Here is a 56,108-nt window from a genome sequence, read left to right as displayed (position 1 = left end):
GGCAAGCAGGTCGTCCGTGCGAACGACGCCCCCGGCTTCATCGTCAACCGGGTGCTGATGCCGATGATCAACGAGGCGTGCTTCGCGCTGGGCGAGGGGGTGGCGACCATTCCCGACATCGACCTTGCCTGCCAGCTGGGGCTGAACCATCCGATGGGTCCGCTGACGCTCGCCGACTTCATCGGGCTGGATACCTGCCTGGAGATCACCCGCGTCCTGTTCGAGGGGACAGGCGACCCCAAGTTCCGCCCGGCCCCCCTGCTGGTCAAATATGTCGAGGCCGGCTGGTACGGCCGCAAGACCGGACGCGGCTTCTACGACTACAAGGGCGCGGAGCCGGTGCCGACGCGGTGATCGACGGCGAAACGGCCAGCCCGGCCAGCGCAATTTTCGCAAAGGACTGATATTGGTTTGCAACCAATTGTCGTAATATTGCCACAGGTATGGAACCTTTTGGGTCGTGGCCCGGCGAATGCCTTGACTGGGTTTTGAATTGGTTGAGATTGATCCCCGTCTGGTCCGGAGGCGCACAAACGCGCGGCGGATGTAAAGCGGGGGTTTTTCATGACGTTACACCAATCGGTATCGGTTCTGGCTCTGGCGGGTGCGCTCTGCATCGCCGCGACGCCGGCGGTTGCGCAGCAAACCACGACCACCGCACCGACGACGGTGGACGATGAAGACCAAACCAGCCCCACCGCGTCGGAGGACGCCGCCGCCCCCGCCATTCGCGCCGCCGCCATCACGGGCGAGCGTACCGCCGGCAGCGATGGCGAGATCGTCGTCACCGGAACGCGGATCCAGCGTCCCAACCTCGGCTCGGCCGCGCCGATCACCTCGGTCACCGCCAGCGACATCCGCGCGCAGGCCGCGGTCAACGTCGAGGACGTGCTGAACCGCCTGCCGCAGGTCGCGCCGGACGCGCAGCAGAATTACCAGGATTCGGACGGTCGCCAGCGCGTCAAGCTGCGCAGCCTGGGCTTTGAACGCACGCTGACGTTGATCGACGGCAAGCGCATCGGCACCCAGAACGGTCAGGACGTCGGCATCATTCCGACCGCCCTGCTGGAGCGCGTCGACGTGCTGTCGGGCGGCGCGTCGTCGGTCTACGGATCGGACGCCGTTTCGGGTGTCGTGAACTTCATCCTGCGCAAGGATTTCGAAGGTCTGCGGCTTGATACCAATTACAATTTCTATAACCACATCAACAAGGACTCGATCGTCTCGCCGCTGGCGCGCGCATCGGCCTTCAGTTCGCCGACCGGCCTGACGAACGACGGTGCCCGCGCCGACGTGTCGCTGACCGCCGGCAAGCGCTTTTTCGACGACGCGCTCAGCGTCTCGGCGTTCGTCAATTACCGTACCGCGCAGAAGGTGGAGTTCGGCGACCGCTCGACCTCGCCGTGCCAGCTGGTGCAGACCGGCAAGGATGGCCCGCTGTCCTGCTCGCTGTCGACCTATTCGACCAGCGGCTATATTTCGCCGCGCGCCGGGGTCAATTCGGGGCGTGCGTTCGTCAACAATCCCGACGGCACGCGGACGTTCGTGCCCTACGGTGTCGGTGCGGGAAATGCGGCCAATCCGTTCGACGATTATTCGTACCAGCGTGAATCGAACCGCATCAACGCGGGCGGGTTCGTGAACCTGAAGATCTCGCCGGAAGTCGAGGTCTATGGCAGTGGCATCTGGTTCCGCGACCGCTCGTCGCAGCCGAACCCGGCGCGGGTGTTCAGCTTCACCGCTTACGGCGCGACGCCGTTCCAGGTGAATTGCAACAATCCCTATCTCTCGGCCGGCCAGGCCTCGACCCTGTGCGGCGCGAGTGCCGGCACGTCGACCTTGGTGCCGCTCGAAGTTCGCTATCGCTTCAACCTGCCGAACGTCGGCAACGAATATGAGAACTTCGGTTTCCGTGCGACCGGCGGCGTCCGGGGCACGGTGGCCGAGGTGTGGACCTATGATGTGGGCGGCGTCTATGCCCGCAACCAGCAGAACACGGTCTACAGCCCGTTCGCCGATTTCGACCGCATCAACCGCTCGCTCAACGTCGTCAACGTGAACGGCACGCCGACCTGCGCGTCGGTGGTATCGGGGACCGATGCGGCCTGCGTTCCCTTCGACGCGTTCAGCGCGGGCAACGCCAATACTGCGCTGGCCGGCTATCTGTTTGGCGGCGCACGCGACGGGTCGATCACCGGCATCGGCCAGTTGTTCAACATCCAGGCCAACATCACCGGCGACCTGACCAAATACGGACTGAAAACCCCGTGGGCGGAACAGGGCGTCGCCATCGCGCTGGGGACCGAATACCGCAAGGACCGTTTCATCTCGACCGCGGACGAGGTCTACACCAGCCAGTACGGCAGCAATTCGGCCAACCTGCGGCAGGACGTCTACGAATCGAACATCGAGGTTCAGGTTCCCATCGTCGAGAAGTCGTTCGTCCACCTGTTGCAGGCGAACGGCGGCTATCGCCTGTCGAAGTACAGCGGCAACCCCGACAAGTTCAGCACATGGAAGCTGGAAGGCCTGTTCGCGCCGATTCCGGACATCACCTTCCGCGGGTCGTTCAACAAGGCGCAGCGCGCGCCGACCGTGATCGAGATCCGTCAGGCGACCAACATCAGCTATGGTGTGCAGGGCGGATCGCAGAACGATTTCTGCGCCCCCGTTTCGCGCCAGATCCAGGATCCGAACAACCCCGGCCGGACGATCACCACGACGGCCCCGCTCGCCTCGCGCGAAGTCTGCCGCGCGACCGGCCTGTCGGACGCGCTGTACGGCAGCGCGTCGCTGCTCTGCCCGAACGACCAGTGCACGACGCGATCGGGCGGCTTCACCGCCGATCCCGAAACCGCCTACACCCAGACGTTCGGTCTGGTCGTGAAGCCGCGCTTCATCAAGAACCTGGTGTTCTCGGTCGATCGCTATCAGATCCGCATCGACAACTCGCTCGGCTATAACGACAACAGCTACTATACCGACGGCTGTCTGCGGTCGGGCGGCGACAGCTTCTTCTGCTCGGGCATCGTGCGCAACCCGACGACCGGCATCCTGTACGCCACCGCATCGACCAACCCGACCACCGGCTTCATCCGCGAGGGTACGACCAACTATTTCAAGTCGATCGCGCGCGGGTATGATTTCCAGGGCCAGTACACGATGGGCCTGGGCGGTATCGGCCGCGTCGACTGGAGCTTCAACGGGTCGCTGACGACCTTTGCGGGCAGTCAGGATTCGCCGGTCCAGCCGCAGCGCAACTGCGCGGGGTATTACGGCAATGGTTGCGGCCAGCTGATCCCGAAATGGTCGCACGGCCTGCGCGCGACCTACACGACCGCCGACAATTTCTTCAACGTGTCGGCCAACTGGCGCTATGTCGGGTCGCTGACCCACGCCGACAATTCGGGTGACGAGGCGATCGGCGGCACGCCGGAGCGTGCGCGCAAGACCTTCTTCCGGATCGCTCCGATCAGCTATTTCGATCTGGCGCTCAACTTCAACATCGCCAAGCAGTTCTCGTTCCGCATCATCGCGAACAACCTGCTCGACAAGGTACCGCCGGTTTTGGCGAACTCGTACGACATCAGCCTGTCGCGCAACAACACGATCCCGCAGCGGTATGACGCACTCGGCCGCAACGTTGCGGTCGCGACGACCATCAGCTTCTGATCGGGTCTTTTCACCGACAGGCATGGGGGTTCGCCGGTTCGCCGGCGGACCCCTTTTTTGTGCGCTGTCCTATCGGTGCATAATTTGCCAAGGATCGTCGCGATGTCGTTCCGCCCGTTTCCTGCCAGCCATCGCGTCATCCCGACCCCGTCCGCGAATGGCGGGTACCCCCCCGTTGCGGGCATAACCTTTGTAACCTTCCGGCCCCCCGGCGCATGACCGCGCTGCCGATCGAATCGGTCCTGCCCGACATTCTTGCCGCGCTGCGCACCGGCCCGAACGTGGTCGTGGTGGCCCCGCCGGGCGCGGGCAAGACCACGGCCATCGCACCCGCGCTGATCGGTGAGGACTGGTGCAGCGGCGAGATCCTGTTGCTCTCCCCCCGCCGGCTCGCCGCGCGCGCCGCCGCCGAGCGGATGGCGGCGGCGGCCGGCGAGGGCGTCGGCCGGACCTTCGGCTACGCCACGCGGATGGACAGCAGGCGGTCGGCCGATACCCGCGTCACCGTCGTTACCGAGGGCATCTTCGTCGCGCGGATCCAGGCCGATCCCGAACTGGCCGGCGTGTCGGCGGTGCTGTTCGACGAGGTCCACGAACGCAGCCTCGACGGCGACACCGGCCTTGCCTTCGCGCTCGACGTGCAATCGTCGTGGCGGCCCGACCTGCGCCTCGTCGCCATGTCCGCCACGCTCGACGGCGCGCGGTTCTCCGCCCTGATGGGAGACGCCCCCGTCATCGAAAGTGCGGGCCGCAGCCACGACCTGACCCTGCGCCATATCGGCCGCACCGGCGACGCGCGGATCGAGGACAGCGTCGCCGCCGCGATCCGCCGTGCGCTGGCCGAGGCCGATGGCGGGATCCTCGCCTTCCTGCCCGGCGTCGCAGAGATCGAGCGGACCGCCGACCGCCTCGCCGGGCTGCCGGAAACCATCGTCGTCCACGAACTGCACGGCAGCATCGACCCCGTCGCCCAGCGCGCCGCGATTGCCCCCGAACCCGATGGCCGGCGCAAGATCGTGCTGGCCACCGCGATCGCCGAGACCAGCCTGACGCTGGCCGATGTCCGGATCGTCGTCGATTCCGGCCTCGCCCGTCGCCCGCGCTATGACCGCGCGGCCGGCATGACCCGGCTGGTGACCGAACGCGCCAGCCAGGCCGCCGTCACCCAGCGCGCCGGCCGCGCCGCGCGGCTCGGCCCCGGTGTCGCCTATCGGTTGTGGGAGGAGGCGGCGACCGCCGGCCTGCCACGCTACGACCCGCCGGAGATATTGGAGGCGGACCTGTCCGCGCTCGCGCTCGCGACCGCTTTATGGGGTGTCGCGTCGCCCGCCGACCTGCGCTGGCTCGACCCGCCGCCACCGCCGGCGGTCGCGGAGGCGCACGATCGGTTGACGACGCTGGCGGCGATCGACGCGGATGGCCGTCCGACGCCGCATGGCCGCGCCATCGCCGCGCTGCCGATGCCGCCGCGCCTCGCCCACATGCTGCTGCGCGCCGGGCCGCTGGGGCTTGCCGATACCGCCGCGCAGGTCGCGGTGCTGCTCGGCGAACGCGGGCTTGGCGGCAATGACGTCGATGTTGAAACGCGGGCGCGCCGCTGGCGGAGCGAACGCGGAACCAAGGCGGTTGCCGCACGAAAACTGGCCGAACGCTGGGCGCGAACCGTCCCGACCGCCGCGCCGCCCCGCGCGATCGAGCAGCCGGTGGCGGTGTGCATCGCGCTCGCCTTTCCCGACCGGATCGCCCGTCGCCGCGATGCCAGCGGCGAAAGCTGGGCCTCGGTCGGCGGGCGTGGCTTCCGCCTCGACGCGACGGCCGGCCTCGGGACCGCCGAATGGCTGGCCGTCGCCGATACGCAGGGTGCGGCGTCGGGCGCGCGCATCCTGTCGGCGGCGGCGATCGACCTGACGACGATCGAAACCCTGTTCGCCGATGCCATCGAGACGCGGCGGACCATCGCGTTCGATCCCGCGACCGGCGGTATCCAGGCGACCCGCGACCGCCGGCTGGGTGCCTTGCGGCTGTCGAGCGGTCCGGACTCCGCCGCCGACCCGGACGCGATCGCCGCCGCGCTGCTGGAGGGGGTGCGGACGCATGGCCTGTCGCTGCTGCCGTGGAACGACGCCGCGCGGGCGTTGCGCGAACGCGCGGCCTATGCGGGGGAGGGGCTGGACGATGAAAGCCTGATCGCCGCGCTTGACGACTGGCTGCCGCCGTTGCTCGCCGGCCGCCGCCGGCTCGACGCGATCCCGCCGGGTGCGTTGATCGACGCGCTGCGCAACCACGCCGGCTGGGACGCGATGCGGCGGATCGACGCGCTCGCCCCGCCCGCCTTTGCCAGCCCGGCCGGCAGCACCCACCCGATCGATTATGCGGCCGAGGGTGGCCCACGCGTCGAACTGCGGGTGCAGGCGCTGTACGGCCTGACGGTGCATCCGGTGGTGGGGCAGGCGGCGAAAGGTCGGGGGCTGGTGCCGCTGGTGCTCAGCCTGACCTCGCCCGCCGGCCGGCCGATCCAGACGACGCGCGACTTGCCCGGTTTCTGGGCCGGCAGCTGGGCGGCGGTGGCGAAGGAGATGCGCGGCCGTTATCCCCGCCATCCCTGGCCCGACGACCCGACCGCCGCCGCGCCGACGCTGCGGACGAAAAATGCGGATGCGCGGCGGACAAATGCGCGATAAGGCCGGATGCAAGATAAGGAACACCCATGCCTACCGCCCGTATCTTCCAACGCCCCAAGAACGCGATGCAGTCCGGCAAGCACCGGACCGATCGCTGGCAGCTTGAGTTCGAACCCGCCGAGGCCAAGCAGCCCGACCCGCTGACCGGCTGGGCCGGCAGCGGCGACACGCGCGACCAGCTCCGCCTGCTGTTCCCGACGCTGGAGGCGGCGACCGCCTATTGCGAGCGCGAATCGCTCGACTACACCGTGGTCCCGGCACCGACCAGGACGCTGAAGCTACAGTCCTACGCCGACAATTTCCGGTAGGGGCCGGGCAACCTCGCCGTTGAATCCGTCGTGTCCCCGCGCGGGCGGGGATCCAGGGTCAGGCAACAGTACGGCCGATGATATCCGTTGCCCTGAACCCCCGCCTGCGCGGGGGAACGGAAAGCGTCGATCAACCCGCTACTGAACCGTCGGCGCCGTCGGTTGCGCCTGAACGACCGGGGCGTCCATTGGCGCATTCATCGCAGGCAGCGAATCGGTGGTCGTGACCGGCGCGGCCTGCGCCACGGCCGGCGGGGCCGGAAACGCGGGCGGCGCGACCATCGCGATCGTCTCCAGCGCGTCGAGCGCCGCGCGCGCCTGCACATAATGCCGCGCCGCCGTGCTCCAGGCGGCGGCGGTCGCCGCGCCGGGCATCAACGCCACCTCGGCGCGGGCGGCATCGACCTGCCCGGCATCCAGCAGCCGGCGCGCGCGCGCCAGCCGGTCGGTCGGCACCGGCGACGGCGTGCCGGCCCGGCGCAGCACCACCAGATTGCCCAGTTCCTGCTTCAGCGACGTCCACCAGTCATCGGTCGCGTTGCCCGCGGTCAGGTCGGGGGCCAGCGTGTCCAGCCCCAGCCGCAGATCCTCCAGCGTCACCGGCGGACGCCGTCCGGCGGCGACGATGATGGCGACCGCGCGCGGCTGGCGCTGGCCGAAGCGGGTCCGCAACTGGTCCTCCAGATAGCCCAGCCCCTGACCGCGATCGAGCGCGCGCCGCGCGGCCAGCACCACCAGCACGCTTTCGGCCCGTGCCGCCTGCGCGCCCGCCGCGTTGGCGTCGCTCGCGACCGTCGCCGCGCGCGCCTCCAGCGCGGCGATCTGCGCGGCCAGTGCGGCCTCGCGGCTGACCAGCTGCGTCGTGTCGATCGTCGGTGCGGGCGCGCGCGTCCCGCCTACCCCGGCTTCGGGTTGCGGGGTGAAGGTCACGGGCGTGGCAGCGGCCGCCGCCTCGGTCTTGCGCGCTTCCAGCAGGCCCTGCCGCATCGCATAGCCCATCAGCACCAGCCCGCCGACAAAGGCGAGCAGCACCAGCGCGACCAGCCAGGCGGTCCGCGCGCGCCGCGGCGGGCGGGACTGGCCGGCTGTCGCGGAAGCCGTCATGATGGGGGCGGTCGCCTGATCGTCGGTCATGGCCTGCTTATCCCCGTCGGGCGGGGTCCGGTCAATCGCGCGCTGTCGGGCGGCGGCGACCAGCGCGGTGTCGTTCGGGGACACCGCCACCGTCATGCCGCCCCAGCCAGCACCCGCCGCCTCGGCCACCGCATCGCTCAGCGCCGCGATCTGGAACCGCGCCCGGTCCGCGCCGTCGCGCGCGACCAGCGCGGCGAAGGTGTGCGCAGCGCGCGGCGAATGGAGCAGGACGACCGCATCCTCCCAATCCTCGGTAATGCCGGACGGCAGGTCGACCGGGTCCGACGCATAGACCGAAACCGTCGCCGTCGCCCCGTCGCCGTCGGGCGCGGTGCGGTCCTGCCCGGCCAGATGCAGCAGCCGGGTCAGGCCGAAGCCGTGCGCCTCGGCGATGATCGCGGCGGCATCCGTCCTGCCGGTCGCGGCGATGGTGAAGCCCGCCGCGCGCGCCGCCGCCGCCGTCGCGGTGCCGACCGCGACGACCGGCAGCGGCTTCAGCGATTCCAGCCCCGCGCCGCCGTGCCGCACCGCATTGGCGCTGGTCAGCAGGATCGCGTCGAACCCGGCGGGGTCGGGCGCGGTCCAGTCAAGTGGCCGCACCACGAACAGCGGCTGCTGGATCGGCAGGATCCCGGCCGCCGCCAGCCGGTCGGCGGTCTCGCCGTTGCCCGGTTCGGGGCGAAGGACGAGCGCGCGGGCGATCATGCGGCGAACAACCCGCGGATGCTGGCCGGCGCGCGGTCGAGCAGGGCCGCGCCCAGCGACGCGCCCAGCGGATCGCCGACCGCGCCCTCCACCGCGCCCTCGACCTGATCGGTCCCGTCGCTGGACAGCAGCACCGCGCGCAGCCGCAACGTCTCGCCCGACAGCGACGCCAGCGCCGCCAGCGGCGTATGGCAGTCGCCGCCCAGCGCGGCCAGCAATCCGCGTTCGGCCAGAACGCAGTCGCTCGTTTCGCCATGGTCGATCGCCGCGACCAGCGCGTGAGCGATGGCGTCATCGGCGCGCACCTCGATCCCGACCGCCCCTTGCGCCGGGGCGGGCAGCATCACGTCGGTCGGCACCGCCACCCCGACATCGACCCGGCCCAGCCGGTCCAGCCCGGCGGCGGCCAGCAACGTCGCGTCGACCTCCCCCGCCGCCAGCTTGGCCAGCCGCGTGTCGACATTGCCGCGAAACAGCACGATCCGCAGATCGGGGCGCAGCCGCAGCAACTGCGCGCGCCGCCGGGGACTGCTGGTCCCGACCACCGCGCCCTGGCGTAGCGCGTCGATCGATTCGACGCCGATCAGCCGGTCGCGGACGTCGGCGCGCGGCAGCATCGCGGCGATGTGAATCGCGTCGGGCCGGATCGTCTCCACGTCCTTCATCGAATGGACCGCGCAGTCGATTTCACCACTCAGCAGCGCGCGGTCCAGTTCCTTGGTCCACAGCGCCTTGCCGCCGATCTCGGCCAGCGCGCGGTCCTGCACCCGGTCGCCGGTGGTGCGGATCGGCACGATCGCCACTGCATCCTCGGGCCAGCCATGTGCCTGCGCCAGCGCAGCGGCGACCATCCGCGCCTGCGTGAGCGCCAGCGGCGAACCGCGCGTACCAAGCCTGAACCGAACCATGGCCTACCCTCTGCCCGGTGCGGGGCCAGACGACAAGCGGCGGGTGGTTTTTGCTCACGGGTGCCGTCAACCGCGCGCATGGCCGCTGGCGGCACCATCTGTCTGCGGGCATTCTGCTGGACCGCCGCTCCACCGGCACCGTCTTGGCTTTCGCCGCCAGGTTTCTAGAACGATGTGCATGGAACACGCATCCGAACCGCTGCCCTCGCGGGACGCCAACCGTTTGGTGCATCTGGATCGGCTGATCGCCTGGAACATGCTACGCGCGACGTTTGCGGGCTGGCACGATCGGGGAATGGCCGCGCTGATCCTGCTGGCGATAGTGGCGGGTCTGCGCGCGTGGTTGGTCGACCAGCCCTGGACGGTTGCGGCATGGGCGGCGCTTGGGGCCGGTGTCATGATCGGTATCGGTATGTCACGCGCTATCGCCACCCGTCTGGCCTTCCACGCGTCCGACGGACTGCTGGCGGCCGATGCCCTGCATCCACGATCGCGGCGGCGCTATCGCGTTGCATGGCATGGCGTCGGACTGGCATCGCTGGCTGCCGTCAGCCTGATCGCCCGCCCGTCACTGTTGCCGGTCAGCGTTTCCGCCTATCTTGCCGGCGCGCATTGCCGGCCCGACACGACCGGGATGGAGAATTCGGGCATGGTTGCGCCGCCCGATCGCCGGAATAGCGACCGCGACGTTGCTGATCCTGGCGTTGGCGCTGCTCCTGACGTTGGCACCCGCGCGCGCGCCGGGCACGAGCGGGATGATGGCGGTCGTCGGCTGCGGTGCCGTGCTGTGCACGCTGATGCTGACCGGCGTCGATGACGCCACCATCCGCTTCATGACCGCCGCCGGATATGGATCGGCACAGATCATCGCTCGCCATGCAAGGGGGCTGGCATCATTCTTCGTCGTGGCGATGCCGGGATGCTGGGTCGTCCTCGGCCCGGTCGCAGCCGCCATCGTCACGGCCGTCGGCGTCGCGGTGCTGTTCCTCCTGACCCTGCGTATCCTTGCGTACCGACTGCACCCCAGACGGTTCGCGGATGTCCTGGTCTCCATCCTGGCTGGCATCCTGGGGCTGGTCGCCTACGCGCTGCCCGTGGCTCTGCCCGTCATCGTTCCCGCCATGCTCTGGCCGTTGCACCGCCGGGGACGCGCCAGAACGTGGTTGCTGGCGTGACCCCCGCTATTGATCTGGTCGGCACCATCGTCGAACGGGGCGGGCAGCGCGTCGTGCACGGCGTTGATTTCACGGTGGAGCGCGGTTCGTGGTTCGGTCTCATCGGCGCCAATGGCTCTGGCAAGACCAGCCTGCTCCGGGCGCTGGCCGGCAGGCTGCCCTTCGCTGCCGGATCATGCCGTGTGGACGGCGAGGATCTGGCCGACGACCGCACCGGACGCGCGCTGCGGTTCGGCTTTGCGCCGCCGGCCGACACGCTGCCCGACGCCTTGCGCGGGCGCGATATTCTCCGGCTGGTCGGCGGCGGCATCGACGCCGCTCGCCTTCATCTGGGTGCGCTGCACGATGCGCTGGCCCTTGATCCGCTGCTCGATCGCTGGATCGGTGATTGCTCGGCCGGGATGCGACAGCGGATCGCGATCGCGGCGGCGTTCGCAAGCGGTCATCCGCGGGTGATTCTGGACGAGCCGTTCAACTGGCTCGATCCCGTCGCCGTCTTCGACCTGCGCGAGACGTTGCGCCGGATGGTCGATGGCGGGCTGACGCTCGTCACCGCGCTGCATGATCTCGGCACGCTGGCGTCGGTATGCGATGCGGGCCTCATGCTCGCCGATGGCAGGGTCGCGCTGACGCTGGATCGGGAGATGCTCCGGACGGCCGCCGGCAACCCGCAAGCCTTTGAGCGGCAGACGATCGACCGTCTGCGGCGTGGGCCACCCGCTCCCGGTGAGCCTCGCCGTCCCGGAATGTAATCGACCGGACGGGACCGGAGGACCGCGATCCCGCTGCCTGCCTCCACCAACGGTTTGGCTTCCCCCCCGAACCCTCCTAAAAGCCTCACCATGGCCCATTCCATCATCCTCGGTATCGAATCCTCCTGCGACGAAACCGCCGCCGCCGTCGTCACCGGTGACCGGCGGGTGCTGGCGCATCGGCTGGCGGGGCAGGAGGCAGCGCATCGGCCCTATGGCGGCGTGGTGCCCGAAATCGCCGCGCGCGCGCATGTCGAGGCGCTGGAGCCGCTGATCGTCGGCGCGCTGGCCGATGCCGGCTTGCGGCTCGGTCAGGTCGATGCGGTCGCGGCCACGGCGGGGCCGGGGCTGATCGGCGGGGTGATGGTCGGGCTGGTGATGGGCAAGGCGCTGGCCCATGCGGCGTCCAAGCCGCTGGTCGCGGTCAACCATCTGGAGGGTCACGCCCTCAGCCCGCGCCTGTCCGACCCCGACCTGCAATTCCCCTATCTGCTGCTGCTGGTGTCCGGCGGCCATTGCCAGTTGCTGCTGGTCGAGGGTGTGGGGCGCTACAAGCGGCTGGCCACGACCATCGACGATGCGGCCGGCGAGGCGTTCGACAAGACCGCCAAGAGCCTGGGTCTCGGCTTTCCCGGCGGCCCGGCGGTCGAGCGCGCGGCGGCGCTGGGCGACCCGAAGGCGGTGCCGCTGCCGCGCCCGCTGAAAGGCTCGGCCGAACCGCATTTCTCGTTCGCGGGCCTGAAAAGCGCGGTCGTCCGCGCGGTCGGCCGGTATAGCCCTGAGGATCTGGCCGCGTCGTTCCAGGCGGCGGTCGTCGATTGCCTGATCGACCGAACGCGCCGCGCCCTGCACCGCGCGGACGGCGCGACCGCGCTGGTCGTCGCCGGCGGAGTTGCCGCCAACGGCGCGGTGCGGGGCGCGATGCAGGCGCTGGCGGCCGAACACGGCCTTCGCTTCGTCGCGCCGCCCTTGTGGCTGTGTACCGACAACGCGGCGATGATCGGCTGGGCCGGGGCGGAGCGGTTCGCCGCCGGCCTCACCGACCCGCTCGACGTGGCCGCCCGCCCGCGCTGGCCGCTGGATCCGTCCGCGGAAGCGGTACGCGGCGCGGGGGTAAAGGCATGAGGATCGGGGTGATCGGCGGCGGGGCGTGGGGTACCGCGCTGGCGCAGGTGGCGGCGCAAGGAGGCCGCGACGTGCTGCTCTGGGCGCGCGAGGCGGCGGTGGTATCGGGCATCAACGCGGCCCGTGAAAACCCGCTGTTCCTGGCCGGCGTGCCGCTGTCGCCGACGATCCGTGCGACCGACGATCTGGCCGACCTCGCCGGCCTCGACGCGCTGCTGGTCGTGGCCCCGGCGCAGCACGTCGGGAGCGTGCTGGCGGCGACGCCGGTCGGTTCTGCCGCGCTCGTCCTGTGCGCCAAGGGGATCGAGGCGGGCAGCAAGCGTCTGGTCGGCGACGTCGCGCGCGCCATCCACCCCTCCGCACCGATCGCCGTCCTGTCCGGCCCGACCTTCGCGCACGAAGTCGCCGCCGGGCTGCCCACCGCCGTCACGCTGGCGTGCGAGGACGACGCGCTGCTTGCGCGGCTGGCCGACCGGCTCGCGACCCCGCATTTCCGGCCCTATGCGTCGAACGACGTGATCGGCGCAGAGATCGGCGGCGCGGTGAAGAACGTGCTCGCCATCGCGTGCGGCGTGGTGGAGGGGGCAGGCCTGGGCCAGAACGCGCGCGCCGCGCTGATCGCGCGCGGCTTTGCCGAGATGACGCGGTTCGGGCTGGCGCGCGGCGCGCGGGCGGAGACGCTGGCCGGCCTGTCGGGGCTGGGCGACCTGGTGCTGACCTGTTCGTCGACCAGTTCACGCAACTTCTCGCTGGGTGTCGGCCTTGGCCGGGGCCAGTCGGCGGCGACGCTGATGGCCGATCGCCGGACCGTGGCCGAGGGCGCGTTCACCGCCCCCGTCCTGCGCGAGGCGGCGGCCGACGCCGGCGTCGACATGCCGGTCTGCCTCGCGGTGTGCCGGCTGCTGGAGGGCGCGCCGGTCGCCGACGTCATCGGCACGCTGCTCGCGCGGCCGCTGCGCGCGGAGGTGTAGGGTCAGGCATCCATCGTCTTCGACCCGTCTTTGGCTTCCGTTTGCGACTCAGACTTTGGAGGGCCAAAACCGCCCAATAGCGGACATTCGCTCTCGCGTGTATCACCCGCTCATGCTTCCTGCCGGTTACCTCTTGAAGCGCATCGTCCCACCTCCCGGGTGGCTCGCGACTGGACCCGAGCACATCAAAGACGTTTGCAGCGTTTCGGACTGCGTCAACGACAACATAGTCGATGTGCAAGGAGCATGGCAGCACAACGGCTTTGGCTTGGCCAACAGTCCCGACGTGCTTGCGTCTTTGGCCGCCGACGCTGGCGCTGACGTAAGCGATACAGCGCTGTTCTATTTCACTGCCTACGAGCGCGAGCAGGAAACCGATGGGTGGACGTTCGATCCAGCCGGGTGGCGAGATCGCTCGCCAGCCCGCTCTGCCCCTATTGCAGACAATGTTCGCTTGCCCGCCCCGGGCACCTCGACGTTGCTCGGCTACGATGTCGTGGTGTTCGGCGACTTTCTTGAACACTCCCCTTTGTCCTGCAATTCCATCGCCAAGGGGCTTCCTGTCAACGAGCATTGCTTGTTTGCGGGCCTAGACGAAGCCATCGCAGCCATTGACGCAGGTGCGTTTGGAAACGGCTGTGAGGAGGGCGTCTATACGATTTTCGGGGTTTACCGGGTGCGGTGAACGATCGGTGCGAGGGTCCGCTTTCCACCAATTCTTGCTATTCGTCACAATCCGCTTCGCGGCACCGCAATCTTCACCCCAACACCCGCCCCGCCAGCGCACCGCAATTCGCGTCGCTCGCGGTCGGTCCCTGTTTCCCCGTGATCGCGCGGCCGATCGCCTTGAAGATGTTGCCGACCGACTTCACCACGGGCGGAATGACCAGGTTCGGTTGCTGCAACGTGCCCGACAGCGTCGCCGATCCGGGCAGACGCAGCACGCTGTCGCGCTTGGGGGCGCCGGTCAGCGTCACCGCGATGCGTTCGTCGGGGAATACGACCTGACCCGTGCCGCGCAGCTGGCTTTGCGTCGTGTCGATCACGAACGGGTCGACCCGCCCGCGCCCGCCGCGCATGGTAACGCCGACGATGACGCAGCGAAGGCCCGCATGGTCCTCGCTGTCCGTCAGCAGCGCGCGGCCCGCGTCGAAGCCAAGCGCGGCGGCGATCCGGGCCGGCAGCATGCCGTCGCGCGCCACGAAGCCAAGCGTGCCGGTGCTGCGGCCGATCGCGGCGCGGATCGTCTCGCCGCGCCCGGTCAGCCGCGCCGACGCATCGACATTGCCGGTGAAGTCGCCACCCCCGCCACCCATCGCGGTGACGCTGCCGTCGCGCAGGCGTAGAGCCACGGTCAGCATCGGGTTCGCCGCCCCGCTGCGCTGGTCGATCCGCACCGACCCGGTGATTGTCCCCTGCTTCAAGGCCATCGTGAGCGGCGAGATCGTCAGCCGCCGGTTGTCGAGCACGGCATGGCCGCGCACCGCGCGGATCGGTGACGGGCCGTCGCGACTGACGATCCGCCCGACCGTGAAGTCCATCGTCGCGTCGGTCCGCTTGATCTTGCTGATGTCGATCCGCGTGTCGGGGACCAGCCGCGGGCCGATCCGTGCTTCCTTCGCACGGCCCTCCGCCATCGCCTCGTCGGACGACAGGTCGGCGAAATCGAGCTGCCCGAACGCGACGCGGGCGGTCACCTTCGTCCGCCCATCCGCCTTGGCGACTTTCACCGAACCGGTCAGGTCCGACCGGCCGATCGTCGCGCGCATCGCGGTCGCGGTCCAGACATCGTCGGCATGGGTGACGTGCGCCGACAGCGACACCGGTTGGGTGCGGAACAGCCCGGCCTCGATCACCGCGTCGATCAGCTTCAGGTCGTTCGCGCGCGCCGTGACATCCAATGTCATCGCGCTGGTGTCGAGCGGCCGGTCCATCGTGCCCTTCGCCGTCATCGACAGGGCATCGCCGTCGATGACGGCGGTGAACGGCCATGGCCTGCCGTGCGCCTGCGCGACCGATGGCCCCCGCAGGCCGATGCGGACGGCGGCTTCCCGGACATGGCCGGTGCCGGTCGCGCGGACGCCGTGGACGGGGTCGGCGGCAAAGGCCACCGTCGCATCGCGCCCCTGCGCGGCGTCGCGATAGACGATGACGCTGTCACGCACGCTCAGCCCGGCCAGGTCGGGACCGTCGCCGGGGCTGCGGTCCTGCTTGTCGGGCAGGCCCCAGTTGACCCGCTTGTCCCTGTCGCGGACCAGCACCAGCCGCAGCCCGTCCAGCGTCACGTCGCGCGGCCTGAAACTGCCCGTCAGCAGCGGCCAGACCGAAAAGGTCACCCGTGCCTCGCGCAGCGTCGCGAAATCACCCGTGCCGGCCCAGTCGGCCTGTGGCACCCTGACACCGCGAACGGCGATCGTCGGGGTGAAGCCGATGGTATCGACACGGTCGATATCGGCGATCGTCACGGGGCGTCCGATCTCCTTCGACAACGCAGCCTCGACGCGGCCCTTCAGAAACCCCCACGGAAACATCGCGAGCAACAGCATCAGCGCCGCCACGATCAGGCCAAGCCCGGCCAGCAGCCATTGCCAACGATTTATACGAGATCCGGTCGTCATCGATTCCGGACGTTCGGCGCGGGATTTCGTTCCGGTCGCGTCATGGCCTGGTGGGATCGGACGTCAGTCCCATGTACTCCCCCGGCCTTTGCCGCGAAAGCACGAAGCGGTCGGTCGGGATTTCCGTCGCCCTTAAAAGTCTATCGCGATGCCTTTCAGCTCCCAATCGCCGTAGCGCACGGGGTTCAGGCCCATCGGGTCGCCTTCCGGCTGCGGTTTCGCCTCGGGTTGCGGCACGGGCGTGTTCTTGGACAGATACGCAGGCGGCTTCACATGTGCGGGACGCTGACCCATGGATGGACCCTTTCGATTGCGACTTGGACGCTGGACGTCCACATGGGGGCTTCAAGGGAGATTTTCTACGTGACATCCGCAAAGTCGCACGCCTGATGGCGTCGCGCCCCCCCCGCACGGGTTCTGGCCCTGAAGGCAAGTCCGGTTTTCACCCGGTGGAACACGCAACGCGCGCGTCCGGCCAGCGCGAGCGCGGTCCCGATCCGCTCGGCACGCCAGCGCGCCGCGCCGCGATCCGCCTGCTCGACGCGGTGCTGCGTCGGGGCGAGCCGCTGGAGTCCGCGCTGGCCGCCGCCACCCGCGCGCTGCCCGGCGGCCCGGACCGGGGCCTGGCCCATGCGATCGCCGCCGAAACGCTGCGCCGCCTGCCCGATCTCGACGCACTGATCGATTCGGCGACGCCGCGCCCGCTGCCCGACGATGCCAAGGCGCGCTTTGCCCTCAGGATCGCGCTGGTGCAGGTGCTGGCGCTCGGCACGCCCCCGCATGCCGCGATCGCCACCGTCCTGCCGCTGGTCGATGGCGGCCCGCGCAAGCTGGTCCACGGTGTGTTCGGCACGCTGATGCGCGGCGAGGTGACCCTTGACGAAATCCCGACCCTGCCCGCCGCGACCGCCTTGCGCTGGCAGGCGTCGTGGGGCGACCAGATGGTGGAGGACGCCGCGCGCGCCTTTTCCGCGCCGCCGCCGCTCGACCTTGGCCTGTCCGACTGGGACCAGACCGACCGGTTGCTGGGCGAAACCGGCGGCGACAGCCTGGCGCCCGGCCATGTCCGGGTGTCCGATCACGGCCCCGTCACCGACATGCCCGGCTTTAAGGACGGCGACTGGTGGGTGCAGGACGTCGCCGCGTCGATCCCCGCGCGGCTGATCGGGCGTGACGCGGGTCATGTCCTCGACCTGTGCGCGGCCCCCGGCGGCAAGACGATGCAGCTGGCGGCGATGGGGGCGAAGGTCACCGCCGTCGACGCGTCGGAGAGCCGGCTGAAACGCCTGCGCGACAATCTGAAGCGGACCGCGCTGGAGGCGACCGTCATCCGCGCCGACGTGCTGGAATGGCAGCCCGAGGCCCCCGCCGACGCGGTGCTGATCGACGCGCCGTGCAGCGCGACCGGCATCTACCGCCGTCATCCGGATGTGCTGTACCGCGTCCGCCCGTCGATCATCGCCGAGATGGCGGATCAGCAGGCGAGGATCCTCGCGCGCGCCGCCGACTGGGTGAAGCCGGGCGGGACGCTCGTCTACGCCACCTGCTCGCTGGAACCGCAGGAGGGCGAGCATCAGGCGGAGGCGTTCCTGATCGAGCGCCGCGACTTCAGGATCGTGCCGCCCGCCGCCGGCGTCCTGCCCGACGGCATCACCGCGTCGACGCGCGGCTGGGTGCGGACCCTGCCGGGCATGCTGGCCGACCGTGGCGGCTGCGACGGGTTCTTCATCGTCGCGATGCGGCGCGAGGGGTAGGGGGGGCTTCTCTGGACCCCGGCCTTCGCCGGGGAACGATAGAGATCTGAACGCCCCGCCGCCCGCCAGGACAAAAGCCACCCATCCCAACACCCCGCTTGGCGACCGCCCGACCCGCCTGCTAGGGGGATAGTCCATGCAACCGGTCCGTATCGCTCCGTCCATCCTGTCCGCCGATTTCGCCCGCCTGGGTGAGGAGGTTCGCGCGATCGACGCGGCCGGCGCGGACTGGATCCATATCGACGTGATGGACGGGCATTTCGTCCCCAACATCTCGATGGGACCGGCGATCGTGAAGGCGATCCGCCCGCACACGACGAAGCCGTTCGACGTCCACCTGATGATCGCGCCGGTCGACGCCTATCTCGACGCCTTCGCCGAGGCCGGCGCGGACACCATTACCGTCCATACCGAGGCGGGGCCGCACATCCACCGCACGCTGCAACGGATCAAGGGGCTGGGCAAGCGCGCGGGCGTCGTCATCTGCCCGGGCACACCCGCCAAGATGCTGGATTACCTGATCGACATGGTCGACCTGGTGCTGGTCATGAGCGTCAACCCCGGTTTCGGCGGTCAAAGCTTCATCGAAAGCCAGCTGGGCAAGATCGCGGCGGTACGGAAAATGATCGACAGGAGCGGCCGTGCCATCGACCTGGAGGTCGATGGCGGCGTCGACGCCGACAGCGCGCGCCGCTGTATCGAGGCCGGGGCCGACGCGCTGGTTGCCGGCACCTCGGTCTTTCGCGACGGGCCGGACGGGTACGCCGCCAACATCCGCCGTCTGCGAGGCGAATGAGCACCTCGCCCGACGATGGCGCTGACGGCCAGCCCGACGGGATCGTCGAGGGCAAGCGGCTGATCCGGCTGGGCGGCGACAAGGGGCTGTCGCTGGCCGACCGGCTGGCCGAACGATTCCATGCGCTGACGTGGCGGACGCCGATCCATTCGATCCGGCTGAAGGGCCGCTTCCCGCTGAAGCTGCTCGCGGTGCCGGAAGACCCGCTGCTGGGCGACGTCGCGCGCGGCCATGCGTTGCTCGACGGAACGATGACGTTTCTGGGCGAAAGCCATGCGGTCGATTCGCTCGACATGCTGCGCGCCGGCTTCGGTGTGCCGTTTACCGAGTATCTCCAGTCCTTTGCCTGGCTGCGCGACCTGTCCACCGTGGCGACCCGGGCGCAAGGATCGCCGGTGGCGGAGGCGCTGACCAGCCGCTGGATGTCGGCCCATGCGGAAAAGCCCGATGCGGTCGGCTGGCGGCCCGATCTGTGGGGCCGGCGGATCCTGTACTGGACGTTCCACGCGCCGTTGATCCTGTCGTCGGGCGACACGATCTACCGCTCGCGCGTGCTGAACGCGCTGGCGACGGGCGCACGGCATATCGACCGCTATGCGGACAAGGCACCGCCGGGTGCCGGGCGGATCGCGGCGTGGTGCGGGGTCGTCACCGCCGGATTGCTGCTGCCCGGCGGCGATCCGCGCCGCGCGTTCGGCGAGGCGGGGCTGGCTCGCGCGCTCGGCACCTCGCTGTTCGACGATGGCGGGTCCGTGTCGCGCAGTCCGGCGATGCTGCTGGAATCGATCGAGCTGCTCGCGATGCTGCGCGCGGTGTACGATGCGCGCGACGAACCGCCGCCCGCGTCGGTGCAGGCGGCGCTGGCGCGGATGGTGCCGGCACTGCTCGGCGTCACCCATGCCGATCGTGGCCTCGCCAGCTGGCAGGGCGGTGGGCCTGTTCACCCCGACCGCGTCGCCGCCGGCATCGAGGCCAGCGGCGTCCGCACGCGCCCCTTACGCCAGTCGCGCGACTGGGGGTATCAGCGGCTCGCAGCGGGCAGCACCGTGCTGATCGCCGACGCCGCCCCGCCGCCGGTCGCGCAGATGGTCGAGGGCGGCTGCGCCTCGACGCTGGCGTTCGAGTTTTCGGACGGCCTGGCGCGGATCGTCGTCAATTGCGGTGGCGCGAAGGCCGCGTTGGCGCAGCTGCCCGCCGCCTTCGCCGAAGGATTGCGCACCACCGCCGCCCATTCGACGCTGACCGTCGGCGACAGCAATTCGACCGCGATCCTCACCGGCGGCACCCTGGGGCGCGGGGTCGGCGAGGTGGAGCTGAGCCGGCAGGAAAACGACGTCGCCAGCCGGATCGAGATGAGCCACGACGGCTATGTCCGCCGCTGGGGCTTTCTCCATCGCCGCCAGCTGGTGCTGACCGCCGACGGCCGCGAACTGCGCGGCGAGGACATGCTGTTGCCGCGCGGCCGCAAGCGAAAGGGCGATGCGACGCCGTTCGCGGTCCGGTTTCACCTCGGGGCGGGCGTGCAGGCGGCGGCGACCGCCGATTCGCAGGGTGCGATCCTGCGCCTGCCGGGCGGCGCGATGTGGCAGTTCCGCTGTCGCGGCGGCCTGATGAGCGTCGAGGACAGCCTGTGGATCGACCCCGCCGGCATGCCGATGGCGACGCAGCAGATCGTCATTGCGGGACAGGCGGCGGCGGGCGGCGCGAACATCGGCTGGGCGTTCAAGCGCGCGGTTTGAGGCCGGGGCTGGTTCGTCCACGAGACAGACCTTCTGTTCCCTGGCGCAGGCCGGGGTCCAGTTGCCAAGGTCGTTGTGGCAAAGGACGTCACGACGCGACCACGACCCGTGCGACTGGACCCCGGCCTTCGCCGGGGAACGGTTATGGTGGCGCGCAGATTGCGTGCGGGCGGCATGGAACTCCGCAAAGGGTTGAAGCCCACGCCACGGGGGCTATGGAACCCGCGAACCCCGACCCGCCAGCCACCCAGCCCCAAGGATTCCGCCCATGACCGCCATCCCCATCACCCGCGCGCTGCTGTCGGTGTCCGACAAGACCGGCGTGGTCGACCTTGGCCGGGCGCTGGCGGCGCGCGGCGTCGAGCTGGTATCGACCGGCGGCACCGCGACCGCGCTGCGTGACGCCGGCCTCATGGTGCGCGACGTGTCCGACCTGACCGGCTTTCCCGAAATGATGGACGGGCGGGTCAAGACGCTGCACCCGATGGTGCATGGGGGCCTGCTGGCGGTGCGCGACGACGTCGGCCATGTCGCGTCGATGGAGCAGCACGGGATCGGCGCGATCGACCTGGTCGTCGTGAACCTCTATCCGTTTGGGCAGACCGTCGCCAAGGGCGCGGACCGCGACACCGTGATCGAGAATATCGACATCGGCGGCCCGTCGATGGTGCGCTCTGCCGCCAAGAACCATGCCTTCGTCGCGATCCTGACCGATCCGGGCGACTATGACGGCTTCATCGCCGAACTGGAATCGAACGACGGCGCGACGCGGGGCGACCTGCGCCGCTGGCTGGCGGCCAAGGCGTTCGCGGCGACCGCGTCCTACGATGCCGGCATCGCCCAGTGGTTCGGCCATGTCGATCAGGCGCAGGCGTTCCCCGCCACCCTGCCGCTCGCCTTCACCAACAGCGGCAACGACCTGCGCTACGGCGAGAATCCGCACCAGTCGGCCGCGCTCTATCTGCCCGATGGTAATGCGGTGAACGGCATCGCGCAGGCGCAGCAATTGCAGGGCAAGGCGCTCAGCTACAACAATCTGAACGACGCCGACGCCGCGCTGGAACTGGTCGCCGAGTTCCGCGACGGACCGCCGACCGTCGTCATCGTCAAGCATGCCAACCCCTGCGGCGTGGCCAGCGGCGAGACGCTGCTGGAGGCGTACCAGGCCGCCTTCGCCTGCGACACGGTATCGGCGTTCGGCGGCATCATCGCGGTCAACCGTCCGCTCGACGGGCCGACCGCAGCGGCCATCTCCGAAATCTTCACCGAAGTCGTCGTGGCCCCCGATGCCGATGACGCGGCGCGCGCCATCTTTGCGAAGAAGAAGAACCTGCGCCTGCTGATCGCCGGCGACCTGCCCGATCCGGCGCGTGGCGGTCTGGCGATCAAGTCGATCGCCGGCGGCTTGCTGGTCCAGTCGCGCGACAATGGCGCGCTGACCGACGCCATGCTGACCGTCGTGACCAAACGCCAGCCGACCCCGCAGGAGCTGGCCGACTGCCGCTTCGCCTGGACCGTCGCCAAGCACGTCAAGTCGAACGCGATCGTCTATGCCCGGGACGGCGCGACGGCGGGCGTCGGCGCGGGTCAGATGAACCGCCTCGAATCCGCGCGCATCGCCGCGTGGAAGGCAAAGGACGCGGCGGACAAGGCCGGCTGGTCCCAGCCGAAGACGATCGGCTCGGCGGTCGCGTCCGACGCCTTCTTCCCGTTCGCCGACGGCCTGCTGGCGGCGGTCGAGGCCGGCGCGTCGGCGGTGATCCAGCCCGGCGGCTCGATCCGCGATGCAGAGGTGATCGCGGCGGCCGACGGCGCCGGGCTGGCGATGATCTTCACCGGCATGCGCCACTTCCGCCACTAGGTGCGGTCACCCTCACCCGCCGCCGCAAGGCGGTGGGAAGGGTGAGGGTGGATCAGGCCGCCGGCGTCGCCTCGGCCGGCGGTTTCTTGCGGAACAGCGTCCGGTCGGCATCGCCGAACGCCCAACGCCACAGGATGAACAGATAGGTCGCGGCGATCGCCGGCTCGCCAATCAGCAGCTCGGCCCATTCATAGCGCGGCGGCAACAGCGTGAACGCAGCCCCCACGACGATCGCGGCCAGCGCCGCCCAGACGATCGGCCAGCGCCATGGCGACACGCCCGCCCCCAGCAGGCCCGACAACAGCCGCATCTTGACGAGGCTGGTGATCCCCAGGCTGACCATCAGCGCGACCGCCGGCCCCGCCGCCTGCCACGCCACCGGCCAGCCAAGCCCGCGCATCGCCAGGATCAGCGCGAAGCTGAGGCCGACCTGAAACCCCAGCATGGTCAGCGAGATCATCAGGTTGCGGTGCCGCGCGACATAGACCAGTGCGCTTTCCGACACCGCGCCCGCCGAGGCGAAGAACTCGGCCGTCAGCAGGAAGGCGAGCGCGGCGGTGCCGGCCACGAACTGCGGCCCGACCACGCCCATCACCGCCTCGCCCGGGATCGACCCCATCAGCGCGAGGCCGCCTTGCGCCGCCATGATCCAGAACGCGACCTGCCGCACCTGTTGCGCCACCGCCGCCTTGTCGTCGCGCGCCAGGCTGCTGGCGATGACCGGCCCCAGGATCGGGTCGAAGCTGGTCTTCAGCTTGGCCGGCAGCGACGCGACCTGCTGCGCCATGTAATAGATGCCGACGATCTTCGGCTCGAACATCACGCCCAGGATGAACCGGTCGACGTTGCGGGTGCCCCATTCGACCGCGTCGGCCCCGGCCAGCGGCACGTTGGCGCGCGCCAGCGCCAGCAACGGCCGGAAGCGCGGCGACCAGCCGACCGGCAGGCCGTAGCTCCGCAAAAACGGCACCAGGCTGGCGATCAGCGCGGCGACCATCGACGCGACATAGGACAGCACCAGCCCGTCGTGGATCGTGAAGTACGAAAACACCCACGCCGCGATCGAGATCGTCCACGGCTCCACTACCGCGCGCGCGGTCACCGTCGCCTTCACGTTGCGGCGATAGGCGAGCGCGGCGAGGCTGACGTCGGACCATGCGACCGCGACGATGATGCACGGCAGGAACCGGTCCAGCCCGCTGATCGGCGTGTTGGGGTACATGATCTGCGGAAAGGTGAACAGGAACGCGCTGGCGATGATCGCGACCAGGAACGCGACCGCCATCGCGTCCCACACGACATGCGCGTGCGGCCGGTCGGTCTTCGACAGCGCCTGCGCCAGACCGCGTTTCAGACCCAGCGTCGCAACCAGCGCGGCCAGTTCGACGACCACCACCGCGATCGCGAACCGCCCGACCAGATCGGGACCATAGATCCGGCCCGCGATGAACAGGAACGGCAACCGCGCGGCAAGGCGCAGCAGGAAGCCGAAGATGTTCGTCCGCCCGCCCTTGGCCAGCGCGTCGATATCCTGCGTGTCGGCGGTCACGAGGCGGGGATGCCGGAAACGGCTACACCGTGTTCCTGCAAACGCAGGATCCCGGGATTATGAAGCGCGGCGCTCTGGACCCTTGGTTCCTGCGTTCGCAGGAAAACGGGGCGGGGCGAGGCATACGGCATCAATGCGCCGCGCCCCAGCTGGCACCGGTGCCGATCTCGATCCCCAGCGGTACGCTCAACACCACCGCCGGTTCGGCCGCCGTCGCCATGACGCGTTCGATGACCGGTTTCGCGGCGTCCACGTCGCCTTGCGGAAGCTCGAACACCAGTTCGTCATGGACCTGCAACAGCATCCGCACATGGCCAAGACCCGCCTCTGCCAGCGCCGGTCCCATGCGGACCATCGCCCGCTTGATGATGTCGGCGCTTGTCCCCTGGATCGGCGCGTTGATCGCCGCGCGCTCGGCCCCTTGCCGCTCGTGCTGCACCTTCGACTGGATGCGCGGGAAATGCGTCTTCCGCCCGAACAGCGTGGTCGTATAGCCAAGGTCGCGCACGCTCTGCGTCGTGTCGGCCATGTAGCGGCTGATGCCGGGGAAGCGGTCGAAATAGCGGTCGATCATGGCTTGCGCCTCGTCCGCGCTGACGTCGAGCCGGCCGGCAAGACCCCAGCGGCTGATGCCGTACAGGATCGCGAAGTTGATCGTCTTGGCCCGCCCGCGCGTATCGCGATTGATCTCGCCGAACAGTTCCTGCGCGGTCAGGCTGTGGATGTCGTCGCCGTTCGCAAACGCGGCCCGCAACGCGGGTTCGTCGGCGAAGTGCGCGGCCAGCCGCAGCTCGATCTGCGAATAATCCGCCGCCAGAATGACGTTGCCGGGTTCGGCCACGAACGCGTCGCGGATCTGGCGGCCGATCTCGGTGCGGATCGGGATGTTCTGAAGGTTCGGGTCGGTCGAGGACAGCCGCCCGGTCTGCGCGCCGGTCAGGCTGTAGGAGGTATGGACGCGGCCGGTCGCCGGGTTGATCTGCGCCTGCAACGCATCGGTATAGGTCGATTTCAGCTTGGACAGCTGCCGCCAGTCGAGCACCTGCCGCGCGATCGCCGCGCCGGGCGAATCCCCATCCGTACCAGCGCCGGCGGCGATCCGCTCCAGCTCGGTCACGTCGGTCGAATAGACCCCGGACTTGCCCTTGCGCCCGCCCTTGATCCCCATCTTCTCGAACAGGACGTCGCCAAGCTGCTTGGGGCTGCCGATCGTGAACGGACCACCGGCCAGCGCGTGGATATCGGTTTCCAGCGCCGCCATCCGCCCGGCGAACTCGGTCGACAGCCGCGACAGCGCGTCAGCGTCGACCTTGACCCCGGCGCGCTCCATCGCCGCGATGACGGGCACCAGCGGCCGGTCGACCATCTCGTACACCCGCGTCACCTGTTCGGCGGGCAGGCGGGTCTTGAACCGCTGCCACAGGCGCAGCGTGACGTCGGCGTCCTCGGCGGCGTATTTCGTCGCGGCGGCAAGGTCGATTTCCTGAAAGCCCAGCTGTTTCTTGCCGGTGCCGACCACGTCCTTGTACGCGATGCAGCTGTGCGACAGGTGCGTCTTCGCCAGCTCGTCCATCCCGTGTCCGCCAAGGCTGACGCCGGCATCCAGGTCGAAACTCATCAGGATCGTGTCGTCATAGGGTGCGACCACCACGCCCCCTTCGGCCGCGTATGCGCGGTCCAGCACGATCATGTCGTATTTCAGATTGTGGCCGATCTTCAGGACGCTGTCGTCCTCCAGCAACGGCTTCAGCATGGCCAGCATCGCCGCGCGGTCGATCTGCACCGGTACTTCCGAAAACATGTCGCTGCCGCCGTGCCCGACCGGGACATAGCAGGCGCGGCCCGGTGCCAGCGCCAGCGACACGCCAACCAGGTCGGCGCGCGTGGCGTCCAGCCCGGTCGTCTCGGTGTCGATCGCCACGAACCCGCGCGCGCGCGCCTCGGCCACCCATGTCGCCAGCGCCTCGACGGTCGATACCGTTTCATACGCGTCACGGTCGAACGTCTCCGGCTCGGCGACCGCGCCCGCCGGGGCGGCCGGGGCGGCGCGTGGCGCGTCGGCGACTTGACCCAGCTTGTTCAGCAGCGACCGGAACCCGTGATGCTCCAGAAACGCGCGCAACGGCGCATCCGGAATCCCTTTGAGCGCCAGATCCTCCAGCGGTTCGGGCAGCGGGCAATCGGCCTTCAGCGTCACCAGCACCTTCGACAGCCGCGCCGCCTCGGCATGTTCGATCAGGTTGTCGCGCAGCTTGCCCTTCTTCATCCCCTCGGCCGCGGCCAGCACCGATTCCAGGTCGCCATGCTCCAGGATCAGCTTGGCCGCAGTTTTCGGCCCGACGCCCGGCACGCCCGGCACATTGTCGACGCTGTCGCCCATCAGCGCCAGCACGTCGCCAAGCTGCGTCGGCGCGATGCCGAAGAACTTGTCCGCGACATACTCCGCGCCCAGCCGCCGGTTGTTCATCGTGTCGTACAGGTCGAGTCCCGGGCTGTCCGCGCCCGGCGTCTCGATCAGCTGCATCAGATCCTTGTCGCTCGACACGATCGTCACCGCCCAGCCTTGCGCCAGCGCTTCCCGGGCATAGCAGGCGATGATGTCGTCGGCCTCCAGCCCTTCGGTCTCGATGCAGGGCAGGCTGAATGCGCGCGTCGCGTCGCGGATCATCGGGAACTGCGGGACCAGATCCTCAGGGGGCGGCGGCCGGTGCGCCTTGTACTGGTCGTACAGGTCGTTGCGGAAGGTCTTCGACGATTTGTCGAGGATGACCGCCATGTGGGTCGGGCCGTCCGCGGCGTGGATCTCGTCCGCCAGCCGCCACAACATGGTGGTATAGCCATACACCGCGCCCACCGGCTCGCCATGCACGTTGGTAAGCGGCGGCAGCCGGTGATACGCCCGGAAGATATAGCCGGAACCGTCGACGAGATAGAGATGAGGCATGATGGGCCGAGGCTTAGCAAGCTCCGCCCCATAAGGCGACACTCAGACGTAACCCGAATGGGATCGTTTCATCACTCCGACGTCGGCGGATAGCGTCCGGCGGCGGCGCCGACACTGGCGCTTTCGGCGACCGCGCCGGCCACCGCCTGGATCAGCTGCTGTCGTTCCTGGATCGGGCGCAGCGTGTCGCCGATCATCACCGCGATGGCATAGCGGTTGCCGTCGGGCGCGGTCAGCAGGCCGACGTCGTTGAACCCCGCATTGCGCCGGCCCAGATCCTGCCCCGTGCCGGTCTTGTGCGCGATGATCCAGCCCGGCGGCAGCGCGGCCCGCAGACGGGCACGGCCCGTGACCGACCGGCCCATCGTGTCGAGCAGGATCCGCGTCGACCCCTCTGACAGCAACTCCCCGCGTGCCAGCCGTGCGAGCGCGTCGGCGATGGCCAGCGGCGCGGCACCGTCGGGCGGGTTGGCGATGTACGCATCCAGCGCGCGTGACCGGGCGGCGGGCGACAGGCGCGACCGCGCGATGTTGAACGCGTTGCCGATCGCATAGGCCGGCTGCCACGTCAGGCCGGCGGTTCCGCTCTGCAGCGCGCGCTCGCCCGGCCCGAAGCGGATATCGCCCAGCCGCTTGCGCTCGATCATGGCGCGCACCGCGGACGGTCCGCCGACATAGTTCAGCAGCCGGTCGTTGGCGGTGTTGTCGCTGTGCGTCAGCGCGCGGACCATCAGGTCGCCGACCGTCGTCTGGTATCCCGACCCCTTCACCAGCATCGCGATCGGCTGATGAAACAGCGTCAAATCCTGCGGCCGGACGGTGATCGGCGTGTCGAGGCTCGCCCGCCCCTGGTCACGCAGGTCCATCAGCGTGAGCGCGACCCACAATTTGCTGACCGATTGCTGGGGCAGGCGCTGGCGTCCGCCGGCCTCCACGCTCCATCCCTGGTCGACCGCGCGGATGGCGATGCCAGCCTTGCCGGCAAAGGCGCGCGCCAGCGCGTCGATCCGGGCGGACAGCGCCTCGGGCGCGGGGCGCGCCACGCGGGGGCTTGGCGGCGGCACCGGGATCGAGACGAAGGTCTGCGCGCGGGCCGGCGCGGCGGCCATCGCGCTCGCCCCCTGTTTCGATGGGGATCCGCATCCCATCAGCAACGCGGTGACGGCGACGGTGACGAAACGGCCGAGGGGGCGGCCGACCGGGCCGGAATGCTGCATGATGGAGGATACGCCTTGGGGAACAGGGATTGTATCCACTCTTACCCACGCTTTCCGACCGCGTACCATGCTCCGACGGCCGGTGCGACGAAGCGGACGCCAACCGGGTCGGATGGAGGAACGGGTGGGACGCCGCCGGCCGCGTTACGGGACCAGCACCGTGTCCACCGCCTCCGGCAGCATGTCCGGATAATCCAGCGTGAAGTGCAGCCCCCGGCTTTCATGCCGATGCAGCGCGGACCGGACGATCAGGTCGGCGGTCTGCAACAGGTTGCGCAGTTCGATCAGGTCCGGCGTCACGCGGAAATGGCCGTAATAGTCCGCCACCTCGTCGGTCAGCATCTTGATCCGGTGCTGCGCGCGTTCCAGCCGCTTGGTCGTGCGGACGATGCCGACGTAATTCCACATGAAGCGGCGGATCTCGGTCCAGTTCTGCTTGATGACCACTTCCTCGTCCGAATCCGCGACCCGGCTTTCGTCCCACGGGCGGATCGGCGGCGGCGGCGGCAGCGCGTCCCAGTTGGCGGCGATGTGGTTGGCGACCGCCTCCCCGAACACGAAACATTCCAGCAGCGAATTGGACGCCAGCCGGTTCGCACCGTGCAGGCCCGATTCGCTGCATTCGCCCGCCGCGTACAGGCCGGGCAGGTCGGTGCGCCCGTCGCGGTCGATGACCACGCCGCCACAGGTGTAATGCTGCGCCGGTACCACCGGGATCGGCTGCTTCGTCATGTCGATGCCAAGCCCGATCAGCTTGTCGTGGATGTTGGGGAAGTGATGCCGGATGAAATCCTCGGGCATGTGGCTGATGTCGAGATGGACGTAATCCAGCCCGTCGCGCTTGATCTCGGCGTCGATCGCGCGCGCCACCACGTCGCGCGGGGCCAGTTCCGCGCGCGGGTCGATGTCGGGCATGAAGCGGTGGCCGGTTTTCGGGTTCAGCAACCGCCCGCCCTCGCCGCGCACGGCTTCGGTAATCAGGAAGTTCTTGACCTCCAGATTGTACAGGCAGGTCGGGTGGAACTGCATCATTTCCATGTTCGACACCCGCGCGCCCGCGCGCCACGCCATCGCGATTCCGTCCCCCGTCGCCCCGCGTGGTGCCGTGGAGAACAGATAGGTCCGGCCCGCCCCGCCGGTCGCCAGCACCGTCGCGCGCGCGGTGTACAGGTTCACGCGGCCGCTGCGCCGGTCGACCGCATAGACGCCCCAGACATTGCCCGCGCCCGAATAGCGTTCCTCATGCCGGCTGGTGGCCAGGTCGATCGCGACCTGATCGGGGACGAGGGTGATGTTCGGATGCGCCTCCGCCGCGCGCTGCAACGCCTCCTGCACCGCCCACCCGGTCGCGTCGGCGACATGGACGATGCGGCGGTGGCTGTGCCCGCCCTCGCGCGTCAGGTGCAACTCGTTGCCCTCGGTCTCGAACGGCACGCCCAGCCGGGTCAGCCGCTCGATCGCCGCCGGCGCGCCCTCCACCACCATCTCGACGATCGCCCGGTCGTTCAGGCCAGCGCCTGCGACCATCGTATCCTCGACATGGTTGTCGAACGTGTCGCCGGGTTCCAGCACCGCGGCGATCCCCCCTTGCGCCCACGCGGTCGACCCCTCGTTCAGCGCGCCCTTGGCCAGCACCGTCACGGTGAACCGGTCGGCCAGGTTCAGTGCGGCGGTAAGGCCCGCCGCGCCGGAGCCAATGATGAGGACGTCGGTGGAGGAGGAAGTCATTGGCCAGGGCCTGCGAAATTGCGGAAGCGGTTCCTATGCGCATGGGTGGGCGCGGGAGGGAAGGGGCGCGATACTCCGGGCTATGGTGCAACCGTCGAATCGGTGTTACATGTAACGAACAGTCGAAGGAGCAACCATGGCCATGTCCGTCCAGCAACGGGTCCGGCAGCGTCGCGAAACCCTGCGCGCGGCCGGCCTGCGTCCGATCCAGATCTGGGTGCCCGACACACGCCAGCCGGGCTTCGCCGACGAATGTCGACGTCAGGCGCAGATCGTTGCCGCCGCCGATGACGCCGACCATGATCTGGACAGCTTCCTCGACGCGGCGCTGATCGATCTCGATCCCGCCGATCTCGATCCCGAAGCCAAGGCGTGAAGCGCGGCGACCTCGTCACGATCGCGCTGTCCGGCGATTTCGGCAAACCCCGCCCCGCGCTCGTTATCCAGGCCGACCAGTTCGATCAGACCGGGACGGTCACCGTCCTGCTGGTAACGGGAATGCTGGTCGACGCCCCACTGATCCGGGTGACGATCGAACCGACCGCCACCAACGGCCTGCGCAAGCCGTCGCAGGTCATGATCGACAAGACCATGTCCGTGAAACGCGACCGGGTCGGTACGGTGATCGGTCACGCAGATGCGGAGACGATGCTGGCGGTAACGCGGTCACTGGCGGTATTTCTGGGCATTGGGTGATGCGGGGTGCTTCGCGTCAGAAGCGACGATGGCGTCTGGGTGGGTGCGTGGCCGGTCAGCCAGCGCTGCTGTCCTATGAGACGTATAACCACTGAAGCCCACCCTCACGTTGCCATCCGTCGCGGGTCAAGACGTACCGTGCCTCATAAGCTCCACCGCAAAGCCCGGTACATTCATAATCGAAACGCACGGTAGCGGATTTTAGATCGGCGCTGAATGTCGGTGTGCTAATCGCATATATGAAGGCGGAGCGGAGGGAGGACTCGAGCACAGGCCCGTGGATGCCTGCTCGCATCTGGGCATCACTGGTGGCTTCTGAATAGCCGGCGGGCAGCGCTTTTTTAAGTTTGGGACATATGTAAATTGGACCACGCTGATAGTAATAATAATCAGCACCAACATTTCTGTTGATATCCGGTATATCGCGAATAGCGACATGTCCGACTGCGCAAATGACTGATTTTTTTGGTATGGCTACCGCAACATCAGCCGCCATTAGAATTATAGCCGATAGAAACAATCTGCCTCTCCCGAAATAAAACGACAACCAATAAACATGTTATACAATATAAAAGTGATAATGTCATAATTTTCAGCACACCTAGACTAACGCGCGTATCGGCAAATTAAAGCTTCTGCATCGCAAATCTATTTACGATATAACGGCACATCCGATGTGATTCATGGTGCATCTAAATCTGATTAGATATTGGCCGTTCTTGCAGGCGAAAAATTCACAAACTTGCATCGGTACAATGTGTCGCAATTTCAACAGGCCGATCCACGCAGAAATCTGACGCGAGGGCATGGTGGGTGCGATGAGGCAGGCCACATCAGCTGCCATCCGCAGCGTAGACGGTCAGCGGTAGATAAGCACTGGATGGCTGAGGCATCCGCCGCCGCTCACCCGTTCGCCGCCCGGGTCAGACTTAAAAACACGTCCTCCAGATCCGCTTCCTTGGTCGTCACATCCACGATGCCGTAGCCATCCGCCGTCACCGCCGCCAGCACCTGACCCGCATTCACCCGGTCCTTTGAATAAGTGATCTCCAGCGTGCGCGCGCCCTTCAGCGCGATCTTCTGGAAGATGCCGTGCTCGGGCACGGCGGTCACGTCGCGGTCGACCGTCACCGCGACGATCTTTTCCTGCGCCTTGCCGACCAGTTCGCGGGTCGGTTCGTTGGCGATCAGCTTGCCCTGGTTGATGATGGCGATGCGGTCGCACAACTGCTCCGCCTCCTCCAGATAGTGCGTCGTCAGCACGACCGTCACGCCGCGTTCGTTCAGCGAGCGGACATAGGTCCACAGCTGTTGCCGCAGTTCGATGTCGACGCCTGCGGTCGGTTCGTCCAGCACCAGCACCGGCGGCGAATGGACCATCGCCTTGGCCACCATCAGCCGCCGCTTCATCCCGCCCGACAGCGTGCGGGCATAGGCGGTCGCCTTGTCCTCCAGATGTACCGCGCGCAGCAATTCCATCGACCGGCGTTCGGACTTGGGCACGCCGTACAGCCCGGCCTGCAACTCCAGCGTCTCGATCGGCGTGAAGAACGGGTCGAACAGGATCTCCTGGTTGACGATGCCGATCGACGCCTTGGCGTTGCGCGGGTGCGCGTCGATGTCGAAGCCCCAGATCGACGCGGTGCCGCCGGTCTTGTTCACCAGCCCGGCCAAGATGTTGATGAGCGTCGACTTGCCGGCGCCATTCGGTCCCAGCAGGCCGAAGATCTGACCGCGCGGCACGTCGAACGTCACGTCGTCGAGCGCGCGCTTGCCGCCCTCATAGGTCTTGGACAGGCCCTCGATGCGGATGGCGGCTTCGGTCGTGGGAATGTCTGTCATGGGAGCAGGCCTTAGCGCGCGGGCCTTGCGCCGCACAAGAACGCGATTGAAGCGGGTGTCGGCACTTGCTATCCCGCGCAGATGCTCCCGCCGCCCGAAACCACCCGCGTCACCCACAATCGCGTCGCCTGCGACGGGTCCACCGACATCCCCGGCGGTGCCGCGCTCGGCCACCCGCGCGTCTGGCTGGAGATCGACGACACCGGCTATGTTGACTGCGGATACTGCGACCGGCGCTTCATCCTCGTCGGCGGTCCGGCCGATGGTGCGGATCAGTCGACGTTGAAGGATCACGGGGACGGGGCGGGACGCTGAGCCGCGGCGCCGGCCCGGCCTCGCCCGGGCTACCGGCGCAAGGCCGGCCGGCGACCGGCTGAAAGCCGGATCGCCCGACGACGCGGCTTTGCCGCGGCGCCGGTTCGGCAAAGCACGAACCACAGGCGCGAGGCCGGCCGGCGACCAGCCGAAGGTTGCGTCGTCCGACGACGCGGCTTCGCCGCGGCGGCCCCTGTCCGGATAGCGGCCCCACTTTCCCCCTACCAATGTTGGAAATCCCCCGGCACAACCGTCGGATGACGCCCGGCCATATCTCCCCCGTGTTCCCGCGAACACAGGAACCCGCAAACCCGCTGACGAGTGCGCGCTTCCCACCCCAAAGTTGACAAAACGACACCGTCTCTGATGCAGGTCGTCAACTTCGCAGCCATTTACCCCGCCGGCCGCGTCCCTATATTCCCCGGTATGATAACCGCAGACCCCCGCTCGTTCCTGTACCGCGACGGCCTATCGCCCGACGCCGCGCAGGCCCTGACCGCCGCCGCGCTGACCAAGGCCGATGACGGCGAACTCTATCTGCAATATCGCCGCAGCGAGGCGTTCGGCTTCGACGATGGCCGGCTGAAGACCGCCGCCTATGACACGCACAGCGGTTTCGGCCTGCGCGCCGTGTCGGGCGAGATGACCGCGTTCGCCCACGCCAACGAACTGTCGGAGGCCGCGATCAAGCGCGCGGGCGAGACGATGGCGCTGATCGACCCGTCGACCGCCGCGAAGGCTCCGCCGCCGCGCGCGACCAACCGGCATCTCTACACCGACGCCGATCCGCTCGATCTGGTGCCGTTCGCCGACAAGGTGAACCTGTGCCAGACGATCGACGCCGCCGCCCGCGCCCGCGACCCCCGCGTCGCGCAGGTCTCCGTCAGCCTGTCGGGCACCTGGGGCGTGGTTGAGGTCGTCCGGCCCGACGGCTTCGTCGCCACCGACGTCCGGCCGCTGGTCCGCCTGAACATCCAGATCGTGGTCGAACAAAATGGCCGGCGCGAGACCGGCAGCTTCGGAATCGGCGGCCGCTATCTCTATAACCGGCTGATGGATCCGGCGACGTGGAATCGCGGTATCGACGAGGCGCTGGCGCAAGGACTGGTCAATCTGGAGTCGGTCGCCGCGCCGGCCGGCGAGATGACCGTGCTGCTCGGGTCGGGCTGGCCCGGCATCCTGCTGCACGAGGCGATCGGCCACGGACTGGAGGGCGACTTCAATCGCAAGGGAACCTCCGCTTTCTCCGGCCGGATCGGCGAGCGGGTCGCGGCGCCGGGCGTCACCGTGGTCGACGATGGCAGCCTCGCCGACCTGCGCGGGTCACTGTCGATCGACGACGAGGGCACGCCGACGCAGGAGAATATCCTGATCGAGGACGGCATCCTGAAGGGCTATATCCACGACCGCCTCAACGCGCGGCTGATGGGCGTCGCGCCGACCGGCAACGGCCGCCGCGAAAGCTTCGCGCACGCGCCGATGCCGCGCATGACCAACACCTTCATGAAGGGCGGCACCGACGATCCGGCCGAGCTGCTGAGCCGGGTCAAGACCGGCATCTTCGCCAAGAGCTTCGGCGGCGGTCAGGTCGATATCGTGTCCGGCAAGTTCGTGTTCTCCTGCACCGAGGCGTACCGAATCGAGAAAGGCCGGATCGGTGCTCCCATCAAGGGCGCGACGCTGATCGGCGACGGCCCGACCGTGCTGACCAAGGTGCGGGGCATCGGCAACGACTTCGCGCTGGACGAGGGGATCGGCGTCTGCGGCAAGGGTGGGCAGAGCGTCCCGGCCGGTGTCGGCCAACCGACCCTGCTGGTCGAGGGGTTGACGGTCGGCGGAACGGCGGTGTGAGGCGGCGTCAGTAGCCGGTGAGGAGAACGTCGAACGCGGCCTTGATGGTCAGGTCGTGGTCGGCGAGCGATCCGACCCGTTGGCCAAGACGATAGACCGATATTGCCGCCGCAAATTCCGTCATCATCATCCGGTCTACCCCGTCGATCGAAAAGATCGGATTAAGCCGACGCATTGATGGTAATTCGTCACTCACCGGGATCAGCGGCACTACCAAACGGCTGTTGTAATGAGACAGCAGGTCCGATTGGCAGTCCAGCAGCAGATCATTTGATCCCGTAAGGTAAATGTCGAACTGCGCCATTAAAACATGCGGTATTTTTCGAGGGGCAGGCCGTTCTTCTCCACCCAGGCGTTGTGCAGTTCGATCGCCTCCCGGTTCTCCTCCTTCCAACGGCGTTCGTGTTCGCGCTTTACTTCAGCCGCCAGCGCCTTCTGGCAATGCTCGGACAGGTTAATGCCAAGTGCGCGTGCATCAATCACCGTCTGTTCCTCCAGCGAGAGATTGACGGCCCGCTTCCGGGGTGGCGAGATGGCAGCATGTTTCATGCGCAAATACTATGCGCACGTCCCTGACCCGTCAACGAGGATGCACCGATGAGCCTTGCCGAACTGGGCCGCTTCGACCGGAACGAAGCGCATATCATCGTCGGCCGTCTGGAGAGCGAGGGCATCCCGGCGATCGCGTTCGACGGCAATGCCTCGATCGGCGATGGCAGCTGGCTGCTGGTGCCGGTCCGGGTGATGGTCGATGACGAGGATCTGGACGCGGCGCGCGCGATCATCGCTGCCTGATTTTCGGGCAAATCGTGGGGCCTGCCCATATTTTTACGCTTTGTTGACCTTTGCCGCCTGCCTGCCGGCCGTGTTCAAGGCCGTTTCGCACATGGCACGATGATTGCGATACCGATCCCCGGGACATAATCGCCAAGGGGGGCTTTGGGTTGAAACTCGTCATAGCCATCATCAAACCGTTCAAGCTCGACGAAGTGCGCGAGGCGCTGACCGCGGTCGGTGTCGCCGGCATGACCGTCAGCGAGGTGAAGGGGTTCGGCCGCCAGAAGGGCCAGACCGAAATCTATCGCGGGGCCGAATACAGCACCAACATGGTGCCCAAGATCAAGATCGAGGTCGTCTGCGCCGCTGACGTCGCCGACCGCGCGGTCGAGGCGATCCAGGCATCGGCGAACACCGGCGCGATCGGCGACGGCAAGATCTTCGTGCTCGACGTCGGTCAGGCGGTGCGGATCCGCACCGGCGAAACCGACGAAACGGCACTCTGACATGGTGGGGGGAACGATGAAGCACGCGATGAGAGTTTCCACAGGCAAGATCGCCGCGGGGGCCGGCGCTGCCGCTGTCCTGTTCGCGGCCATGCCCGCCTGGGCGCAGGAGGCGGCGGCCGCCGCACCGGCTGTCACCGTCAACAAGGGCGACACCGCCTGGATGATGACGTCGACCGTTCTGGTCCTGATGATGATCCTGCCGGGCCTGGCGCTGTTCTACGGCGGCCTGACGCGCGCCAAGAACATGCTGTCGGTGATGACCCAGATCGGCGCGGTCGCGTGTCTCGCAATGCTGCTGTGGGTCATGTATGGCTACACGATGGCGTTCGGCGATGGTGGCGGCGCGTTCATCTCCGGCTTCGGCAAGGCGTTCCTGGCCGGCATCACGCCGGATTCGACAGCGGCGACCTTCACCGCCGGCGTCGCGATCCCCGAATATGTCTTCATCGCGTTCCAGATGACCTTTGCCGCGATCACCGTCGCGCTGGTGCTGGGGTCGGTCGTCGAACGGATGAAGTTCTCGGCGGTGATGGTCTTTGCCATCGTCTGGCTGACGCTGGCCTATTTCCCGATCGCGCACATGGTCTGGGCATCGGGCGGCGTGTTCTTCAAGATGGGCGCGCTGGACTTTGCCGGCGGTACCGTGGTCCACGTCAACGCCGGTGTCTCGGCGCTGGTCGCGTCGCTGATCCTCGGCAAGCGGCTGGGCTATCCGACCGAGCGGATCGTGCCGCATTCGATGACGATGACCGGCATCGGCACCGGCCTGCTCTGGGTCGGCTGGTTCGGCTTCAACGCAGGGTCTGCGCTGGAGGCCAACGGCTCGGCGGCACTCGCGATGATCAACACCTTCGTTGCCACCGCCTCGGCAGGGCTTGCCTGGATGCTGGTGGAGCGGGTCAACGGCCACAAGGGGTCAGCGCTGGGCTTCTGCTCGGGTATCATCGCCGGTCTGGTCGCCGTCACGCCGGCGGCGGGCAATTCCGGTCCGTTCGGCGCGATCATCCTCGGCGCGCTCGCCTCGGTGGTCTGCTACTATGCGGTATCGTTCCTGAAGCCGAAGCTTGGTTATGACGACGCGCTCGACGCGTTCGGCATCCACGGCATCGGCGGCATGATCGGCGCGATCGGCACTGGCATCGTCTATGCCCCGGCGTTCGGCGGTCCCGGCAAGCCCGATTTCAGCATCGCCAGCCAGATCGTGACGCAGGTCATCGCCGTCGGTGCGACCATCATCTGGGCAACGATTGCCACCGTCATCGCGATGTACGTCGCCAAGGCGCTGACCGGCTTGCGGGTATCCGAAGAGGTGGAGCGCGAAGGCCTCGACCTCGGCGAGCACGGCGAGCGCGCCTACAACTGAGATTGGATGGGGGCGGCACAATCGCCCCCACCTCCAGCGGTTCCTCCTGCGGACCACCTCCAGCCCGGTACGGCGACGTACCGGGCCTTTTTTTGTCCGGGCCACCGGTCTGGAAGGGAGGGCGTGTCCGGTCGGCGGCGGGCGGTCGACACGGGCTATGCCAATGGCACCCGGTTGTGCGTATGAAACCCGCATGACGGATATTCCTCGCCCGACCGCGCCGCAATGGCTGACCCCCGACAGCCATGTCGTCATCGTTGGCGGCGGCTTCAGCGGTGCGTTGATGGCGATCAACCTGTTCCGCTTCGGCGGGCCGCGCACGACTTTGGTCGAGCGCACGCCGGCGCGGCTTGGCCGGGGCATCGCCTATGGCACCGCGCATCCCAGCCAGTTGCTGAACGTCCGCGCCGCGGCGATGAGCGCCTTTCCCGACGATCCCGCGCATTTCACGCGCTGGCTTGCGGCGCGGGAGGGTGAGGGCGGTTCACCCACCAGCTTTGTCGCGCGCGCCACCTATGGCGCGTATCTGCGCGAGATGCTGGCCGAAACGCGGGCGGCGGCGGGCGCGCGGCTGGACACGATCGCGGGTGAGGTGCTGGCGGTCGACCGGGCGGATGGCATGATCCGGCTTGCGCTGTCGGACGGCTCGACACTGACGGCGGATGCGGTCGTGCTGGCGGTCGGCAACCTGCCGCCGCATGTGCCGCCCGGTATCGACCCGGCCGCGCTGCCGACCGACGTCTATGTCCACAATCCATGGACGCAGGACCCCGCCGCTGGCCTTTCCGCCGCCGACCGCGTCGTGCTGGTCGGATCGGGCCTGACCGCGATCGACATGGCGCTGCAACTGGATGCGGCGGGGTTCGAGGGGAACATCCTCGCGCTGTCGCGGCGCGGCCTGTCGCCGCGTCGGCACGTCGATGGTGCGCCGGCCGCGCCGCCGGGATCGACCGACACGCCGGACCAGCCGCTGTCCGCGCTGGTCGCGCAGCTTCGCGCCGATGCGGCGGTGAAGGGCTGGCGGGCAGCAGTGGATGCGCTGCGCCCGGTGACCCAGCGGTGGTGGGCGCGCGCCGACGCCGTGACCCGCCAGCGCTTCCTGCGCCATGCGCGACCGTTCTGGGACGTGCACCGCCACCGGCTGGCCCCGGCGGTGGCCGACCGGATCGACGCGCTGGTCGCCGCGGGGCGGCTGACCTTCGCGGCCGGCAAGATCGTCACGGTGGAGGCGGATGGCGCGGGCGCGCGCCTGAGCTGGCGACCGCGCGGGCAGGCGCACCGGATCGAGACGACGGCGCGGCGGATCGTCAACTGCACCGGTCCGCAGGGCGACGTGCTGCGCAGCGACGAGGCTTTGCTGCGCCAGTTGATCGACGGCGGCATGATCCGGGCGGACGCGCTGCGGCTTGGCATCGACGTGGACGACGGATCGCGGGTCGTCGACAGCGCGGGGCGAGCGCAGTCGGATATCTACTGCGTGGGGCCGATGACGCGCGGAAGCTTCTGGGAAATCGTCGCGGTGCCGGACCTGCGCCGCCAGTGCGCCGATCTGGCGCGCCGGTTGTCCAACGCCCATTGGGTGAACGAGGGGCTGTAGGCAGCCCGTCAGCCCGTGCCGGGCCGATGCCCCTCCACCGGCGATCATCGTCGCCGGTGGAGGGGATATGCGATCAGTCGTAGTTCTTCAGTTCGTCGCCGGTCACGCGCACGACGTGCAGCACATTGGTCGAACCGGGCGTGCGGAAGGGGACGCCGGCCATCACGATGATGCTGTCGCCGGCACGGGCGATGCCGTGGCGCAGGGCCATGCGCTTGGCCTTTGCGACCATTTCCTCGAACGAGCTGACGTCCTTGGTGTGGACCGCGTGGGTGCCCCACAACAGGCCAAGGCGGCGTGCGGTTTCCAGTTCGGGGGTCAGGACCAGCAACGGCACCGACGGCCGCTCGCGCGCCACGCGGCGGGCGGTCGAGCCGGAGGTGGTGAAGCAGATGATCGCGGCGGCCGACACGGTCGACGCGATGTTCTTTGCTGCTTCCGACAACGCATCGGCGGTCGTCGGATCGGGCTTCATCACGGTAAAGTGGACGCGGTCGCCGTGGCCGGGATCGCGCTCCACCGCGTTGCCGATCGCGTTCATCATCGCCACCGATTCGGTCGGCCAGGCACCGGCGGCGCTTTCGGCCGACAGCATGATGGCATCGGCACCATCATAGATGGCTGTGGCCACGTCCGATACTTCCGCGCGGGTCGGCGACGGGCTGAGGATCATCGATTCGAGCATCTGCGTCGCGACCACCACCGGGCGGCCCATCCGGCGCGATACCTCGACGATACGCTTTTGCAGCGGCGGTACCTGCTCGGGTGGCATTTCGACGCCAAGGTCGCCGCGTGCGACCATCACACCGTCACACGCCTCGACGATCTCCTCCAGCCGCTCGATCGCGGCCGGCTTTTCGATCTTGGCGAGCAGCGCCGCCTTGCCGCCGATCAGCTTGCGCGCTTCCCACAGATCCTCGGGCCGCTGCACGAACGACAGGGCGATCCAGTCGACGCCCTGGTCGACCGCCCAGTCGAGGTCGCTGCGATCCTTGGGCGTCAGCGCCGGGACCGGGACGACGACGTCGGGGACGTTCAGTCCCTTCTTGTCCGACAACGCGCCGCCCACCTCTACAAGAGTGGTGATCGTGTCGGCGGTGTGAGCGGTGACGCGCAGCACCAGCTTGCCGTCGTCGAGCAGCAGGCGGGCGCCCGGCTCGATCGCCTGGAAAATCTCGTCATGCGGCAATTCGACCCGGGTCGCATCGCCGGGTGCGGTCGATCGGTCGAGCACGAACGACGATCCGGTGACCAGCACGGTGCGGCCGCCATCGAATTTGCCGACGCGCAGTTTCGGCCCCTGAAGATCGGCAAGGATCGTCGTCGGGCGACGATATTCGGCCTCCAGCGAGCGAATCGCCTTTACGACCGCGACCTTCGACGCCTGATCGCCGTGGCTCATGTTGATTCGGAACGCATCGGCCCCTGCCTCGAACAGAGTGGCGATCATCTCGCGCGTGCTGCTGGCCGGGCCGAGCGTTGCGAGAATGCGGACCTTACGCGATCGGGGGGATATGGCCTTGGTCATACGAAAACATCCTCGGGACTTTGCCCGGCAGGCTCTACCGCCTATCTCGCGCCAATCAACCTTGGAGCGACAGGTAATGGCTACTCTTGACGATATCGACGACGCTACGGCCGCCGCGGCGTTCCGCCGGCTGGTCCTGCACCTGCGCCACCGCGACGATGCGGCCAATGTCGATCTGATGGGCCTCGCCGGATTCTGCCGCAACTGCCTGTCCGACTGGACGCACGAGGCGAGCGGCGGCACGCTGGGCAAGGACGCCGCGCGAGAGGCCATTTACGGGATGCCCTACGCGCAGTGGAAGGCGCAAGCCGGCGAGGCGACGCCGGAGCAGCTGGCGCGCATGGCGGAGAGCGTGAAGAAGAACGCATGAGGGTTAACGCGACCGTTGGTTAACGCTCGCCTTGAGCGGCGCGCGCGAACCGCCTAGACGCGCCGTCCGCATCCCCGTCGTCTGCGCGCGTATCGCGTCGCGACGAATCGGGGATCACATCACGCATCGGGTCCGAAGCGGCCAGGGGGAACATCATGACGGACGAACGCCAACACGGCATGGGCGGCGGATCGGTCGCCGCGGACGAACTGCGGCTGCTGATCGAGCGCGCCGAGCGACTGGAAGAAGAGAAGAAGGGCATCGCCGACGACATCAAGGACGTGATGGCCGAGGCAAAATCGCGTGGCTACGACACCAAGGCGATCCGCAAGATCATGAGTATCCGCAAGAAGAAGAAGGAAGAATATCAGGAGGAGGAGACCATCCTCGAAACCTACATGACCGCGCTTGGCATGATCTGATGACCGGGTCGCCGTGCCCGGTGGTGCCGGGGCGGCGGCCCGACGCGGCGGGGGCACGGCGTTGATCCTTGCCCTTGTCTGTTACCTGCTGGCGGTCAATTTCGCCGCCGTCGTCGCGTTCCGGCGTGACAAGGCGCTGGCGGTTCGGGGTGCGCGGCGAACGCGCGAATCGACGCTATTGTGGCTGGCGGTCGCCGGCGGCAGTCCGGGCGCGATCTGGGCGCGGCGGCGGTTTCGTCACAAGACGCGCAAACAGCCGTTCGCTGGCCGGCTTGACCGGATCGCGATGGTGCAGGCGGGGGGTGTCGTCGGGTTGGTTGTAACCCTCCTGATCTGACGGCGTGTGTTCCCGCGCTCACGCCGCCTCCGCCGGTTGCGTCGTCCATCCCAGCCGCGGCACGGTGATCGACCGCTTGCCGCCCATGTCGACGCGGCACACGAACAGCTCCCGCGATTCGATATTCGCCAGCAGCCGTCGCACGCGGCCGAGCGAACTGGTGCCGTACACTTCCGCAATGCGCAGGTCGGACGGGCAGGGATCGCCGTCGCGCGCCGCACGGGCGACGACGAGGAACGCACCGAGCATGTCGTCGGGCAAGGCGCTGGCCACCTCCAGCGCGGCCGTCCAGTCGGGATCGGTCAGGTCGAAGATCCCGGCCCGCGCGCAGCTCAGCCGTCGGACGAAGGCGGACAGGTCGACCGGTGGCCGCGCCAGATCGGCCATCCGGCAGCGGACCTGGAAATCCTGGAACAGCACAGCCGGCGCACGCAGGGCCGATTCTCGGTCCTCGACGATCGCGCGCATCACGTCGGCGACGATGGCCTCGACCGCCTCGGGCGTCTTGTCGGGCACCGCGCTCGCCGCCGGGGCCGGGGCGACCTTCGCGAAATCCTCGATCAGCGTGTCGGCGGGCACCGACACCTTGGGTTCGGGGCCGAAATTGAACTCCGGCAGCGGATCGACCGGCGCGAACAGCAGGTCCTTCATGTCGGCGGCGGGCGCGGTCGGCAGCGGGGTGAGTTTCGGACTGCCGCTGCGCGCCGACGTTTCGACCGAGCCGATCTTGACCGAGATCGGCCGCCTGGACACCGCCGGCCCCAATGCGAGGAACGTCCCGCGCTGAAGCTCGCGAATCGTCTCCGCCTGTCGCCGGTCCATGCCGAGCAGGTCGGCCGCGCGCGCCATGTCGATGTCGAGAAAGGTGCGGCCCATCAGGAAGTTCGACGCCTCCGCCGCGACGTTCTTGGCCAGCTTGGCCAGACGCTGCGTGGCGATGACGCCGGCAAGGCCGCGTTTGCGTCCGCGACACATCAGGTTCGTCATCGCCGACAGCGAGGCGCGGCGGACCTCCTCGTTCACCTCACCGGCCGCCGCAGGGGCGAACAGCTGCGCCTCGTCGACCACCACGAGGGCGGGATACCAATGTTCGCGCGGGGCATCGAACATCGCCGACAGGAAGGAGGCGGCGCAGCGCATCTGGCCCTCGACCTCAAGCCCCTCCAGGCTGAGCACGACCGAGGCGCGGTGCTGGCGGATGCGCGCGGCAAACCGTGCGACCTCGCGCTCGCTATATTCGCCGGCGTCGATCACGGTGTGGCCATAGGCCCCGGACAGGGTGACGAAATCACCCTCGGGGTCGATGATGACCTGCTGCACCTGACCCGCCGATCGTTCGAGCAGGCGGCGCAGCAGATGCGATTTCCCCGATCCCGAATTGCCCTGAACCAGCAATCGGGTGGCGAGCAGTTCCTCCAGGTCGATCGCGACGGCGGCCCCTGCGCCGTCGGTTCCCATGTTCACGCGTACGGTCATGGGGCGCGTTTGGCGTATGCGGGCGGGGCGGGGCAAGCGGATTGCGGCGGGGGCATGATATACCGCATGACGAAGCCTTCAATTTGCAGCGTGTGGCGGGGCCTTGCGTCCGCGATCGTGACCCCATGAAACGGCACGACCCACGGCGACCACGGCCCCGCACGACACGCGCCAGCCCTGCCCGGCACGCCGCGGGCGGTGCTGGCAGCGAAAATCGATGCACTGGCGAAATCGGCGCGCGACGATTAAGACCCGGCGCATCCATTCAGAGGCGACCCATGGCAGGCCATTCCAAATACGCGAACATCAAGCATCGTAAGGGTGCGCAGGACAAGAAGCGCTCCAACATCTTCAGCAAGCTGTGCCGCGAAATTACCGTGGCCGCCAAGATGGGGCTGCCCGATCCCGACATGAACCCGCGCCTGCGCATGGCGGTGAACGCGGCCAAGGCGCAGTCGGTGCCCAAGGACAATATCCAGCGTTCGATCGACAAGGCGAGCCGCGGCGACACCGAGAATTACGAGGAAATCCGTTACGAGGGCTTTGGCCCCGGTGGCGTCAGCCTCATCATCGAGGCGCTGAGCGACAACCGCAACCGTACCGCGACCAACGTCCGCGTCGCGGTCAGCAAGAATGGCGGCAATCTGGGCGCGCCGGGTGCGGTCAGCCATGCGTTCGACCGGCTTGGTCTCATCAACTATCCGGCGTCCGCCGGCGATGCGGAGAAGGTCTTCGAGGCGGCGCTGGAGGCGGGTGCCGAGGACGTCACGTCGAGCGACGACGGTCACGAGATCTGGACCGATCAGGGGTCGCTGCACGAGGTCGTCAAGGCGCTGGAGCCGGTGCTGGGCGAGGCGGAGGGCGCGAAACTCGCCTGGCGTCCGCAGACGATGGTCGATGTCGGCGAGGGCGATGCCGCCACGCTGTTCAAGCTGCTCGACGCGCTGGACGAGGATGACGACGTCCAGACCGTGTGGGCGAATTACGAAATCTCCGATGACGTGATGGAAAAGCTGGGTTGAGCGCATGATCGTCCTCGGCCTCGACCCCGGCCTCGGCACCACCGGCTGGGGTTTGATCCGGGCCGAGGGCAACCGGCTGACGCATATCGCCAACGGGCGGTTGTGCACCGACACCAAGGCCCCGCTCGCGCGTCGGCTCGCGCATCTCGACGCGATGCTGGCCGCGCTGGTGATCGACCATGCGCCCGACGCGGCGGCGGTCGAGGAGGTGTTTGTCAATTCCAACGCGGTCACCACGCTCAAACTGGGGCAGGCGCGCGGCGTCGTGCTGTGCGCGGCCGCGCGCGCGGGCGTCGACGTCGGCGAGTACAAGGCGAGCGTCGTCAAGAAATCGGTGGTCGGTAACGGCAACGCTGAAAAGACGCAGGTGCAGGCGATGATCGGGGTGCTGCTGCCTGGCGTGAAGATCGACGGCCCCGACGCCGCCGACGCGCTGGCGGTGGCGATCTGCCACGCGCATCACAGCGCCAGCGCCAGAACGATGGCCCGTGCCCGCCCGATGGCGTGAACGCAGGCGGCGGGGATTACCGCCCCTTGCCCGGCGGGCCGTGGCATTGCCGTGATATCGGAAAAATGGTGCTGCTGGGGAGGATTGAACTCCCGACCTCGTCATTACCAATGACGCGCTCTACCACTGAGCTACAGCAGCGCACACCACCGTCGAGCGGTGGAGCGGGCCTAAGAGACGACCCGGGAAAGATTGTCAAGGCAGGCGATGCAGGTTTAGGCTTGGGATATGACGGAAAAGGAAGAAAAGGCCGCGCGGCTGGCGGCGGCGCTTCGGCAGAACCTCCGGCGGCGCAAGGCGCAGGCGCGGGGTGAGGCACCGGCGACGGTGCCAGACCCCGACAAGGACTGACCCCGCGCCGCCGGTTCTCAGGCGTGCGCGATCGGTGCGCACTTCGCCGTCAGCCAGTCGCGGGTGGCGGCATCCAGCACCGGTCCCAACGTCGCCAGCACCCGCGCGTGATAGGCGTCGAGCCAGTCGCGCTCCGCTGGGGTCAGCAGCGATGCGTCGATCAGCGTGCGTTCGATCGGCGCGAAGGTCAGCGTCTCGAACCCCAGCATCGCCCGGTCCGCACCCGGAATGTCGCGTGGCTCGACCAGCACGAGGTTCTCGATGCGGATGCCGTATTCGCCGGCCTTGTAGTATCCCGGCTCGTTCGACAGTATCATGCCGGCGCGCAAGGGTTCCATCGGTCCGCCGCCGGGGTAGTTGGGCGCGGCGATCCGCTGCGGCCCTTCATGCACCGCCAGATAGGCGCCGATGCCGTGACCGGTGCCGTGGGCGTAATCCAGTCCCGCCTCCCACAGCGGTCGTCGTGCCAGCGCATCGAGGTGCCCGCCAAGCGTCCCGTCGGGGAATACCGCGGTGGCCAGGCCGATATGCCCCTTGAGAACGCGGGTGAAGCGGTCGCGCATCTCCGGCGTCGGGTCGCCGATCGGCATCACGCGCGTCACGTCGGTGGTGCCGTCGGCATATTGGCCGCCCGAATCGATCAGGAAAAGCTGGCCGAGTTCGATCGGCGCGTTCGAGTCCTCGGTGACGTGGTAATGTGGCGAGGCACCATGCGCGCCGGTGGCGGAAATGGTGCTGAACGATACGTCCTTCAGCAGCCCCGATTCCTCGCGCAAGGCAAGCAGGCGCGCGGCGGCGGAGAGTTCGGTCTGCCCGCCCTTGGGACATTCCGCCTCGACCCAGCGCAGGAAGCGGGTCAGCGCCGCGCCGTCGCGCACCGACGCCGCACGGTGGCCATCGACCTCGGCCGGGTTCTTGATCGCCTTGGCCAGCACGACGGGATCGCGCGTGGCGACGACCTTCGCACCGTCACGCTCCAGCGCGGCGAAGATCGCGGCGACCGCGCGTTCGGGATCGGCGGCGACGCGCTGGCCCGCATAGCCCGTCAGCGCGGATGCGAAGTCGGCGCGGTCACGCACCCGGACGGCGTTGCCAAGATGCTGGTGGACCGCGTCGCCGACCTTGTCCGGGGCGACGAACAGGTCGGTCGTCCCGTCACGCCCGACGATGGCGTAGGACAGGGTCACCGGCGTGTGCGCGACGTCGCCGCCGCGCACGTTCAGCAGCCACGCGATCGAATCGAGCGCCGACAGGACGACCGCGTCTGCCTCGATGCCCGCCAGCCATTCAGCCACCGCCTGCCGCTTCTGCGCCGATGACGCACCGGCCAGCGCGTCGTCATGGACGGCCATCGGTGCGGGTGACGGGGCGGGGCGGTCGGTCCAGACCGCGTCGATCGGGTTGGCCTCGACCGCGACCAAAGTCGCGCCACGATCGGCGAGCGCGGCCTGCGCGTCCGCCACCCAGCCGCGCGTGTGCAGCCACGGATCGTAGCCGATCCGGTCGCCGGCCCGGGCGTGCGCGCCCAGCCAGTCGGCGATGCTGGTGGCCGGCACCGGCACATAGTCCCAGTCGTCGGCCGACACCTGTTCGCGGACCTGCAACGTGTAGCGGCCATCGGTGAAGATCGCGGCGCGGGTTTTCAGGACGACCGCTGATCCGGCCGATCCGCCGAACCCGGTCAGCCAGCCCAGCCGCTGCGCATAGTCGCCGACATATTCGGACATGTGCTCGTCCGTCAGCGGCACGACGAAGCCGTCCAGCTCCTGCCCGGACAGGTGGGCGCGAAGGGCAGCGAGGCGGGCGGGGTAGGGGGACATGGGGCAGGCTCCGTTTCTGGGTGAGGGGCGTACCGGATCGGCGCGGAGGGCGGCAATGGGGTTTGTTGGGCTTCCACTCCAAGACGTGCGTACCACCCAGGCCTCCGCCGGGGTGGAGCAACGATAGGATTGGGGCACCTCATCCCCTACCGGGAGGATTGTATCGACGCCGACCCCGCCCTCCGGCTAGGACGACGCCATGACGAACACTCCCCCACGCGCCGAAACCCGCCCGCACAGCTTCACCGCGCACGGGGTGACGATCGAGGATCCTTACGCTTGGTTGAAAGACCCGAACTATCCGGAGATCGAGGACGCCGACGTGCTCGCCTATCTCGCCGAGGAGAACGCGTATTTCGAGGGTGTGATGGCCCCGCACAAACCGGCCGTCGACACGTTGTACGAGGAGATGAAGGCGCGCATCAAGGAGGACGATTCCAGCGTGCCGCAGAAGGACGGCGACTGGTATTACTGGACCGCGTACGAAACCGGCGGCCAGTATCGCAAATGGTGGCGCAAGCCAGTCTCGGGTGGCGCGGACGAGCTGCTGCTCGACGAACCGGCGCTGGCCGAGGGGCACGAATATTTCCGGCTGGGCGCGTTCAGCGTGTCCAATTCCGGGCGCTATCTGGCCTATGCGATCGACGATGACGGTGGCGAGCGGTTCGAGGTGCGGGTCAAGGACCTGGCCACCGGCGAGCACCTGCCCGAGGTGATTCCGGGCATGTTGTCCGAAATCGTCTGGGCGGGCGACGACAGTGGCTTCCTGTACGGCCTGGCCAACGACCAGTGGCGGACCGACAATGCGCGTTTCCACCGGCTGCACACGCCGGTCACCGACGACGTCGTGATCTTCACCGAGGCGGACGAGGGCTACCGTGTCAGCGTCGGCGAGACGAGTTCGCGCAAGTGGATCGTCCTGTCGACCGGCGACCATGTCACGACCGAAATCTATCTGCTGCCCGCCAACGATCCGCTCGCGACGCCGATGCTGGTGTCGGCACGCAAGGAGGGGCGGGAATATGACGTGGACGAGCATGACGGGACGCTGTTCATCCACACCAACGACGTGCATCCGAACTTCCGGCTGGTCACCGCCCCCGTCGAGACGCCGGGCGAATGGACCGAGCTGATCGGCCCGTCCGAGCATTTCTACATGACCGGCGTCGAGTGCTACGCGAAGTTCTTCATCGTCGACGGGCGCGAGGACGGCCTCGATCAGATCGAGATCCATTCATACGACGGCGGCAGGCCGAAGCGGATCGCGTTTCCCGAGGCGAGCTATGACGCCGGGCTTGGCGACAATCCCGAATATGACATGGAGGTCTTGCGCGTCGGCTATGAATCGATGGTCACGCCGGGCACCGTCTATGATTACGACGTCGCCAGCGGCGCACTGACCACGCTGAAGGTGCAGGAGATTCCGTCCGGTTACGACGCCGACGGCTATCGCACCGAACGGCTGAAGATCACGGCCCGCGACGGCACGCTGATCCCGGTGTCGATCGTCTATCCGAAGGATTTTCCGAAGGACGGCAGCCGGCCGTTGTTCCTCTATGCCTATGGGGCCTATGGCTATGCGATTCCGCCGGGCTTCTCGACCGGGCGGCTGTCGCTGCTCGATCGCGGCTTCGCCTACGCCATCGCGCATATCCGCGGCGGCGACGATCTGGGCCAGCAATGGTATCTCGACGGCAAGCTGACCAAGCGCACCAACACGTTCGACGATTTCGTCGATGTCGCGCGCGGGCTGGTGGCGGACGGGTGGACCAGCGCGGGGCGGATCGCCATCGCCGGGCGATCGGCGGGTGGCGAGCTGATGGGCGCGGTCGTCAATTCCGATCCCGACCTGTGGGGCGCAGTCATCGCCGACGTGCCGTTCGTCGATGTGCTGAATACGATGCTGGATGCCGACCTGCCGCTGACGCCGGGCGAATGGCCCGAATGGGGCAACCCGATCGAGGACAAGGCCGCGTTCGACCTGATCCACAGCTACAGCCCCTATGACAACGTGCGGGCGCAGGCCTATCCGCCGATGTTCATCTCGGGCGGGCTGAACGACCCGCGCGTGACGTATTGGGAACCGGCGAAGTGGGCGGCGAAACTGCGCGCCACCAAGACCGATGACAACATCCTGCTGCTGAAGACCAATATGGGCGCGGGCCATGGCGGCAAGTCCGGCCGGTTCGAATCGCTGCGGGAAGCGGCAGAGGAGCATGCCTTCGTCCTGTGGCAACTGGGCGTGCCTGCGTGACGATCGAGACCTTCGTCGCGGACTATGGCCTGCTCGCGGTGGTGCTGGGGGCGGGGATCGAGGGCGAGACGGCGGTCGTGATCGGCGGGCTGATGGCGCATCAGGGGCTGTTGTCACTGCCGCTGGTCATGGTCGCGGCGGCGGTGGGGTCGTTCGCCTCCGACCAGATATTCTTCACGATCGGCCGGCGGTTTCGCCAGTCGGCCTGGGTGGCGCGGCTGACGGCGCGACCGGCCTTCGCACGGGCGTTGACGACGCTGGAACGGCACCCTAGGGCCTTCATCCTCGGTTTCCGCTTCCTCTATGGCTTGCGGACGATCAGCCCGGTCGCGGTCGGCACCAGCCATATTCCGACCGCGACGTTCGTGCCGCTGAACGCGCTGGCGGCGGCGCTGTGGGGCATGCTGTTCGCGACGATCGGCTATGTTTTCGGTGAAGGATTTGCCGAACTGGTCGGGCGGGTTCGGCTGGATCGGCAGACGTTGCTGATCGTGGCGGCCAGTCTGCTGGTGATCGGCTTGGCGATACGGGGCGCGATGCGGTGGCGCAGCGGGCGATGACGGGCTTCACGCTTGCCATCACCGCCGGCGCGGACGACATCGACGAACTGGGCCACGTCAACAATGCGGTCTGGGTCCAGTGGATCCAGCGGATCGCGACCGCGCATTGGGACGCCGTCGCCACCGAGGACCAGCGCGCCGCGCATGCCTGGGTCGTGACGCGGCATGCGATCGACTATCGCGGCAACGTTGTCGCCGGTGAAACCGTCACCGGCGAAACCTGGGTACCCGAACCACCCAAGGGTGCGCGCTTCGATCGCCATGTCCGCTTCGTCGGTGCCGATGGACGGGTGAAGGTGGAGGCGGTGACGACCTGGGCGCTGATCGACCGCGCGACCGGTCGGCTGTTGCGGGTCCGCCCCGACCTTGCGGCGGCGTTTCTTGGCCGCCCTTCGGTCAATCCGCATGCGACATCGGTTCGTGCATCGGACAGCCATTGACCCGCGCGCGAAAATCGGCCGACATTTCATAGGCCGGCTTGCGGACGCGGTTGATCCGCCCGAGCGGCTGGTGCGCCGCCAGCCCATGCCATGGGCTGAACGACAAGCTATCCTCGCGCCCGATGCTCGTGTCGCCGGCCCAGGTCGACTGCGGCCCGGCGATCAGGCGGGCGACGGTGACATAGGGGCTGGCGGCCTGATCCCATTCGACCGTTGCATCCTCGATCGGCATCGCCTCGGCGTCGATGCAGAGCTGGACGCGCAACTCCCAGGTTCCCCCCTGGTCGAAGCCGGAATCAATCTCCTCGCGCAGCGCGTCGTCACGGCCGTCGATCGCGATCTCCTCGCCCGAGAAGCGGGTAAGTGACGGCGACACCGGCACCAGCGACAGCTTGGCGACATGGTCGCCGTAGCGAAAGGCGGTGGCGGTGAAATACTGCTCGCCGAGCGGGTGGACGTGCGGGGCGCCCCCCAGGGTCTTGAGCGTCGCGCTCTCCCCGCCAACGGCCTCGATGGCCTTTTCGGTCCAGCGCAGCAGCGCGGACAGTGCGACCTTTGCACCTTCGGCGCGATCGGTGGTCTTGGTCAGCAGCTTGAGGTTGCCGAGGAACGCCTTTGCGGTCGGCGCGGCGAAGACCGGCGCGTTGATCATCAGCAGATCCTGTGCCCGGCTGTCCTCCGACCCGGGCAGCCTGTCGCCCTCGACGCCGAGGATCTTGATGGCCACGCCGCGGGGCAGCGAGATCTTGTCGGTCAGGATGTCGCCGGCATTGGTCGAAAAACGAAGGATCGCGTCATGGCGACCGGGCGTCGCGAACAGCCCCTGCGCCAGTTCCGGCGGCAGGTTGTCCAGCACCTCCAGCCGTGCATCGACCAGCGCATGACCCTTCGCATGGACCGATCGCACGGCGTGGCCGTAATCGCTCGCCGTGGTTTCAAGGATCGTGTGCAGTTGTTCGCGCAGGCCGACGCTGGTGTCCGTCTCGTCGGGCTCCCGCGTTTCGAGGGCGGGGCTGTAGGCGATGGGGCGGGCCATGATGACGATCCTCGACAGAAATATCCCGCAACCAACGGCCCGGCGTCGTCCCCGTTCCGGCCGGGCGGGTCGAGCGCCGACAAACGACGAGCCGTTGGTATTAGGCCTGTCGCGAACCGCCCGCTTCTGTCATCGCGGCGTCGCCTTCGATCCTGACAGTTCACCAGCATTCCACGGGAGTATTCATGACCGCGATCGGTATCTACGGCAGCGCAGGACGGATGGGTCGGGCGATCGCCGACACGATCGAACTGCACGGGGCCGACCTGTCCGGCGGTGTCGATGCCGGCGGCGATCCGGCCCCGCTGGCCGCGCTGTCGGACGTGCTGGTCGACTTTTCGACCCCGTCCGCGCTGGAATCGCATCTGGCGGCGGCGCGGGCGGCGGGCACGCCGATGGTGATCGGCACGACCGGGCTGAGTGCGGCCCATCACGCCGCGATCGACGCGGCCGCCGCCGATATCGCGGTGTTGCAGACCGGCAATACCTCGGTCGGCGTAACCTTGCTGCGCGAACTGGTGGCGCAGGCCGCGGCCCGGCTGGGAGCCGACTGGGATATCGAGATCGTCGAGATGCACCACCGGCACAAGGTCGATGCGCCTTCGGGCACCGCCAACCTGCTGGGTGAGGCGGCGGCGACCGCGCGCGGGACCACGCTGTCCGAAGTGCGCGTCGATGACCGTTCCGGCCTGACCGGTGCGCGCAGCGAAGGGACGATCGGCTTCGCGTCGTTGCGCGGCGGGTCGGTGGTCGGCGACCACAGCGTGATCTTCGCCAGCGAGGGCGAACGGATCGAGCTGAACCACCGTGGCGAGGACCGGTCGATCTTTGCCAAGGGCGCGGTGCGCGCGGCCCTGTGGCTGGTCGGCCAGCCAGCCGGGCGCTACACGATGGGCGATGTGCTGGCGCTGTGAAGAAGGCCGACGTCGCCGAATTCTACGCGCGCCTCGCCGCCGACAATCCGCATCCCGAAACCGAGCTGGAATCGGTTAATGCCTATACCCTGTTGGTGGCGGTGGCGTTGTCGGCGCAGGCGACCGATGTCGGCGTGAACAAGGCGACGCGCGCCCTGTTCGCGGAGGTCGACACGCCCGAAAAGATGGTCGCGCTGGGCGAGGACGCGCTGAAGGGACATATCAGGACGATCGGCCTGTTCAATACCAAGGCCAAGAACGTCATCGCGCTGTCGCAGGCGCTGATCGACCGGTATGACGGGATCGTGCCCAACGACCGCGATGCGCTGGAAACGCTGCCCGGCGTCGGACGCAAGACCGCTAATGTCGTGATGAACGTGGCGTTTGGCGCGGAGACGTTCGCGGTCGACACCCACATCTTCCGGGTCGGCAACCGTACCGGTCTGGCGCGCGGCAAGACGCCGCTGGCGGTCGAACTGAAGCTGGACAGGGCGACGCCACAGCCGTTCCGGCTGCACGCGCATCACTGGCTGATCCTGCACGGCCGCTATATCTGCAAGGCGCGGCGACCGGAATGCTGGCGCTGCCCGGTGGCGGACCTGTGTGCCTACAAGCCCAAGACACCCGAGCCGGCCGCCAAATAGCGAAAACTGCTGGCGTGTCCGGCGCGGCTTTGCTAGGCGAGCCGCTCCAGGGGCACCCGTAGCTCAGCTGGATAGAGCACTGCCCTCCGAAGGCAGGGGCCACTGGTTCGAATCCAGTCGGGTGCACCATTTGGGCTTTGTGCGCCCGTAGCTCAGCTGGATAGAGCATCAGACTACGAATCTGAGGGCCGGGCGTTCGAATCGCTCCGGGCGCACCATTTTCCACCGTGCCGGCAAAACGCACCGACAGGGCGTCGCTCTACGTCCGTGTCGGCCCCGCCCCCAAGAGGGCAGGGCCGTTCGTTTACTTCGCGCCCGAGACGACGGCGTCGAACTGCGCGGCGGTCAGGCCCAGGATCACGCCGTTCGGACCGGCGGCAAAGCCGGTGACGGGCAGCTTCACGTCACCCTTGGGGGTGGTCAACGTGACGAATTCGGCATCGGCCGACTTGATCGTGCCGAGAACCGCGCCCCCATTCAGGCTGCTGACCGAGGTGCCGGGAACGAGCTGGGCCTTCACCTGCGCGGCTGCGGCGGCCTTTGCCTCGGTGGCGGCGGCATCAAGCTGTGCGCGGGTCAGGCTGACGGTCACGCCCTTTGGCGACGACCCGATCGCCGACATCGGCACGGCCACGTCGTTGGTGCCGGTCGAGATCAGCACTGACGCGGCGTCGACGGTCTTGATGGTGCCGGCGGGGGTGCCGGCCGGGTCGTACACGGTAGCGCCGACGGTGGGCGTCGCGGCCGTAGCGGTCGCCGCTGTGCCGGTCGCGGGCTGGGCTGGAGCGGTCTGGGCCGGTGCTGTCTGGGCCGGAGCGGTCTGTGTCTGGGCGAATGCCGGTGCGGCCGCGGTGAGCGACAGCGCGATAATCAGCGTGGTCTTCATGATAGCCCTTTCTGGTCGTTGAGAATCCATAACGATCGCCCAACGCCCGATACCGCGATTCCGTTTCGTGGCGCGCCGTTTCAGGCGGCTCGCTTCAGGCTGGGGGCGGGGCGGACCACCGTCTTTCCGGCATCGTCGGTCAGCGCATAGGTGAAGCCCGGCAACAGCGCGAAGGCACCGGTTCGCCCGTCCTGCGCGATCGCGATGAAGCCGACCTGCGTGTCCTTGATCGCGTCGCCGCGCAGCCGTGCGATGTGCATCACCGCCTCGCGACAGGCGGCGTCCGGGGCCATGCCGGCGCGCATCGACGCGACGACCCGCGCGGTGCCGGCGATGCGCGTGACTTCCTCGCCCAGCCCGGTCGCGGTCGCCGCACCGACGCCCGCCTCCACGAACAGGCCGCTGCCGCACTGCGGGGAATCGCCCAGCCGCCCGTGCATCTTGAACGCCATGCCGGACGTCGTGCAGGCCCCGGCGAAGCGGCCGCTGCGGTCGCGCGCCAGCAGGCCGATCGTATCATGGTCGCGCGCATCGCCGCTGATCCGGTTCTCGCTGTTGGCGACGGGCCTGTACGCTTGCGTGGTCAGCCATTTGCGCCATTCCGCCTCGGATTCGGGGGTCAGCAGGTTTTGCTGCGGGAACCCCTGGTCGCGCGCGAACCGCGTTGCGCCGTCGCCGACCAGGAAGGTGTGCGGCGTCTTTTCCATCACCGCGCGCGCGACCGAGATGGCGTGAGTGGTGTTTTCCAGCGCACCGACCGCGCCGACATGACCGGCATCGTCCATGATGATCGCATCCAGCGTCACCCGGCCGTCGCGGTCGGGATAGCCCGAATAGCCGACCGAATGATTGGCCGGGTCCGATTCCGGCACGCGCCCGCCCGCCTCGACCGCATCGACCAGCGTGCCGCCGGCGATCAGCTTTGCATAGGCGGCTGCATTGGCCGCCGCGCCGAAATCCCAGGTCGACAGGATGACGATGCCTACCTTCGCGGCGGCGGCGGCCGGGATGCTGGCGACGGCGGCGGCCCCGGTCGCGAGGCCCAGCACGCCGCGTCGTGTCGTGTCGGTGGAAATCGTCATGGCTGGCCCCCGCAGGCGTGGTTTTCACAGGGCCGCGACCATGCACCGCGCGCGGGGCGGATCAAGTGTTTCATGGCTGATTTCGGAGGAATGGAGCGGGTAACGGGAATCGAACCCGTGTATTCAGCTTGGAAGGCTGCTGCACTACCATTGTGCTATACCCGCTCACTCACGGATTGCCTGCCACAGAGCGGGCGGGCGCGTCAACATCCGGCTTGGCGGACGGCAGCGAACGGCGTAGCCAACGGCCATGCGAACCATATCCGACGACGTGGCCGTGCGGCTGTATCACCTCGACGACAGCGGCGCGGCGGTGACGCTGTTGTACGGCACGCTGGCGCAGGCACTCGCCGAGGCGGCGGCGCAGGAGCCGGACGTGCAAGGCGACCTGTTCCTTCAGACCAGCAGCGATGTGGTCGGCTATCTCGATTTCGTGGAAGGATAAGGCAATGACACCGGGGATCTGGCGGACCGTGCTGATCCGGTGTCTGGCGCTGACGCTGCTGGTCACGCCCGTGGTGGCCGTGGCCCGGCCCGTGGGGATGGCTGCTCCCGCCGATCGGCTGGCGGAGGGCTGGTGGGCGGCCCGCCATGCCGCGATCCTGACGCTGGTCGCGACCCGGCCCGATCCGCAGGTCCTGCTGATCGGCGATTCGATCACCAACAATTACGACAAGGCCACACCGCCCGACGAGGATTTCGCCGGCACCTGGGCGCAATTCTACGCCCCCCGGCGTGCGATCAACCTGGGGTTTAGCGGCGACACGACCGCGAACCTGCTGTGGCGGCTGGATCATGGCGAGGTCGACGGGCTGAACCCGAGGGTCGCGGTGGTGCTGATCGGCACCAACGACACCGGCCGTGCGGGCCGTACGGCGGCGCAGACGGAAGAAGGAATCGACGCGGTGGTCGCAGACCTGTCGCGCCGGTTGCCGACGACCAGGATCCTGTTGCTTGGCCTGTTGCCGAGCGCGATCTCCCCGGCGAAGTCCGCAGCCGACGCGGCGGTGAACGCCTATCTGGCGCGGCGCTATGCCGGCGATCCGCGCGTCGCCTATCTCGATGTCGGCTCGATCTTCCAGGCAAGTGACGGGACGCTCGACACGCGGCTGTTCTATGATCCGCGCCTGTCGTGGCATGGTGCGGCGCTGCATCCCGATACGGTCGGGCAGCGGCGAATGGCGGAGGCCATCGAACCGACATTGGCCGCATTGCTGGGCACGCCGCCGCGCGTTGCCCTGACCGCGATGACCGACGTGAACACCGCCACCGTGCCAGTGCCGTGGCTGGAGCGGGATTCCTACGACTGGTACCCGCGCCACCGTGCAGTGATGGGCCTGCACGGCATGAAGCCTGAGGTCGTCCTGATCGGCGATTCGATCACCCATTTCTGGGCCGGGCCGCCCGCCGCCGCGCGGGTCAGTGGTCCGCAGGCATGGGCGCGGGTATTCGGCGGCATGGCGGTCGCCAATCTGGGTTTCGGCTGGGACCGGACGCAGAACGTCCTGTGGCGGCTGCGGTCTGGCGAGTTCGATGGCATGGCCCCGGACTGGGTCGTCCTCAACATCGGCACCAACAACCTGACCGGCACCACCAACGCCCGTGCGAGCACCCCGGCGGAGGTGGTGGCCGGTGTCGCGGCTATCGTCCGCGACGTGAAGGCGCGCTCGCCGCACAGCCGGATTGCGCTGATGGCGATCTTTCCGCGTGGTGATACCGCCACCGATCCGTTGCGCGTTACGATTGCCCGGACCAACCGCCTGCTGGCTGACCGGTTCGCGCGCGATCCGGCGGTGCGGTTCATCGACATCGCCGGTCGGTTTCTGCGGCCAGACGGGACGCTTGATCGCGCCCTGCTGCCCGACGGGACG

52 protein-coding genes and 4 tRNA genes (2 of these 56 running past the window's edge) are annotated in these 56,108 nt (G+C 68.2%); 37 read left to right on the top strand and 19 right to left on the bottom strand.

The features are described 5' to 3' along the window. From ASE75_RS10360 to ASE75_RS10345, 4 genes are all read left to right on the top strand, one after another. Positions 1-354, top strand: partial view of a 3-hydroxybutyryl-CoA dehydrogenase gene (locus ASE75_RS10360; protein WP_055932958.1) — the 3' portion only. 531 nt of this gene lie to the left of the window's left edge; the window shows 354 of its 885 coding nt (coding positions 532-885); the start codon falls outside the window, past its left edge; it ends in the stop codon at positions 352-354. A gap of 210 nt (positions 355-564) precedes the next feature. After that, the gene (locus ASE75_RS10355; protein WP_082463910.1) at positions 565-3,672 is read left to right on the top strand and encodes a TonB-dependent receptor domain-containing protein; all 3,108 of its coding nucleotides are present in this window, start codon (positions 565-567) and stop codon (positions 3,670-3,672) included. Positions 3,673-3,887: 215 nt separating this feature from the next. Beyond that, positions 3,888-6,353, top strand: coding sequence for an ATP-dependent helicase HrpB (hrpB, locus tag ASE75_RS10350; protein WP_055932956.1), 2,466 nt, complete (start codon positions 3,888-3,890; stop codon positions 6,351-6,353). Positions 6,354-6,379: 26 nt separating this feature from the next. Then, positions 6,380-6,661 carry an ETC complex I subunit gene (locus tag ASE75_RS10345; protein ID WP_055932953.1) on the top strand — a complete coding sequence of 94 codons (282 nt, stop codon included), beginning with the start codon at positions 6,380-6,382 and terminating at the stop codon, positions 6,659-6,661. Positions 6,662-6,799: 138 nt separating this feature from the next. Here ASE75_RS10345 and ASE75_RS15920 read toward each other — a convergent pair whose 3' ends face one another. Together ASE75_RS15920 and hemC are read right to left on the bottom strand one after the other, a co-directional pair. Next, positions 6,800-8,500 (bottom strand): uroporphyrinogen-III synthase, encoded by a 1,701-nt coding sequence (locus ASE75_RS15920; RefSeq protein WP_235512641.1) that lies wholly within the window; start codon positions 8,498-8,500, stop codon positions 6,800-6,802. After that, complete coding sequence (gene hemC / locus ASE75_RS10330) at positions 8,497-9,408, bottom strand: hydroxymethylbilane synthase (protein ID WP_055932950.1); 912 nt, start codon at positions 9,406-9,408, stop codon at positions 8,497-8,499. Before hemC ends, ASE75_RS15920 begins: the two co-directional genes overlap by 4 nt. Positions 9,409-9,703: 295 nt before the next feature. Here hemC and ASE75_RS15915 point away from each other — a divergent pair, with 295 nt between their 5' ends. The 6 genes from ASE75_RS15915 to ASE75_RS10305 all read left to right on the top strand — a co-directional run bounded on the left by ASE75_RS15915 (position 9,704) and on the right by ASE75_RS10305 (position 14,116). Beyond that, positions 9,704-10,225, top strand: a complete 522-nt coding sequence (locus ASE75_RS15915; protein ID WP_235512639.1) for a hypothetical protein — start codon at positions 9,704-9,706, stop codon at positions 10,223-10,225. Beyond that, a complete protein-coding gene (locus tag ASE75_RS15910) occupies positions 10,167-10,583 on the top strand; it encodes a hypothetical protein (protein WP_235512636.1) in 417 nt (138 codons plus the stop codon). Before ASE75_RS15915 ends, ASE75_RS15910 begins: the two co-directional genes overlap by 59 nt. After that, positions 10,580-11,335 (top strand): ATP-binding cassette domain-containing protein, encoded by a 756-nt coding sequence (locus tag ASE75_RS10320; RefSeq protein WP_055932947.1) that lies wholly within the window; start codon positions 10,580-10,582, stop codon positions 11,333-11,335. Before ASE75_RS15910 ends, ASE75_RS10320 begins: the two co-directional genes overlap by 4 nt. 90 nt (positions 11,336-11,425) lie before the next feature. Beyond that, positions 11,426-12,460 (top strand): tRNA (adenosine(37)-N6)-threonylcarbamoyltransferase complex transferase subunit TsaD, encoded by a 1,035-nt coding sequence (gene tsaD, locus ASE75_RS10315; RefSeq protein WP_055932944.1) that lies wholly within the window; start codon positions 11,426-11,428, stop codon positions 12,458-12,460. Next, positions 12,457-13,431 (top strand): NAD(P)H-dependent glycerol-3-phosphate dehydrogenase, encoded by a 975-nt coding sequence (locus ASE75_RS10310; RefSeq protein ID WP_055932941.1) that lies wholly within the window; start codon positions 12,457-12,459, stop codon positions 13,429-13,431. The genes tsaD and ASE75_RS10310 overlap by 4 nt, the downstream gene beginning before the upstream one ends. 133 nt (positions 13,432-13,564) lie before the next feature. Further along, complete coding sequence (locus ASE75_RS10305) at positions 13,565-14,116, top strand: hypothetical protein (RefSeq protein WP_156340379.1); 552 nt, start codon at positions 13,565-13,567, stop codon at positions 14,114-14,116. A gap of 73 nt (positions 14,117-14,189) precedes the next feature. Here the strand turns inward: ASE75_RS10305 and ASE75_RS10300 are convergent, their stop codons facing one another. Together ASE75_RS10300 and ASE75_RS15155 are read right to left on the bottom strand one after the other, a co-directional pair. Further along, on the bottom strand, positions 14,190-16,049 hold the full coding sequence (locus ASE75_RS10300) for an AsmA family protein (RefSeq protein ID WP_082463909.1): 1,860 nt from the start codon (positions 16,047-16,049) through the stop codon (positions 14,190-14,192). Positions 16,050-16,181: 132 nt separating this feature from the next. After that, on the bottom strand, positions 16,182-16,343 hold the full coding sequence (locus ASE75_RS15155) for a DUF1674 domain-containing protein (protein ID WP_082463908.1): 162 nt from the start codon (positions 16,341-16,343) through the stop codon (positions 16,182-16,184). 155 nt (positions 16,344-16,498) lie between these two features. Between ASE75_RS15155 and ASE75_RS10295 the strand changes: the two genes are divergently transcribed. From ASE75_RS10295 to purH, 4 genes are all read left to right on the top strand, one after another. Beyond that, positions 16,499-17,803, top strand: coding sequence for an RsmB/NOP family class I SAM-dependent RNA methyltransferase (locus tag ASE75_RS10295; RefSeq protein WP_055932935.1), 1,305 nt, complete (start codon positions 16,499-16,501; stop codon positions 17,801-17,803). A 136-nt stretch (positions 17,804-17,939) separates the two neighbouring features. Continuing rightward, positions 17,940-18,599: a ribulose-phosphate 3-epimerase gene (rpe, locus tag ASE75_RS10290; protein WP_055932932.1), complete on the top strand. Its 660-nt coding sequence runs from the start codon at positions 17,940-17,942 to the stop codon at positions 18,597-18,599. Continuing rightward, on the top strand, positions 18,596-20,338 hold the full coding sequence (locus ASE75_RS10285) for a heparinase II/III family protein (protein ID WP_055932929.1): 1,743 nt from the start codon (positions 18,596-18,598) through the stop codon (positions 20,336-20,338). Before rpe ends, ASE75_RS10285 begins: the two co-directional genes overlap by 4 nt. A gap of 268 nt (positions 20,339-20,606) precedes the next feature. Beyond that, positions 20,607-22,199, top strand: a complete 1,593-nt coding sequence (purH, locus tag ASE75_RS10280; RefSeq protein WP_055932926.1) for a bifunctional phosphoribosylaminoimidazolecarboxamide formyltransferase/IMP cyclohydrolase — start codon at positions 20,607-20,609, stop codon at positions 22,197-22,199. Between the two features lie 52 nt (positions 22,200-22,251). On the opposite strand, the gene ASE75_RS10275 is transcribed toward purH, so the two are convergent. From ASE75_RS10275 to nadB, 4 genes are all read right to left on the bottom strand, one after another. Further along, positions 22,252-23,748, bottom strand: a complete 1,497-nt coding sequence (locus ASE75_RS10275; protein WP_055932923.1) for a lipopolysaccharide biosynthesis protein — start codon at positions 23,746-23,748, stop codon at positions 22,252-22,254. Positions 23,749-23,878: 130 nt separating this feature from the next. Continuing rightward, positions 23,879-26,692, bottom strand: a complete 2,814-nt coding sequence (gene polA / locus ASE75_RS10270; protein ID WP_055932920.1) for a DNA polymerase I — start codon at positions 26,690-26,692, stop codon at positions 23,879-23,881. 71 nt (positions 26,693-26,763) lie between these two features. Next, complete coding sequence (locus tag ASE75_RS10265; RefSeq protein WP_055932917.1) at positions 26,764-27,909, bottom strand: serine hydrolase; 1,146 nt, start codon at positions 27,907-27,909, stop codon at positions 26,764-26,766. A gap of 144 nt (positions 27,910-28,053) precedes the next feature. Beyond that, complete coding sequence (nadB, locus tag ASE75_RS10260; RefSeq protein WP_055932914.1) at positions 28,054-29,637, bottom strand: L-aspartate oxidase; 1,584 nt, start codon at positions 29,635-29,637, stop codon at positions 28,054-28,056. A gap of 136 nt (positions 29,638-29,773) precedes the next feature. Between nadB and ASE75_RS10255 the strand changes: the two genes are divergently transcribed. Both ASE75_RS10255 and ASE75_RS10250 read left to right on the top strand, forming a co-directional pair. Then, on the top strand, positions 29,774-30,013 hold the full coding sequence (locus tag ASE75_RS10255) for an antitoxin MazE family protein (RefSeq protein ID WP_055932911.1): 240 nt from the start codon (positions 29,774-29,776) through the stop codon (positions 30,011-30,013). Beyond that, positions 30,010-30,333 (top strand): type II toxin-antitoxin system PemK/MazF family toxin, encoded by a 324-nt coding sequence (locus tag ASE75_RS10250; RefSeq protein ID WP_055932907.1) that lies wholly within the window; start codon positions 30,010-30,012, stop codon positions 30,331-30,333. The genes ASE75_RS10255 and ASE75_RS10250 overlap by 4 nt, the downstream gene beginning before the upstream one ends. A gap of 903 nt (positions 30,334-31,236) precedes the next feature. Here ASE75_RS10250 and ASE75_RS10245 read toward each other — a convergent pair. Next, positions 31,237-32,175 (bottom strand): ABC transporter ATP-binding protein, encoded by a 939-nt coding sequence (locus tag ASE75_RS10245; protein ID WP_055932904.1) that lies wholly within the window; start codon positions 32,173-32,175, stop codon positions 31,237-31,239. An 81-nt stretch (positions 32,176-32,256) separates the two neighbouring features. Here ASE75_RS10245 and ASE75_RS10240 point away from each other — a divergent pair, with 81 nt between their 5' ends. Further along, positions 32,257-32,490, top strand: a complete 234-nt coding sequence (locus ASE75_RS10240; RefSeq protein ID WP_055932899.1) for a zinc-finger domain-containing protein — start codon at positions 32,257-32,259, stop codon at positions 32,488-32,490. A gap of 426 nt (positions 32,491-32,916) precedes the next feature. Further along, the gene (tldD, locus tag ASE75_RS10235) at positions 32,917-34,341 is read left to right on the top strand and encodes a metalloprotease TldD (protein ID WP_055932896.1); all 1,425 of its coding nucleotides are present in this window, start codon (positions 32,917-32,919) and stop codon (positions 34,339-34,341) included. 7 nt (positions 34,342-34,348) lie between these two features. Here tldD and ASE75_RS10230 read toward each other — a convergent pair whose 3' ends face one another. Both ASE75_RS10230 and ASE75_RS10225 read right to left on the bottom strand, forming a co-directional pair. Next, a complete protein-coding gene (locus tag ASE75_RS10230; RefSeq protein WP_055932893.1) occupies positions 34,349-34,645 on the bottom strand; it encodes a CcdB family protein in 297 nt (98 codons plus the stop codon). Then, positions 34,645-34,890 carry a type II toxin-antitoxin system CcdA family antitoxin gene (locus ASE75_RS10225; protein ID WP_055932890.1) on the bottom strand — a complete coding sequence of 82 codons (246 nt, stop codon included), beginning with the start codon at positions 34,888-34,890 and terminating at the stop codon, positions 34,645-34,647. Before ASE75_RS10225 ends, ASE75_RS10230 begins: the two co-directional genes overlap by 1 nt. Positions 34,891-34,938: 48 nt before the next feature. On the opposite strand from ASE75_RS10225, the gene ASE75_RS10220 reads away from it, so the two are divergent. The 4 genes from ASE75_RS10220 (at position 34,939) to ASE75_RS10205 (ending at position 38,587) form a co-directional block, all read left to right on the top strand. Next, the gene (locus tag ASE75_RS10220) at positions 34,939-35,136 is read left to right on the top strand and encodes a putative signal transducing protein (protein ID WP_055932886.1); all 198 of its coding nucleotides are present in this window, start codon (positions 34,939-34,941) and stop codon (positions 35,134-35,136) included. 149 nt (positions 35,137-35,285) lie between these two features. Next, a complete protein-coding gene (locus tag ASE75_RS10215) occupies positions 35,286-35,624 on the top strand; it encodes a P-II family nitrogen regulator (RefSeq protein WP_055932883.1) in 339 nt (112 codons plus the stop codon). Positions 35,625-35,652: 28 nt separating this feature from the next. Next, entirely contained in the window at positions 35,653-36,990 is a 1,338-nt protein-coding gene (locus ASE75_RS10210; RefSeq protein ID WP_055933353.1) for an ammonium transporter, read from the top strand. A 193-nt stretch (positions 36,991-37,183) separates the two neighbouring features. After that, a complete protein-coding gene (locus tag ASE75_RS10205; RefSeq protein WP_055932879.1) occupies positions 37,184-38,587 on the top strand; it encodes an FAD/NAD(P)-binding protein in 1,404 nt (467 codons plus the stop codon). 73 nt (positions 38,588-38,660) lie between these two features. Here ASE75_RS10205 and pyk read toward each other — a convergent pair whose 3' ends face one another. Continuing rightward, positions 38,661-40,115 (bottom strand): pyruvate kinase, encoded by a 1,455-nt coding sequence (gene pyk, locus ASE75_RS10200; RefSeq protein ID WP_055932876.1) that lies wholly within the window; start codon positions 40,113-40,115, stop codon positions 38,661-38,663. Between the two features lie 76 nt (positions 40,116-40,191). Here pyk and ASE75_RS10195 point away from each other — a divergent pair, with 76 nt between their 5' ends. From ASE75_RS10195 to ASE75_RS10185, 3 genes are all read left to right on the top strand, one after another. Next, a complete protein-coding gene (locus ASE75_RS10195; RefSeq protein WP_055932874.1) occupies positions 40,192-40,485 on the top strand; it encodes a DUF1244 domain-containing protein in 294 nt (97 codons plus the stop codon). 179 nt (positions 40,486-40,664) lie between these two features. Continuing rightward, positions 40,665-40,907 carry a DUF2312 domain-containing protein gene (locus ASE75_RS10190; RefSeq protein WP_200922350.1) on the top strand — a complete coding sequence of 81 codons (243 nt, stop codon included), beginning with the start codon at positions 40,665-40,667 and terminating at the stop codon, positions 40,905-40,907. A gap of 61 nt (positions 40,908-40,968) precedes the next feature. Then, complete coding sequence (locus ASE75_RS10185) at positions 40,969-41,244, top strand: DUF1294 domain-containing protein (RefSeq protein ID WP_082463928.1); 276 nt, start codon at positions 40,969-40,971, stop codon at positions 41,242-41,244. 18 nt (positions 41,245-41,262) lie between these two features. On the opposite strand, the gene ASE75_RS10180 is transcribed toward ASE75_RS10185, so the two are convergent. Beyond that, positions 41,263-42,720, bottom strand: coding sequence for an ATP-binding protein (locus tag ASE75_RS10180; protein ID WP_055932864.1), 1,458 nt, complete (start codon positions 42,718-42,720; stop codon positions 41,263-41,265). Between the two features lie 278 nt (positions 42,721-42,998). On the opposite strand from ASE75_RS10180, the gene ASE75_RS10175 reads away from it, so the two are divergent. Next, on the top strand, positions 42,999-43,742 hold the full coding sequence (locus ASE75_RS10175; RefSeq protein WP_055932861.1) for a YebC/PmpR family DNA-binding transcriptional regulator: 744 nt from the start codon (positions 42,999-43,001) through the stop codon (positions 43,740-43,742). 4 nt (positions 43,743-43,746) lie between these two features. Beyond that, positions 43,747-44,250: a crossover junction endodeoxyribonuclease RuvC gene (gene ruvC, locus ASE75_RS10170; RefSeq protein WP_055932858.1), complete on the top strand. Its 504-nt coding sequence runs from the start codon at positions 43,747-43,749 to the stop codon at positions 44,248-44,250. A gap of 66 nt (positions 44,251-44,316) precedes the next feature. Here ruvC and ASE75_RS10165 read toward each other — a convergent pair. Beyond that, positions 44,317-44,391: transfer RNA gene (locus ASE75_RS10165), tRNA-Thr, on the bottom strand. Positions 44,392-44,478: 87 nt separating this feature from the next. On the opposite strand from ASE75_RS10165, the gene ASE75_RS16035 reads away from it, so the two are divergent. Further along, complete coding sequence (locus ASE75_RS16035) at positions 44,479-44,601, top strand: hypothetical protein (protein WP_268796035.1); 123 nt, start codon at positions 44,479-44,481, stop codon at positions 44,599-44,601. Positions 44,602-44,618: 17 nt separating this feature from the next. Here the strand turns inward: ASE75_RS16035 and ASE75_RS10160 are convergent, their stop codons facing one another. Further along, positions 44,619-46,421 (bottom strand): aminopeptidase P family protein, encoded by a 1,803-nt coding sequence (locus tag ASE75_RS10160; protein WP_055932855.1) that lies wholly within the window; start codon positions 46,419-46,421, stop codon positions 44,619-44,621. Positions 46,422-46,620: 199 nt separating this feature from the next. Between ASE75_RS10160 and ASE75_RS10155 the strand changes: the two genes are divergently transcribed. The 3 genes from ASE75_RS10155 to ASE75_RS10145 are packed head-to-tail and all read left to right on the top strand — an operon-like array spanning position 46,621 to position 49,675. Further along, positions 46,621-48,675 carry a S9 family peptidase gene (locus tag ASE75_RS10155; protein ID WP_055932852.1) on the top strand — a complete coding sequence of 685 codons (2,055 nt, stop codon included), beginning with the start codon at positions 46,621-46,623 and terminating at the stop codon, positions 48,673-48,675. Continuing rightward, positions 48,672-49,235 (top strand): DedA family protein, encoded by a 564-nt coding sequence (locus ASE75_RS10150; protein ID WP_055932848.1) that lies wholly within the window; start codon positions 48,672-48,674, stop codon positions 49,233-49,235. Before ASE75_RS10155 ends, ASE75_RS10150 begins: the two co-directional genes overlap by 4 nt. Further along, complete coding sequence (locus ASE75_RS10145) at positions 49,232-49,675, top strand: acyl-CoA thioesterase (RefSeq protein WP_156340377.1); 444 nt, start codon at positions 49,232-49,234, stop codon at positions 49,673-49,675. The genes ASE75_RS10150 and ASE75_RS10145 overlap by 4 nt, the downstream gene beginning before the upstream one ends. On the opposite strand, the gene ASE75_RS10140 is transcribed toward ASE75_RS10145, so the two are convergent. After that, positions 49,632-50,711, bottom strand: a complete 1,080-nt coding sequence (locus ASE75_RS10140; RefSeq protein ID WP_055932842.1) for a catalase family protein — start codon at positions 50,709-50,711, stop codon at positions 49,632-49,634. The two genes, ASE75_RS10145 and ASE75_RS10140, sit on opposite strands and share 44 nt — an antisense overlap. Positions 50,712-50,896: 185 nt before the next feature. Here ASE75_RS10140 and dapB point away from each other — a divergent pair, with 185 nt between their 5' ends. From dapB to ASE75_RS10120, 4 genes are all read left to right on the top strand, one after another. Further along, positions 50,897-51,625: a 4-hydroxy-tetrahydrodipicolinate reductase gene (dapB, locus tag ASE75_RS10135; RefSeq protein ID WP_055932839.1), complete on the top strand. Its 729-nt coding sequence runs from the start codon at positions 50,897-50,899 to the stop codon at positions 51,623-51,625. After that, positions 51,622-52,269, top strand: a complete 648-nt coding sequence (gene nth, locus ASE75_RS10130) for an endonuclease III (RefSeq protein WP_055932836.1) — start codon at positions 51,622-51,624, stop codon at positions 52,267-52,269. The genes dapB and nth overlap by 4 nt, the downstream gene beginning before the upstream one ends. A 52-nt stretch (positions 52,270-52,321) precedes the next feature. Then, positions 52,322-52,398 (top strand) — tRNA-Arg (locus ASE75_RS10125). 12 nt (positions 52,399-52,410) lie between these two features. Continuing rightward, positions 52,411-52,487, top strand: a tRNA-Arg gene (locus ASE75_RS10120). A gap of 86 nt (positions 52,488-52,573) precedes the next feature. On the opposite strand, the gene ASE75_RS10115 is transcribed toward ASE75_RS10120, so the two are convergent. From ASE75_RS10115 to ASE75_RS10105, 3 genes are all read right to left on the bottom strand, one after another. Continuing rightward, positions 52,574-53,155, bottom strand: coding sequence for a hypothetical protein (locus tag ASE75_RS10115; RefSeq protein WP_055932833.1), 582 nt, complete (start codon positions 53,153-53,155; stop codon positions 52,574-52,576). Between the two features lie 80 nt (positions 53,156-53,235). Then, complete coding sequence (locus tag ASE75_RS10110; RefSeq protein ID WP_055932830.1) at positions 53,236-54,237, bottom strand: N(4)-(beta-N-acetylglucosaminyl)-L-asparaginase; 1,002 nt, start codon at positions 54,235-54,237, stop codon at positions 53,236-53,238. 91 nt (positions 54,238-54,328) lie between these two features. Next, a tRNA-Gly gene (locus tag ASE75_RS10105) sits at positions 54,329-54,402 on the bottom strand. A gap of 85 nt (positions 54,403-54,487) precedes the next feature. Between ASE75_RS10105 and ASE75_RS10100 the strand changes: the two genes are divergently transcribed. Beyond that, the gene (locus tag ASE75_RS10100; RefSeq protein ID WP_055932826.1) at positions 54,488-54,682 is read left to right on the top strand and encodes a hypothetical protein; all 195 of its coding nucleotides are present in this window, start codon (positions 54,488-54,490) and stop codon (positions 54,680-54,682) included. Positions 54,683-54,686: 4 nt separating this feature from the next. Then, a protein-coding gene (locus ASE75_RS10095; RefSeq protein ID WP_156340375.1) for a GDSL-type esterase/lipase family protein crosses the window boundary here: on the top strand, positions 54,687-56,108 show its 5' portion. Its footprint extends 102 nt past the window's final position; the window shows 1,422 of its 1,524 coding nt (coding positions 1-1,422); its start codon is at positions 54,687-54,689; its stop codon lies beyond the right edge, outside the window.

Source organism: Sphingomonas sp. Leaf17 (assembly GCF_001421505.1).
GTDB lineage: Bacteria > Pseudomonadota > Alphaproteobacteria > Sphingomonadales > Sphingomonadaceae > Sphingomonas.
Note: the sequence above shows the minus strand (reverse complement) of the source record. Positions and strands in the feature narration are given on the sequence as shown.

What these genes read in the sequence shown, in the direction of transcription:
- ASE75_RS10245 (WP_055932904.1), bottom strand. Translation starts at nt 32,175, where the DNA reads ATGACAGACATTCCCACGACCGAAGCCGCCATCCGCATCGAGGGCCTG.
- ASE75_RS10195 (WP_055932874.1), top strand. Translation starts at nt 40,192, where the DNA reads ATGGCTACTCTTGACGATATCGACGACGCTACGGCCGCCGCGGCGTTC.
- ASE75_RS16035 (WP_268796035.1), top strand. Translation starts at nt 44,479, where the DNA reads ATGACGGAAAAGGAAGAAAAGGCCGCGCGGCTGGCGGCGGCGCTTCGG.
- ASE75_RS10190 (WP_200922350.1), top strand. Translation starts at nt 40,665, where the DNA reads ATGGGCGGCGGATCGGTCGCCGCGGACGAACTGCGGCTGCTGATCGAG.
- ASE75_RS10310 (WP_055932941.1), top strand. Translation starts at nt 12,457, where the DNA reads ATGAGGATCGGGGTGATCGGCGGCGGGGCGTGGGGTACCGCGCTGGCG.
- ruvC (WP_055932858.1), top strand. Translation starts at nt 43,747, where the DNA reads ATGATCGTCCTCGGCCTCGACCCCGGCCTCGGCACCACCGGCTGGGGT.
- dapB (WP_055932839.1), top strand. Translation starts at nt 50,897, where the DNA reads ATGACCGCGATCGGTATCTACGGCAGCGCAGGACGGATGGGTCGGGCG.
- ASE75_RS15915 (WP_235512639.1), top strand. Translation starts at nt 9,704, where the DNA reads ATGGCCGCGCTGATCCTGCTGGCGATAGTGGCGGGTCTGCGCGCGTGG.
- ASE75_RS10160 (WP_055932855.1), bottom strand. Translation starts at nt 46,421, where the DNA reads ATGTCCCCCTACCCCGCCCGCCTCGCTGCCCTTCGCGCCCACCTGTCC.
- ASE75_RS10300 (WP_082463909.1), bottom strand. Translation starts at nt 16,049, where the DNA reads ATGACGACCGGATCTCGTATAAATCGTTGGCAATGGCTGCTGGCCGGG.
- tldD (WP_055932896.1), top strand. Translation starts at nt 32,917, where the DNA reads ATGATAACCGCAGACCCCCGCTCGTTCCTGTACCGCGACGGCCTATCG.
- ASE75_RS15155 (WP_082463908.1), bottom strand. Translation starts at nt 16,343, where the DNA reads ATGGGTCAGCGTCCCGCACATGTGAAGCCGCCTGCGTATCTGTCCAAG.
- ASE75_RS10115 (WP_055932833.1), bottom strand. Translation starts at nt 53,155, where the DNA reads ATGAAGACCACGCTGATTATCGCGCTGTCGCTCACCGCGGCCGCACCG.
- ASE75_RS10145 (WP_156340377.1), top strand. Translation starts at nt 49,232, where the DNA reads ATGACGGGCTTCACGCTTGCCATCACCGCCGGCGCGGACGACATCGAC.
- ASE75_RS10220 (WP_055932886.1), top strand. Translation starts at nt 34,939, where the DNA reads ATGAGCCTTGCCGAACTGGGCCGCTTCGACCGGAACGAAGCGCATATC.
- ASE75_RS10140 (WP_055932842.1), bottom strand. Translation starts at nt 50,711, where the DNA reads ATGGCCCGCCCCATCGCCTACAGCCCCGCCCTCGAAACGCGGGAGCCC.
- ASE75_RS10355 (WP_082463910.1), top strand. Translation starts at nt 565, where the DNA reads ATGACGTTACACCAATCGGTATCGGTTCTGGCTCTGGCGGGTGCGCTC.
- nadB (WP_055932914.1), bottom strand. Translation starts at nt 29,637, where the DNA reads ATGACTTCCTCCTCCACCGACGTCCTCATCATTGGCTCCGGCGCGGCG.
- ASE75_RS10175 (WP_055932861.1), top strand. Translation starts at nt 42,999, where the DNA reads ATGGCAGGCCATTCCAAATACGCGAACATCAAGCATCGTAAGGGTGCG.
- ASE75_RS10255 (WP_055932911.1), top strand. Translation starts at nt 29,774, where the DNA reads ATGGCCATGTCCGTCCAGCAACGGGTCCGGCAGCGTCGCGAAACCCTG.
- hrpB (WP_055932956.1), top strand. Translation starts at nt 3,888, where the DNA reads ATGACCGCGCTGCCGATCGAATCGGTCCTGCCCGACATTCTTGCCGCG.
- ASE75_RS15920 (WP_235512641.1), bottom strand. Translation starts at nt 8,500, where the DNA reads ATGATCGCCCGCGCGCTCGTCCTTCGCCCCGAACCGGGCAACGGCGAG.
- ASE75_RS10230 (WP_055932893.1), bottom strand. Translation starts at nt 34,645, where the DNA reads ATGGCGCAGTTCGACATTTACCTTACGGGATCAAATGATCTGCTGCTG.
- ASE75_RS10205 (WP_055932879.1), top strand. Translation starts at nt 37,184, where the DNA reads ATGACGGATATTCCTCGCCCGACCGCGCCGCAATGGCTGACCCCCGAC.
- ASE75_RS10155 (WP_055932852.1), top strand. Translation starts at nt 46,621, where the DNA reads ATGACGAACACTCCCCCACGCGCCGAAACCCGCCCGCACAGCTTCACC.
- rpe (WP_055932932.1), top strand. Translation starts at nt 17,940, where the DNA reads ATGCAACCGGTCCGTATCGCTCCGTCCATCCTGTCCGCCGATTTCGCC.
- ASE75_RS10285 (WP_055932929.1), top strand. Translation starts at nt 18,596, where the DNA reads ATGAGCACCTCGCCCGACGATGGCGCTGACGGCCAGCCCGACGGGATC.
- ASE75_RS10110 (WP_055932830.1), bottom strand. Translation starts at nt 54,237, where the DNA reads ATGACGATTTCCACCGACACGACACGACGCGGCGTGCTGGGCCTCGCG.
- ASE75_RS10240 (WP_055932899.1), top strand. Translation starts at nt 32,257, where the DNA reads ATGCTCCCGCCGCCCGAAACCACCCGCGTCACCCACAATCGCGTCGCC.
- ASE75_RS10180 (WP_055932864.1), bottom strand. Translation starts at nt 42,720, where the DNA reads ATGACCGTACGCGTGAACATGGGAACCGACGGCGCAGGGGCCGCCGTC.
- purH (WP_055932926.1), top strand. Translation starts at nt 20,607, where the DNA reads ATGACCGCCATCCCCATCACCCGCGCGCTGCTGTCGGTGTCCGACAAG.
- ASE75_RS10345 (WP_055932953.1), top strand. Translation starts at nt 6,380, where the DNA reads ATGCCTACCGCCCGTATCTTCCAACGCCCCAAGAACGCGATGCAGTCC.
- ASE75_RS10210 (WP_055933353.1), top strand. Translation starts at nt 35,653, where the DNA reads ATGAGAGTTTCCACAGGCAAGATCGCCGCGGGGGCCGGCGCTGCCGCT.
- ASE75_RS15910 (WP_235512636.1), top strand. Translation starts at nt 10,167, where the DNA reads ATGGCGGTCGTCGGCTGCGGTGCCGTGCTGTGCACGCTGATGCTGACC.
- hemC (WP_055932950.1), bottom strand. Translation starts at nt 9,408, where the DNA reads ATGGTTCGGTTCAGGCTTGGTACGCGCGGTTCGCCGCTGGCGCTCACG.
- tsaD (WP_055932944.1), top strand. Translation starts at nt 11,426, where the DNA reads ATGGCCCATTCCATCATCCTCGGTATCGAATCCTCCTGCGACGAAACC.
- ASE75_RS10100 (WP_055932826.1), top strand. Translation starts at nt 54,488, where the DNA reads ATGCGAACCATATCCGACGACGTGGCCGTGCGGCTGTATCACCTCGAC.
- ASE75_RS10225 (WP_055932890.1), bottom strand. Translation starts at nt 34,890, where the DNA reads ATGAAACATGCTGCCATCTCGCCACCCCGGAAGCGGGCCGTCAATCTC.
- pyk (WP_055932876.1), bottom strand. Translation starts at nt 40,115, where the DNA reads ATGACCAAGGCCATATCCCCCCGATCGCGTAAGGTCCGCATTCTCGCA.
- polA (WP_055932920.1), bottom strand. Translation starts at nt 26,692, where the DNA reads ATGCCTCATCTCTATCTCGTCGACGGTTCCGGCTATATCTTCCGGGCG.
- ASE75_RS10265 (WP_055932917.1), bottom strand. Translation starts at nt 27,909, where the DNA reads ATGCAGCATTCCGGCCCGGTCGGCCGCCCCCTCGGCCGTTTCGTCACC.